The organism is Streptomyces sp. NPDC004752, from assembly GCF_053601275.1.
The window spans coordinates 1-57671 of the sequence record NZ_JBSGBN010000057.1 but is presented as its reverse complement, the minus strand read 5'-3'; the positions used below and the strand labels follow the sequence as shown (position 1 = coordinate 57671).

The window sequence follows — 57671 nt, the reverse complement described above, 5'->3', positions numbered from 1 at the left end:
ACAGTCGCTCGTACTCGGCCTCGGATCCGTCACACCAGACCACATTGTCCGGCTGGGTCAGTTCGGCGATCTCGTTGACCCACGAGATCAGTTCCTGATGCTGGGTGGGGATGACGGGGGGAGCCGCGATATCGCGCGCCACGATTGCTCCTAAATGAGGGATTTTTTTCTTCTGGCCCCATGGGGGCTGCGGCCCGGACGCTTCGTAGCCGCTCATCCGGTGCCGACTGCACTCATTTGATCATCCGACGCAACTGCGCATCTGTCCATAGGGCCGCACAGGTGAGCGGCGTGAGGAACGCCACGATTAACGGGTTCCGACGCGTTTCTTTACGTGCACGTAGCGTTCGCCTGGCGGTCTCTTTGCGTCCGATGACAACGAGCCCATGAGACGATGACCACTATCAAGTGCTCATCAGGCTCCGCAGGTCCGCAACTTACGGTTCCGTAGGTACGATGCCGGTCATGACTGCGCCCGCCCCCGACGCCCACCTGGACCCGCCGGCCGCCGGCCGCGGTCCCGGCGCGCTCTCCCTGCCGCACCCGGTCAAGCCCAAGCTGCGCGGCTGGCTGCATCTCGGCATGTTCCCGGCCGTCCTCGTCGCGGGCCTGATCCTCACCGCGCTCGCCGACTCCGCCCGGGGCCGGGTCGCCTGCGGGATCTACGTCCTGACCGCCTGCCTGCTGTTCGGCGTGAGCGCGCTGTACCACCGGGGCAACTGGAGCCCTCGTATGGACGGCATTCTGCGCCGCCTGGACCACGCCAACATCTTCCTGATCATCGCGGGCACCTACACCCCGCTGACCCTGCTGCTCCTGCCGGACACCAAGGGGCAGTGGCTGCTGTGGGGGATCTGGGCCGCCGCGACGGCGGGCATCGTCTTCCGCGTCTTCTGGGTCGGCGCCCCGCGCTGGCTCTACACCCCCTGCTACCTCGCCATGGGCTGGGCGGCCGTGTTCTTCCTGCCGGACTTCATGCGCACCGGCGGCATCGCGGTTCTGGTCCTGGTGATCGTGGGCGGGCTCCTGTACAGCGCGGGCGGCGTGGTCTACGGCATCAAGCGGCCGAACCCGTCACCGCGCTGGTTCGGCTTCCACGAGGTGTTCCACTCCTTCACCCTCGCCGCCTTCGTCGTCCACTACGTCGGCATCTCCCTGGTGGCGTACCAGCACGGGTAAATCCTGCACTCACGCGTAGACCCCGCAGTCACGCGTAGATCCCGCACTCTCGTCGAGGTGGCCACGGCTGGCGAGCCGTGGCCATTTTTCGTTGCGCCCGAACTTTCTCCGCACCCGAAGCGACCCCACATTGACAGTACATCGCTTTTGAGAGCTACTCTCATTTCATGGCTACTGTCACTCAAAGCGATACCCCAAGCCCTGACCCCCGCCGTTGGTGGGCCCTCGGCGCCCTGGTCGCGAGCATGCTGGTGCTCGGCTTCGACATGACGATCCTCAACGTGGCGCTGCCCACCATGGCCGAACAGCTCGGTGCCGGCACGGGCGAGCAGCAGTGGATGGCGGACGCCTATGTCGTCGTCTTCGCCGCGCTGATGCTCCCCGCCGGGCTGCTCGGCGACAGGTTCGGCCGGCGGCGGATGCTGATCACCGGGCTCGCCGTGTTCCTCGCCGGCTCGGTCGTCGGCAGCCTGGCGGGCGAGGTGAACGCGGTGATCGCGGCCCGCGCCGTGATGGGCGTCGGCGGCGCCCTCGTCATGCCGCTCGCCCTGTCCGTGCTGCCCTCGCTGTTCGGGCCCGGGGAGCGCGCCAAGGCCGTCGGCATCATCTCGGCCGCCTCCGCGCTCGGCATGCCGCTCGGCCCGATCCTCGGCGGCTGGCTGCTCGACCACTTCTGGTGGGGCTCGGTCTTCCTGATCAACGTCCCGATGGTCGCCATCGGCATCGCCGCCTGCCTCTTCCTGCTGCCCGAGACCAGGGACCCGGCCTCCCCCAAGGTCGACATCGTCTCCACGGCACTCACCGCCACCGGCCTCGGCGCCCTCATCTACGCGATCATCGAGGCCCCGGACCGCGGCTGGGGCGACCCGCTGGTGCTCGGTCTGCTCGCCACCGCCGTCGTCCTGCTCGCCGCACTGGTGGTGCGCGAGCGCCGGGCGGCCCGTCCCATGCTCGACATGTCCCTGCTCGGCCAGCGCGGCTTCCTGGTCAACTCCGTCGCCGCGACCCTCGTGACCTTCACCCTGTCCGGCCTCCTGTTCGTGCTGCCGCCCTACCTCCAGGCCGTTCTCGGCAACGACGCCCTCGGCACCGGGGTGCGTCTGCTGCCGATGATGGGCGGCCTGCTGGTCGCCGCCCGGGGCGCCCAGCCGGTCGTCGCCCGGTTCGGCGCACGGGCCGTGGTCAGCGCCGGGCTCGTCGTCCTCGCCTTCGCGGCGTTCCTCGGCAGCCGCACCACCGTCGACTCCGGCTACGGGTTCACCGCGCTGTGGCTGTCGGTCGCCGGGCTCGGTTTCGGCTTCGCGATGGTCCCGGCGATGGACGGCGCCCTCGGCGCACTGCCCGCCGACCGCGCCGGCAGCGGTTCGGGGCTGCTGATGACGCTGCGCCAGGTCGGCGGGGCGATCGGCATCGCCCTGCTCGGCAGCCTGCTCGCGGGCGCCTTCCGCGACCGGCTCGACGTCACCGGGCTGACCGGGCAGGCGGCCCACACCGCCGGGGAGTCCGTGGTCGCCGCACACCTGGTCGCCGAGCGGTCGGGCGCGACCCAGCTGGTGGCCTCCGCGAACAGCGCGTATGTGCACGGCATGGGCCTGGTCCTGCTGGTGTGCGGCATCGCGTCCCTGGTCGCCGCCCTGCTGGCCGCCGTGTTCCTGCCGGGCGCCGCGGACGCCCCGTCGGCTGCGGACTCCGCGACCCCGGCCGTGGTCACACCCCCGGCGGATATCCGACAATGACCTCCATGACGGCCGCACGATCCCCCAAGCTCTCCCCGCCGCCCGACCGGGCCGGTGCCACCTGCGCCCCCGCCGACCGCCCCCGGCTCAGCCTGCGGGAACGGAAGAAGATCAAGACGCGGGAGGCGATCCGCTCCGCGACCTACCGACTGGTCGCGGAGCAGGGGTACGACGCCACCACGGTCGAGCAGATCGCGGAGCGCGCCGAGGTGTCGCCGTCCACGGTCTTCCGCTATTTCCCCACGAAGGAGGACATTGTCCTCACCGATGAGTGGGACCCGATCATCATGGAGGAGCTGCGTGCCCGGCCCGCCGACGAGCCATGGCCGCAGTCCCTGCGGTATGTGATGCACCGGACCGTGTCCCTGGGTCTGAAGGAAGATCCCGAGGTGGCCCGGCTGCGCACCAAGCTGATGGTCGAGGTCCCGGCGGTGCGCTCGCGGACCATGGAGAGCATGTCGGTCACCGGCCGGCTGCTGTGCCGGGCCATCGGCGAGCGGACCGGCCGGGACCCCGACTCCCTGGACGTACGGGTCTGGGCGATGTCCCTGATCGGCGGCCTGCTGGAGGTCTCCCTGTACTGGGCCGAGAACGGCCACCGGGACAACCTCACCGACCTCATCGACCGCGCCCTGGATGTCCTGGAGCACGGCCTGCCCGCCGAAAAACCCGGCGGCCCGCGTCCCGCGCCATGACATCCTGACCGGGTGAACGGTCCCGAGATCCAGGTCGAAGTCGCTCCCCCGCTGAGGCTGTTCGTCCCACCCGCCCGGCGCCACGGCACCACCGGACTCACCACCGACGGCGTCTCCACGCTCGGCCATGTCATCGAGTCCCTCGGCGTCCCGCTGACCGAGGTCGGCGCCCTGGTCGTGAACGGCCGCACGGTGCCCGTGTCGCACATCCCGGCGGCGGGCGAGACGGTGCTGGTCCGGGCGGTGGAGCGACCCCAGCGGGTCCCGGGCGCCCCGCTGCGTTTCCTGCTCGATGTGCACCTGGGCACCCTCGCCCGGCGGCTGCGGCTGCTCGGCGTGGACGCGGCCTACGAGCCGACGGACATCGGCGACCCGGCCCTGGCCACCCGCTCCGCGGCCGAGCAGCGGGTCATGCTCAGCCGCGACCGCGGTCTGCTGCGGCGCCGCGAACTGTGGGCGGGCGGCTTCGTCTACAGCACCCGCCCCGACGACCAACTCCGCGACGTCCTGGACCGGTTCGCGCCCGAACTGCGCCCCTGGACCCGCTGCACCGCCTGCAACGGACTGCTGCGGGCGGCCACCAAGGACGAGGTGGCCGGTCAGCTGAAGGGCGGGACGCACCGCTCGTACGACGTCTTCGCGCAGTGCCGGGCGTGCGGGCGCGCCTACTGGAAGGGCGCGCACCACGAACAGCTGGAGGCCATCGTGGAGCGCGCCCTCGACGAGTTCGCCGACCGGGGCCGAACGGTCTGACGTGCGGTCTAACGCCTCGTCATATCCCCCTTGCCGCAGGCGATGCCGTCCCGGTTGCGGTCCAGGCGCAGCGGGTCGTCCCGGCCGTTGACCTTCAGCCGGCCGTAGTCGTTCTGCCTGAGCCAGCCGCAGCGGGCGGCGGTGGTCTTCTTCACCTGGGGCGGGAAGACCGTCGGCACGCACACATTGGCCGAACCGTAGTGCCGGTCGCAGCCGGAGACGGTGGTGGGCACCGGCTGTGCGGCACGCTTCTTGCCGGGCCCGGAGACCTTGCCGGCGGGCGAGTCGGCGAAGGCGTGCACATGCGCCGACGCGTCGGACGCGGCGAGCGCCACCGGTCCCTGCAGATGCACCCACTTCGCCACGGACGGCACCCCGTTCGCGTCCACCGCGAAGAGCATGTACCAGCCGGGCGGGGCCAGGTCGGGGTTGCTCGTCACGTTCAGGTCGACGTTGTTGCCGTCGACGGACAGCGGCAGGTCGACGAAGCGCTGGTTGGGGTCGGAGGAGTGGGTGACGGCGGCCGGGCGGATCAGCTCGGCCTTCGCGATGGGCCGGTCGACCGTGATCCGCTGGGTGTCGCCGTAGGTCCACTCGGTGTCGATGACCGAGGTGATCGTCGGGCGGGTGCCTTTGTAGAGGTAGGGCGGGGTGTAGATCGACACGTTGTGGTTCCAGGAGCCGTTGCCCGGGTTGTCGCCGGTCGACATCACCCGGCCGTCCGGGAGCAGGAACGCCGAGGAGTGGTAGCCGCGGGCCTCGGGGTCGGCGGCCACCGGGTCGAAGGTGCCGGTCCCCGGGTCGTAGATCGAGGACTCGTAGACCGGATCGGCCCGGTTGTGCAGGGCGCCGCCGGTCTCCAGCACCGAGCCGTCGGGCAGCAGGACGGCGGAGACGTACATCTTGCCCTGGCCGCCGGTCTCCGGCCGGGGCCCGGCTCCCAGATCGACCGTGCCCTGCGGAAGCGGCGGCCCGGCGACGTACGACGGATTGGCCTCCTTCAGGTCGATCACGTCCGTCAGCCGGTTGGCGTCCGGGTTGGCGTCGATGTTGCCGCCGCCGATGGTCAGCACCCGCTGGTCCTGCGCCGGCGGCAGCAGCACGCTCGCCGACTGGTCCCGCTGGTCCTTGTTCTGCAGGCCGGGGACCTGGGTGACGGTGTTGGCGTCGTAGTCGTAGATCGCCGAGCCGGTGCCGGGGATGTTGTTGCCGAAGACATGGCTGCCCGTGTAGAAGAGGCGGCCGTCCTGCATCAGGATCATCGAGGGGTACAGACCCCAGTACGACCAGGTCTGGTTGACCTTCCACAGCGGCAGCCACCGCTGCTCGGCGTCGGACCAGTACTCGGTGGTCACCGACCCGGTGGAGTCCTCGCGCAGCCCGCCGAAGGAGACCACGTCGCCGTTGCCCAGCTCGGTCGCCGACGGGTACCAGTGGCCGTCGTTGAGGTCGTTGGTCTTGCTGTAGGTCTCGGTCGCCGGGTCGAAGATGTACGAGTCCTTGTAGCCCTCGTAGCCGTGCGAGCCGTCCGCCGCCGGATAGGCCGCGTTGCCGCTCATCACGAGCACGCGGCCGTCCTGGAGCTGGACGTGCCCGGAGCAGAACATGTCCTTCGGCGTGGGGATGACCTTGTAGGTGCCGTTCGCCGGGTCGTAGACCGCCGAGGTGAAGGTGCCCGCGGCGAAGTTCTCCTCACTGTTTCCGGAGCCCGCGATCAGCAGCACCTTGCCGTTGTTGAGGACGACGGAGTGCATGGAACGGACCGGGTTCTTCGTCGGCAGGACCTCCCAGCTCCCGTCGGCGCACTGCGCGTCCGTGCCGGTGCACCGCGCGGGCGGCAGCGTGTCGGGGACCTGGTCCATGGTGTAGTCGTCGGTGGTCGCCGACCCCGTGCCGTACACCGACACACCCCAGGTGATCCGGTCGGTGCCGGTCGGCACCTCCGGTGTGCGGACCGTGGCCTGGGTCCAACTCGCCGCCATGTCCAGGGTCTTGAGGTCGGTCCAGTACTGCCAGCCCGCCGTCGTGTCGTGCCGGAAGAGGGTGAGCGACGTATCGGGCGTCGTCGACTTGTACCAGAGCGACAGGTCGTACTGCTTGCCCTCGGACACCACCGGGGCGCACTCGGCCGACTCGGTGATCAGCGCCTTGCGGTCGCCGTCGGTCCGTCGGGTCAGCGTGACCTTCATGGCCTTGGCGCCGCTGTGCGCGTCGCTCGTCGTCTCGAAGGCGAAGTCGTTGTCGCCCCAGCCGGACTTCTCCCAGCAGTAGGGCATGTCGGCCCCCGCCCCGGCGCCCGCGGTCTCGAAGCCGGCGTTCTTGACGAGGTTGGCGGCCGCGGCGGGCTGCGGGGAGGTGAGGAGCAGACCGGCGGTCAGGGCCCCCACCCCGAGCAGCGCGGTTCTTCTGCGGTGCGCTTTCACTTTCACACGGCTCTCCTTGACGCGGAGGTGGGGCTGGGCCGCTCGGCGCCCTGGGAGGGGCGCCGGCGCGGCAGGTAGACCAGCGCTTCCGTGCCGAGGAAGCGCAGGACGAAGGTCGTCACCAGGGCGAGCGCGGTGGCGGGCAGCGCGCCCATCCCGAACCGGCCGACGAGCAGCGCGATCAGCGGGATGCGCAGCACCAGGTCGGCGTTGGCCAGCAGCGCGAACCGGCCGGCGCGGTCCCACCAGCGGCGGTGCCCGCGCCGGTCGCGGAACAGCAGATGCTCGATGAGCAGGAAGTTCCAGGCGACACCGAACTGGTTGGCGAGGATCTCGGCGGGGACGTAGTGCAGGCCGAGCACGGTCAGCGCCCACAGGCCGGCCAGGTTCGGCAGGAACCCGGTGGCGCCGATCAGCCCGAAGGCGGCCATACGGGCCGCCGGGGACGAGGTGCGCAGCCCGACCAGATGACGCAGGAAGCGGAAGCCCTCCCGGGCGCTCGACTTGGACTGGCCGGCGAAGCGCTCCTGGAAGACGAACGGCACCTCGGCGACCCGGCCGGGCCTGCCGCGCACGGCGAGTTCGAGCAGGATCTTGTAGCCGAGGGGCTTCAGCTCCTGTGCGCTGACCGTGCTGCGCCGGATGGCGAAGAAACCGCTCATCGGGTCGCTGATGCCGCGCAGCCGACCCGGGAAGAGGGACTTGGTCAGCCAGGTCGCGGCGCGTGAGACGGCCACCCGGTAGCCGCCCGCCAGCCCGGCCCGGCTGCCGCCCTTGAGGTAGCGGGAGGCGACGACCAGCCCGGCGTTGCTCCGCTCGCCGATGGCGACCAGCTCGGGCACCAGGGAGGGCGGGTGCTGGCAGTCGCCGTCCATGACGACGACCCACTCCGAGCCGGCCGCCCGCAGCCCTTCGACGACCGCCCCGCCGAGCCCGCCCGTCGGCTCCTCCCGGTGCAGCACGGCCACCGGGAACGGGCAGTCCTGCGCGGCCTGCCGGATGACGTCGGGCGTGTCGTCGGTGGAGTCGTCGACGAAGACGACCTCGCAGGGCAGCCGGGCGGGCACCGCGGCGGTGATCTGCCGCAGCAGCCTGCGGACATTGCCGGACTCGTTGAACGTCGGCACGACGATGGTGACGGCACCGGGCTCGGCCACCGCGCCATGCGTCTCAGCCACCGCACCGTGCGTCTCAGCCACCGCGCCGTGGGGCTCGCTTCGCCTCCCGGGCGCCGGGGCCGACAGGGCGATCGCGCTCAGCCCTTCGGGCCGGTGCGCTCCCCCGCTCCCGGCTTCGCCGGAGCGGGGGGACCCCCATGCCGTCTCGGCACCGGCACGCCCCTTCGGCGCAGGCGCGGTGGCGGCCCGGGGCGCCGGATCGCCCGGCTCGCCGGGCGCGTTGTGCTCGTGACTGTTCATCGTGCGCCTCCCACGGCCGTCGGCTGGATCTGCCGGATCTCGATGCGGTCGGGTCCGGTTCCGAACGTGGCGACCGGGGCGGAGTGTTCGATGGCGGCCCGGACGTTGGGCAGGTCCACCGCGTCGCGCCGCACCGTCGGGGAGGCCACGACGTAGTCGAGGTCCCGCCAGCCGTGCGGCATGGTCTTTGTGACGGCCGGGTCCAGGTCGGCCTTGTAGAACCAGATGGCGCCGAGGCCGGGCCGGTACCCGGCGTGCACCAGGTCCAGCCAGAGCGCGTCGTCGACGAGGACGCGGGTGTCCTCCGGGTGCTCGACCTCGCCGCTGAGCCAGGTGGCGGCGGCCCGGTAGGGGGCGTTGGCGTCCGCGGTGACGGCGGTGCGGTCGCCGTCGTACCAGCGCGGGACGACATACGCGCCGGCCGCGACGGCGAGGACGGCCGCGAGGGCGTACCGGCCGCCGGTGACCGGCCGCCGCTCGCCCTCCGCCCGCCCTCTGCGCAGTATGGCGTGGGCGACCGAGGCGGTGCCGGCGGCGAGGACCAGGGCGAGGAACGGCAGCGCCTGGATGACATACATCGCGGGCAGATAGCCGTTCGGGCGCAGGGCCAGCGCGGCGAGGATCGCCACCGTCAGGGCCGGCCCGGCCAGCGCGCGGGCGGTGACCGACCAGCGCCAGGTGGCCAGCAGCAGGAGCGCGCCGAGGAGTCCGCCGAGGGGCAGCACCCGGTCGTAGTAGAGCCACGACTGGAGCACCCCGTGCGAGCCGGAGCCCGGGTCCAGGATGAAGCCCGAACCCGGCCTGGTCATCTGGTACTTGATGCCGTCCCAGAGCGAGACATGTCCGCTGCCCGGCAACAGTTCCCCCTTGAGCAGGGCGAACAGCGGATAGGAGAAGCCGGCCAGGGCGCAGGCGGTGACGGCGCCGGTGAGCGCGAACTTCCGGGTGTCGCGGTGGCTGTGGCGCCACATGGTGACCAGCAGGGCGGGCAGGACGACGAGCATCGTCTCCTTGGTGAGCACGCCCGCGGCGGCGGCGAGGCCCGCGCCGAAGTGGTGCCACAGGTGCCGGCTGGGCGAGGCGGCGAGGCAGAACGCCAGCAGCAGCCACAGCACCGCGATGTTGTCGAGGAAGATCTCCCGCTGGAGGACGACGGCCAGCGGCGACAGTCCGAACAGGGCCATGGCGAGCCCGGCCGCCCAGCGGGGCAGCGACAGCCGCCGCCCGAGGACGTACACGAGGACCGCGCTGACGCCGCTGATCAGGAGCATCACCGGGCGCATGGTGCCGACGGTCATCGCGCCGGGGTCGAGGGCCGAGGGTATCCAGGTGAGCAGGGCGAGCTGGAGCCAGCCGAGCGGCGGGTGGTCGTACCAGTAGGTGTAGTGGGCCAGGCCCTTGCCCTGCTGCACGGCCCATGCCTGGGCGAGGTAGGTGCCCTCGTCGTCGCTGAGGGTCGGGTAGTCGGCGATGTTCCAGCCCTGGACGACGAGGATCGCCACGAGCAGCACCCCGCACAGCAGCAGGTCGAGGCGGGAGGAGCGGAGCCGGGCCGGAGGCGGTGTCCGATCGGCCGAACCCGGTTTTGGGGCAGGCGGGTGCTGCGCGGGGACCGTGGGAGTGGTCACCGCGGGAAGGGTGGAGGTCACGCGCGGGCGTCCTCTCGGATCGTTGCGGCCGCGGCGAGGTGCGCGCCGACGTGAGTGGTCAACTCCCAGTCGTTCCGGCCGCGTTGTTCACGCCATACGGCGCGGACGGCGGCCCCCGCGAGGAGCACCTGGTAGAAGGGGCCGCCCACGACGAGCTTCACGTAGTGGCTGAGGCGGACCCGCAGCCCGTACTGCTTGCCGAAGTCGTGCAGTCCGACCACCTCGAAGACGAAGGTGACGGCGGCGGTGACCAGCGGCAGGAAGGTGAGGAAGGCGATCCCGACGGGCACATCGAGGAAGAGCGCGATCGCCGCGTTGAGCGGGATGATCACCCCGGAGAACGCCTGGAGGAACGGCGTCATGAGCGTGTACCGGGCGAGCAGCCGCTGCCCGAGGCCGGGGAGCTGGTGCCAGTCCTTCTTCCGGTAGACCTGGAGGAATCCCTGGTTCCAGCGGGTGCGCTGCTTGAGCAGCGACATCAGCGAGCCGGGGGTCTCCTCCCGGGTGACCATGTCGGAGTCGTAGGCGACGACGACCTTCTTGCCGACGCTGGAGAGCCGGACGCCCAGGTCACAGTCCTCGGCCAGGCAGTCCGGATCCCAGCCGCCGGCCTCCCTGAGCACGTCGGTGCGGACGAAGACGGTGTTGCCGCCGAGCGGGATGAACCCTTTCTGCGCGTGCAGGTGCAGCCGGGAGCGGAACCAGAAGAAGTACTCCAGGCAGTTGCGCAGGCTGTACCAGCTGGAGTGGAAGTTGATCAGCTGGACGCCGCCCTGGACGACGTCCGCGCCGGTGGTCAGGAACGCGTGGTCGACATGCGCGAGGAGTTCCGGGTGGACCTGGTCCTCGGCGTCGAAGACCCCGACGACGGCGCCACGGCAGTGCGGCAGCGCCGTGTTCATGGCCTTCGGCTTGTTCTTCTTCTCATGGGTGTCGACGACGACCCGGACGCGCGGGTCGCCGGCGGCGGCGCGCTCGGCGACCGCCGTGGTCTCGGGGTCGTCGTGCCCCACGATGACGATGATCTCGAAGTCGGTGTGCGTGGACTCCAGCAGCCGCTGGATGGTGTGGTCGAGCACGGCCTGTTCGTGCCGTGCGGGCAGCAGCAGTGAGAACGACACATGCTCGTCGCCGTCCGGTCTGCTGAAGCGGGTGGACGCGAGCACTTCGGGCGTACGCCACGCGTGCATCTGCCACCAGAGAGTGAAGGCCGCCATCCAGAACAGGGCCAGTGAAACGGCAGCGATGAAGACAGACGTCAGCAACAGATCCCCCCAGATCCCCAATGCCCCCTGACCCGGCGGCGTGTCAGCTCCGTCGGGTCACTGTGGAGAGAGTATGGGTGATCTGTGAAGCGCGCAGGAGGTTTCGGTAAAGAGTGCGTTTCCTTCGCCATGAGGTGCCGAGTGGGCAAATCGCCCACCGGTTACGTTCCGGCCGACTGAAGACAGGGGGACAGGTCGTTTCAGCCGCTCAGCGCGGTGCGCAGCCGGTCCGGATCGGTCGTCGGGGCGTCGCAGGTGAAGTTCCGGCAGACATAGGCGGCGGGCGCGCCGCCCACGAGCGGCCGGTCGGCGAGGAGCGGGAACTCGTCGCCGTCCGGGACCCCGGTGGCGACGACGGCACCCGGGGCGGTGCCCAGCAGTGCCGTGCGATGCAGGGTTTCCGTCGCCCGGTCGGCCGGGTCCGGGCCGACGACGGCGATCTCGCGCGGGCCGTCGAGCAGGGCCTCCGCGACGGCGAGCCCCCAACCGATGAACCGCGGCACCCGCGGCCCGAGGGCCGCCACCACCCCCGACGCCCGCTCCGCGGCGGTGCGATGGAGCGCGGAGCCGGTGTGGGCGGCATAGCTCAGCAGAGCGCCCGCGGCGGCGGTCCAGCCGGCCGGGGTGGCGTTGTCGGTGGGGTCCTGCGGGCGGTGGATGAGCCGCTCGGCGTCGGCCGCGGTGTCGTAGAGGGCGCCGCTGTCCGGGTCGGTGAAGCGGGCGAGCACCTGGTCGAGGAGGAGACCGGCGAAGTCCAGCCAGACCCCCTCGCCGGTGACGGAGGCGAGCGCGAGGAAGCCCTCGGCGACATCGGCGTAGTCCTCCAGCACGCCCGCGTTGCCGCCGGCCCGGCCGTCCCGGCTGGTGCGGACCAGCCGGGCGCGGTCGTCCAGGTGCAGCCGGACGAGCAGGTCCGCGGCGGCGACCGCGGCCTCGACCAGGTCGGGCCGGTCGAAGTAGGCGCCGGTCTCGGCCAGCGCGGCGATCGCGAGACCGTTCCAGGCGGCGACGACCTTGTCGTCGCGGCCCGGGGCCGGGCGGTCCTGCCGCGCACGGAACAGGCGCTCTCGCACCGAGGCGATCCGCTCCGCGTCCACCACGCCCCCGCCCTGCGGGAGTTGGAGGACGGAACGGCCGTGTTCGAAGGTGCCCTCCTCGGTCACCCCGAAGTGCTCTGCGGCGAGCGGGGCGTCGTCCCCGAGCACCTCGCGCAGCTGCTCGGGCGTCCACACGTAGTACGCGCCCTCACTGTGCCGTCCGCTGCCGTCAGTGTCGTCGGCTCCGTCGGCACTGTCGGCGTGGTCGGCACTGTCGGCGTGGTCGGCGCTGTCGGCGTCGAGTGCGGAGGCGAACCCGCCCTCGGCGGTACGCAGTTCGCGGACCATGAAGTCGGCGGTCTCCAGGGCGATCCGACGGGCCTGCTCTGAACCGGTGGAGCGCCACAGATGCGCGAACACCCGGCACAACAGCGCGTTGTCGTACAGCATCTTCTCGAAGTGCGGTACCAGGACCCCACCCTGCCGGGCGCGCAGCACATAGCGGTGGAAGCCGCCGCCCACCTGGTCGTACAGGCTCGAACGCGCCATCGCGCCGCAGAGCCCCTCGGCCATCTCCAGCGCCCCCACCGAACCCGTCCGTGCGTGGTGCCGCAGCAGGAACTCCACGACCATCGAGGGCGGGAACTTGGTGTCGCCCTTGAACCAGCCGCTCGCGGTGTCGATGTCCCGGGTCAGTTGGAGCAGCGCCCGTCCCTGTGTCTCGTTGGTGGGCAGTCCGCCGTCCCCGACGGTCAACGACCGCCCGGCGAGGTCCCGCGTGATCTTCCCGGCGACCTCTCCCACTTCGTCGCGCCGGTCGGTCCACGCGTGGTGGACGCCTTCGAGGACCTGGCGGAAGGACGGCATGCCATGGCGGGCGTCGGGCGGGAAGTACGTCCCGAAGTAGAACGGCTCCGCGTCCGGCGTCATGAACACCGACATGGGCCAGCCCCCCTGGCCGGTGGCCGCCTGTACCGCCTCCATGTAGACCGCGTCCACATCGGGCCGCTCCTCGCGGTCCACCTTGACGCTGACGAAGTGCTCGTTCAGATACGCGGCCGTCGCCTCGTCCTCGAACGACTCGTGCGCCATGACATGACACCAGTGGCACGCTGAGTAGCCGACCGACAGCAGAACGGGTACGTCACGCCGCCGGGCCTCCTCGAACGCCTCCGGTGTCCAGGGCCACCAGTCGACCGGATTCTCAGCATGCTGAAGCAGATAAGGCGAGGTCACACCAGCCAACCGGTTCATACGATCCAGCCTCTCACGCCGACCCGGCCCTGACGGCTCGGCCCGCAAGCCCTCCGCCCTGCGATGGCGTTCTGCTCCGGTCCAGAGCCGGTGCCCGGCCGGCAGTACGCTGCGTCGAGCAGCACCGGACCTGACGAGCATCCTCGAAGGAGGTACTCCATGACCGCAGAGATGGTCGCACCCGCGTGGATGCACATGCAGATCAGCGCGGAGCAGTACGACTCCTGGTCCGAGGAGCAGTGCGCCGGCATCGAGATCGTGGACGGGATGGTCGTCGTGAGCCCGAGTGCGTCCAAGCGTCCCAACCGGCTGGCCCGGATCCTGGCGAACGCCCTGGACGCCGCCGCAGGCCCGGACTGGAACGCCGACACGGACTTCGACGTCCGCCTGCAGGACGTACCTCTCACCAACCGGCGTCCGGACGTCACCGTGTACCGGGCAGAGACCATCGACCTCACGCCCACTCGTCCGGAGCATGTACTCCTCGTGGTCGAGGTCGTGTCGCCGGGCTCGGAGACCACTGACCGGATCGCGAAGGTGGACCAGTACGCCAAAGCCGGGATTCCCTTCTACTGGCGCATCGAAGAGGCTGCCACCGGCGTTCCGATCGTCTACACCTACGTGCTCGACCCTGCCAACAGGGCCTACCGGGACGGCGAGGTGTTCACCGGCGCAGTGAAGGCCACCGCGCCCTTCTCCGTCACCGTCGACCTCGGGACCATGTGAGGGCCGACGAAGCTCACCTCGGCCGTCTGCGGGTCAGTCGGGAGCGCGACGAATCCGTCGGGGCACACCTGACGCCCGCTCGGCGCTGCTCGTCGGTGCGCGGTGTGGCTGCTCGCGCGAGAGGGCGTCTGCGGCGCGTCGCTCGAACTGAGCGAATCACTCCTGTGGGCCGCGGCGGGGGAAATAGACTCAACTCATGAGTCTGACGCCACGGTTGATCGTCCCGGACCCCGACACCGCCGCGACCTACTACCAGCAGGCCATGGGCGCCAAGGAGGTCTTCCGCGCCCAGGACGACAGCGGCCGCGTGATGGTCGTCGTCCTGCAGATCGGCGGTTCTCCGCTCTCTCTGTCCCCCGCAGTGCCCGAGTGGGGCTGGCTCTCGCCCGACGACGTCGGCGGCTCCCCGGTCCTCCTGGAGGCGGAGTTCACCGACCAGGACGTTGTCGCCGAGCGGATGGTCGCCGGGGGCGGCACCGTGGTCGTACCGGTGGAGAACCGCCCGTACGGCAAACGGGAGGGACGCCTCCGCGACCCGTTCGGTCATCTGTGGATCGTCACCGGCGAGCTGCGCTGACGCACCGGCCCGGCGGTCGACGGCCGCCGGCCGCCCCTCGATGCTTCCCGCACCGCCCCTCGCGGGGTCGCGCCCCCGCGAGGGGCGGCAGCAGGAGGCCCTGAAGGTCTGCTGCGCCCGCATGCGTCTCAGTCGACCCGCACGGGCCACGGCGAAGGCCGGTAGGAATAAGCCTCGGTGCCCTTGCGCACCCCCTGCTTGATGCCCATCGGCAACATCAGGTCGCGTATCACCCGGGTGATCCACCGATCGGGGGTCATCACCGCCCCCGTCCGCCGGGCCTGCTTCGCCATCGCGGCGACCCGGTCCCGCCGGGACTCCTCGAACGCGGTGAACGCCTGCGGGGCGGTCGGGTGTTCGTGCAGTGCCAGGGCGAGTTCGTAGGCGTCCTCCATGCCGAGCGCGGCACCCGCCCCCAGGTGCGGGGCCACCGCATGCGCGGCGTCCCCCAGCACCGCGGCGCTGCCCCGGTGCCAGGTGTCCAGGGGCGGCACCTCGTGGACCGGCCACCGGCCGACCGGTCCGGTGGAGGCGTTCAGGATGCGCCGGATCACGGCGGGGTCGGGGCGGTGCCGGTCGGCCAGCCCGGCCACCCACCGCGCGTCGTCGATCTCGGCGAGTTCGGCGAAGCTGCGTTCACGGGTCTCCTGGTGGTTCTCGAACCACCACACGACACCGGGCGACATCACCTGGTACCCGAAGAAGCCACGCAGACCGAAGACCATGTGGAACCGGCCGTCCACGGGGAGTTCCGCGGCGCCGATCTCCGACCTGCCCCCGGAGCCGACCACCCCGGTGTAGGCGGGCCGCGGCGCGTCGGGGAGCAGCAGGCGGCGCGTGGTGGAGTTCACGCCGTCGCAGCCGAGCACGATGTCGGCCTCGGCGTGCGCGCCGTCCTCGAAGCCGATGTGCCAGTTACCGTCGCCGCTCTCGTCCAGTGCGACGAGGCGCTTGGCGGTGTGCAGTTTCACCCCGTCGCCGGTCGCCGCCTCGCGCAGGGCGCCGCTGAGCTCGCCGCGCATGATGTTGGTGGTGCTCTCCGGGTTCTGCGCGAGTTCCCGGCCCTTGTGATTGGCGAAGTCGACGGAGCTCGCCGCGGTGCCCTGTTCGAGGATCCGGTCGGCCAGACCCAGGCGCTCCAGTACGGCCCGCCCGTTCGGAGCGAGGTTGAGGAACGAGCCGACGTCCTGCGCCCGGCGCACATAAGCCTCGTACAGGTTCACCTCGAAACCCAGCCGCACCAGGCACAGGGACAGCAGGGGTCCGGTGATGCCGGCGCCGACGACGGCGACCCGGCGCCTCGGTGTGCTGTTCTCGTTCGTCATCGCGTGCTCCTGATCGTGACCGCGGTCAGAGGTCGGGGCGGCCGGTTCCCTTACGGGGTGTCTTGCCGATCACCGGGCGGTCCCACGCGACCATGTCGTGGTTCTTTCAGCGCCCCCCGCCGCGCCCGTCGCGGAGGGAGCGCGCGTCACGTTCCGAAGCGCATTCGAGTCCCCGCCGAAGCGGAACCCACCCGGAATTGACCTGGAATCGAGACCCGGCAGGATCGCCATCACGGGGGCCGGTGACGACGTCACGCGGGAACCGGCGTCGAAGCCAGGCAGCAGAACCTCTCGTAAGCGTCCGGACCAGCTCCGGCGGCCCCGTCGGCCGACACTCCGGCGGCGGCGCCGGAGGGACGCGCGCACGCCCCGACGACGCCGCCGGTCCTCGACCACGAGTTATCACTCGTCACGGGAGAACGGGGGCACGACCATGACCACGCTCATTCACAAGAACGAAGTCAAGTTCCTTCGCTGGCCGGTGCAGAGCCACGAACGGGACCAGTTGCGCGAGGCGGGACTGCCGTGCCTGCTGGTCCTGGAGGGCCAGACGGCGCCGCCGAGCGACATCTCCCCCACCGAGGACTGGGTGCGCCCGCCGGTGGCCCGCCTCGACCTGGCGGCTCGCGTCCACACCCTGCAACGGCGCACCGGAACCGACTTCATGCCCGTGCTGGATCCGACCGGGGTGCTCTACTACGGCGGACAGTCGGTGCCCATGTCCGAGGCGCAGAGCGAGATGATGCGATGTTTCCTGGCCGACTTCGGCCATCTCGTCCGCCGGGACACGCTGAAGGAGGCCCTGGGCCGCATCAGGAACGAGACGGTCACCAGTAACGCGATAGACCTGCACATCATGCGGCTGCGCCAGCGGCTGGACGGCGTCCGGCTGAGTCTGCGCACCGTGTGGGGTCGGGGCTACATCCTGGAGCCCGCCACCTGATCCGACCGGCCCCGGAACGCGCACGCGTGCGCGTTCCGGGGTGCTGCTCCCGCCGCGGTCAGCCTGCCTGCCGGCGCGCACGCTCGTGCACCTTGCCGCGCAGTTCGTGGAGTTCGGTGAACGGCATCGTGGCGCGGCCCATGAGATGCGCCGCCCCCGAGGTGCCGGCGGTGCCCCGCTGTTCCCCGATCATCTTCATCACCAGGCCCACATGCCCGATCTTCCACTGGAAGTAGCCGTTGCCGACCCTGAGCATCGCCTCGACGACCCGGTGGAACGAGCCCGCCTCGACACCCGCCGCGACGATCTCCTCCAGGTCGGCGCCGATCCGCTCCAGCCCGGAACGGAAGGCGAGGAACAGTGATCCGGAACGGCTGGCGCTGCCGAGTACCCGCTCCAGTTGGTGGGACTGGCTGGACTGGGCGCCGCTGGCCATGCCGAGGTGCTGCCGGAACTGGGCGAAGTCCTCCAACGGCAGCCGTTCGAGCGCCATGAGCTGCTCGTGCAGCAGGCGCAGCAGCTCACTGGACCGGTACAGCAGGTCCACCGACCGCTCCAGGCCCGCGGTGGTCATCGTCAGGAAGTGGTCCTCCACGGCGGCGAGGTCGCCCAGGATCTGCTTCAGCCACAGTTCGCAGGTCTGGTGGCTGACGATGAAGAACTGTTCGGAGAGCACCGTGGTGAGGTCCGCGTCGTCCTCGCAGGTGCGCGGTTGCTGGAGGGTCAGCAGCTCGTCGAGCTTCAGGTAGGAGGCGTAGGTCACCTCGGCGGGTATCACTGCTGCCTCTTCTCACGGACCAGTGCGACCAGACGTTCCACCCCGGTGACGAGTTGCTCCCGGTCGACACAGAACGCGATCCGGACCAGGCCGGACGCGACACCGCCGGGCTTCAGTGGTCGCAGCGTGCCGTCCGGAGCGAATTCGGGCCGTGCGGAGAACCCGCTGCCGGGAACCACCACGACATCGTGGCGGAGCATGAGTTCGGCGCTGAACTCCTCGCCGGTCAGACCGGTGGAGGAGATGTCGGCCATGGCGTACCAGCCGCCGCCGGGCAGTGCGGGCAGCAGCCCTTCGTCGACCAGCGGGGCGAGCGCGGCGTCCCGGTTTCCCCGTACGAAGTCGTGGTTGCCGGCGAGGGCTCCCGACGCGTCCAGGGCGGCCAGTCCGGCGTACTGGACGGGAGCGTTGGGCGCGATGATGCAGGACTCCTGGACCGTGCGCATCGCGGCGGCCGTCTCCGGCCGCGACACCGCGACGTAGCCGAGCCGGTAGCCGGTCATCGCCGGTCCCTTGGAGAAGGTGAAGACACTGTTGACGATGCGCTGCGACGCGGGGCGGTCGCGCTCCAGGGCAGCGATCGACAGGTGGGGGCCGGAGAATGCGAAGTCCTCGTATGCCTCGTCGCTGATGATCTGCCAGCCCCGCTCGTCGGCGATCTCGTACAGGGCCTGCTGCCGCGGGAGGTCGGCGACCGCGCCGGTGGGGTTCGAGGGGGTGTTGAGCAGCAGCGCCCGGGTCGCGGGGGTGGCCACCTGCCGGATCGACTCGGGGTCGGGCGCGAAGTGTTCGTCGAGCTGGTAGAACACCGGGCGGAATCCGGCGAGAAGGGCCTGTTGCAGGTGCACGGGCCAGTGGATCTCCGGCATGAGGATCTCCGCTCCCGAGCCGGCCAGACAGCGCATCAGGGCGCTGAGCCCCTGGCACGACCCGGGGGTGACGAAGAGCCGGGAGGGCTCGGTGTCGATGCGGTTGACGGTGTCGAGCTTGTCCGCGAGACGCTCACGGAGTTCCGGGAGCCCCTGCACGTCGATGTAGCGGGCCCGGCCGTCCAGGACGGCGGCGACGAACTCCTTGGCGACGGAGTCCGGCGGGCCGAAGGCGGGCTCACCCACGTGCAGCTTGATCTGGCCGGGGTGCTCCCGCTCGCGTTCGTTGGCGATCCGGAAGGACTCGTACAGCCAGGAGGAGGGGATCGCCGAGGCCGGGGCGAACCACGGTGAAGCTGTCTGCGTCATCTGATTCATGCCTTTCCGCTGATGGCAGGACCGGCCGGATCGGGCTGGCCGGGTGGTGCTGCTGGGCTGTGGCCAGTGCTGTGACAGGAAAGGGTCACCGGCTCGCGACGCCCGGCACGGCACTCCCCCAGCCTTCGGCCGGGAGGTGTCCCCACGCCGCGTTGTCGCATCACCCGAGTACATCCAGTAGACGGGCGATGCTCCGCCTTGCGATGCACCGCACCGGACGCCGCGAGCTTTCCGGCAAACCCTTCCGGTCACAGCACTAGGCCGTACGTCCGCCGTCCACGGACACCAGGGATCCGGTGACCCAGGACGAGGTCTCGGGGTCGACGAGGTGGCACACCCAGGCCGCCACCTCCGGCGCCAGGCCGAACCGCCCCAGGGGGGTGCCGGCCACGATTCCTTCGCGCAGGGCGTCCGCGCCCTCGCCCGCCGCCAGGTCCCACAGGCCCGTGTCGACCGGGCCGGGCAGCACCGCGTTCACCCGGACCTCGGGCGCCAGTTCCACGGCGAGCGACCTGGTCAGGGAGTTCAGGGCGGCCTTGCTGGCCCCGTAGAACGACCGGTTCGGCATCGCCAGGACGCCGCCGACGGAGGACACGTTGACCACGCAGCCCCGGCTGGCGCGCAACAGGGGCAACAGCGCCCGGATCAGCAGGGCGGGAGCCACCAGGTTGGTGTCGATCATCTCCCGCAGGTCCGCCTCGGCGGCGTCCTCCAGGCGGTCGAAGACCGCGTGCCCGGCGTTGTTGACCAAGGCGTCGACGCCGCCGAGCACTTCCCCGGCGCACTCCGCGATCCGCGCGGCGGCGTCGGGTGCGGTGACGTCCACGGCGTACGGCACCACGGTGCCCGCTTTTTCGGCCCGCGCCTTCGCCGTCACCTCCGCGAGCCGGTCGGCCCGTCGGCCGACCGCCAGGACGTCGGCGCCCAGCCCGGCCGCGCGGGCGACCACGGCGGCCCCGATGCCCGAACCGCCGCCGGTGACGACCAGCCGCATGCCTGCCCAAGGACTACTCATGGACCGAACTGCCTCCCTTCGTGTGGGTGGGAACCCGCCGCGCCAGGTCCGCCAGCAGCGGCGCGGGGTCGTCGAAGACGTGGAAATGGCCTCCGTGTCTGATGTCGATGCTGGTGTTCCCGGTGGTGAGACGGCCCCAGTGGCGGCCGGCCGGAGCCGGTACGAGGGGATCTCCCCGGGCCATGCAGACGTGCACGTCGCAGTGGAGCGACACCGGCTCCGGGCAGCCGAGGTAGCGCTCGTGCGCGGCGATGTCCGCGCGCATCGCGGGGAGCAGCAGATCGCGGAGCTCGGTCTGCGACGCGATGTCGGGGTCGATGCCCCCGAGGGCGACAAGGCGCCCCCAGAGTTCCTCGTCGGGCAGCAGGTGTTCGTCACGAGGGAGCCGGGCCGGGTCCCCCGGGGCCCAGGCGCTGGACGCGACGAGCAGGACGACGTCGATGCCCGCCCCGGGGCAGCGGCGGGCCACCTCGCAGGCGACGGCCGAGCCGAAGCTGTGGCCGAAGAGCAGCAGGTCCGCCGGTGGCAGCCGGGTCAGGTCGGCGACGATCTCCTCGGCGAGCGCGCCGACTTCCTCTCTCGGCGGCTCCGCCAGCCGGTCGCCGTGCCCGGGGTACTGGGCGGCGCACAGCTCCACCGCGGTCCCGGGGAATGCGGCGGGGAGCGCGTCACGCCAGCCGGTGAAGCTCTCCGCGCGGCCGCCGGAGTGCGGCAGCCCGAGCAGCCGGAGCCCGGGGCGTTCCGTGCTCGACACCGTGCGCACGGATCCGCGGTGCACGCCCATGGCCGATCTCCCCTTCGCCGCCTCGGATGTGAGAATCGCACGCACGCCCGGGGCCGCCGCGGAAACCTTCATCATTCATTCAGCGCCGCCTCGGGTGCGGGCACGAGAGGTGAGGATCGAGGCCGGAAACGAGCACCTCCGTACCGGCCCGGTGTCCAGGCCGAGCCCCTCGTGCAGGCCCGCTGTCCGGGCCGAAAGGAGTCTCCCGGTGGTCTGCTCCCACAACGCCGCCGTTTTCGACGGCCCGTACGACGACGCCTCCGGGGCGGCTTACGACCTCGCCGACCCGGCGACGTTCGTCGAGCACGACCCGTACGCGTACTGGGACCGGATGCGTCGCAGCGATCCGGTGCGCTGGCATCCCTCCGCGGACGGCCGCCCCGGGTTCTGGGCGGTGGCCCGGCACCGGGACGTCCAGGACTGCTACAAGGACGCGGCCCGGCTGAGCTCGGCCCGGGGAACGGTGCTGGACGTCCTGCTGAACGGCGGCGACTCGGCCGGCGGGCGGATGCTGGCGGTGATGGACCGGCCCCGCCACCGCGAGCTGCGCCAGGTGATGCTGCGTGCCTTCTCGCCACGGGTGCTGCGGCACGTGGAGGAGGCGGTGCGGCAGCGGGCCGACGCCCTGGTGGCCGCCGTGGCCGGTACGGGCGAGGCCGACGCCGCGCGGGACATCGCCGAGCACCTGCCGCTCAACACCGTATGCGACCTGCTGGAACTGCCCGTCGCCGACCGGCCGTTGCTGCTGGGCTGGAACAAGCGCGCGCTGTCGTCGGAGAGCGCCGAGGACGACCCCTTCGACGCGCTGGAGGCCCGCAACGAGATCCTGTCGTACTTCGTGGATGTGGTCCGCGAGCGCCGCCGCCGCCCCGGCGAGGACGTGATCAGCATGATCGCCGGAGCCCGGGTGGCGGGCGAGCCGATGACGGAGGACGATCTCGCCCTCAACTGCTACAGCCTGATCCTGGGGGGCGACGAGTCCACCCGGGTGACCACGATCGGCGCCTTGCACGCGCTGGGCACCCACGAGGAGCAGTGGCATCGGCTGCGCACCGGCGAGGCGGCGGTGCGGACGGCGGTGGAGGAGGTACTGCGCTGGGTGACCCCGGCCATGCACTTCGCCCGTACGGCCACCGTCGACCTGCGGATCGGGGGTGCCGAGGTGTCGGCGGGCGACATCGTCACCCTGTGGAACATCTCGGCCAACAACGATCCCGAGGTCTTCGCGCGGCCCCGCAGCTTCGACGTCGGCAGGGAGCACAACCCGCACCTCGCGCTCGGGCACGGCCCGCACTTCTGTCTGGGGGCCTTCCTCGGCCGGCTGGAGCTGTCCGCCGTGCTGGATTCGCTGGTCCGCCGGGTGGACCGGATCGAGATCCTGGCGGAACCGCCGCGCGTCTACTCCACCTTCCTGTTCGGCCACAGCGCCCTGCGCCTGCGGCTCGACTGAGCCGCGTCCGCCCCCCTTCAGGTACCGCTCACCGGGAAGGGGGCCGCCCGGCCGGCGTGGGCGGGACGGCAGTACGGCGGCTGGGTCGGTGCCGGTCGCTTCGAGGGCTTGGCGGTAGGCCGCCAGGGCGTCTCGGCGCAGGGTCCACGTTGTGGCGAGGCGGCTGCCGTTGGGCAGGGCTCGCAACGCGGCGCAGTCGGGATCAGGGGCGGTGGGCCGGATGGCTGTGGCGAGTACGTTGCGACGGGCCACGCCGGCCGGGATCATGGGCCTGCCCCGGCCGGGATCGTGGCCCGCGCCGGTTCGGCCCGTGGCCCGTCCCGGTTCAGTTCACGGTCAGCAGGCCGGCCAGCTCCACCATGGTGGAGCGCTCGAAGACGGCCCGCACCGGCAGGTTCATCCCCCATTCGTCCCGTACGGCCTTGGTGAGCCGCACCGCCAGGACCGAATGCCCGCCTTGGTCGAAGAAGTTGTCGTCCGGCGCGAGGGCGGGCACCCCCAGCACCCTGGCGGCCAGTGCGCACAGCGCGGGCACCGGGTCGGACGGGTCGACGGCGGCGGCCGGCCCGCCGGGCGGTGGCGCGGCGCTCGCGGCGGGCCCGGCGGCCCGTTCCTCCAGGACACGCCGGTCGATCTTGCCGTTGCTGGTCATCGGCAGGGACGCCACCACCTCGACGCGGGAGGGCACCATGTGCGCGGGCAACCGCGCGGCGAGCCGCCCGCGCAGTTCCTCCGCGAGGTCGTCGGCCGGGTCCGCGCCGGGCACCACGAAGGCGACCAGGCGCGCCGAGTCCACCTCGCCGGTCACGACCACCGCCGCGAGCCGGACTCCCTCGCACGACTCCAACGCCGCTTCCACCTCCCCCGGTTCGACCCGGAAGCCACGCAGCTTGACCTGGCGGTCGGCGCGGCCCGTGAAGTAGAGCGTGCCGTCCTTGTCCCGGTGGCCGAGGTCGCCGGAGCGGTACATCCGGCTCCCGGGTCCGCCGTACGGGTCCGCGACGAAGCGCTCCGCGGTCAGGGCGGGCCGGTTGAGGTATCCGAGGGCCTCGCCCTCGCCCACCAGGTAGAGCTCGCCCTCCTCGCCGGGCCGGCAGGGCTTCAGGTCGACGTCGAGCACCCGGACCTCGTTGCCCGGCCACGGCTCCCCGATGCTGACCGGCTCGCCCGGCCGCACCGGGCCCGCCATGGTCACTCCCACGGTCATCTCGGTGGGCCCGTACCCGTTGAACATGCGCCTTCCGGGCGCCCACCTGGCCACCAGAGCCTGGGTGCAGGAGTCACCGGTGGAGAGCACCACCCCACCGGGCAGGACGCCGTCCGGATCGGTGGCGGTGAGCGCGACCGGAGGCAGCACCGCGTGGCTGATCCGCCGGTCGATCAGGGTGCGGCGCAGTTCCTCGCCGGGCAGCACCGCGCGGTCGTCGGTGAGCACCAGGGTGGCCCCCGACAGCAGGGCCAGCGTCAGGTCCCAGAAGCCGGCGTCGAAGTTGAACGAGGCCCACTGCAGCACCCGGTCGCCGGGGCCGGGGCCGATCCAGTGCCGCTGCGCCTCGGCGAGCGCCGCCATGCCCGCGTGCGGGATCACCACGCCCTTGGGCGTCCCGGTGGATCCGGAGGTGTAGATGACATACGCGGTGTCCTCGGCGTGCAGCGGCCGCCGCCGCTCCTCGTCGGTGACCGGCCGGGCCGGACGGGGAGCGGGGTCGGGGGCGGCCAGGTCGAGGGTTTCCGGACCGGTGACGTCCACCGGCGCAGGGCCGGTGTGCAGCAGGGTCCGCAGCCCCGAGTCGGCCGCCATGTGGCGCAGCAGCGCCAGGGGATAGTTCGGGTCCAGGGGGACGTAGCCGCCTCCGGCGGTCGTCACGGCGAGTGCCGCCACCACCTGGTCGGTGCCACGGGGTACGCAGATCCCGACGAGGTCGCCGGGGCCGAGACCGGCCGCGATCAGCCGCCGGGCCAGCCGGTTCACCCGGTCCGCCAGTTCGCCGTACGTCAAAGTGGTGCTCTCGCTCTCGACCGCGGGCAGTTCCGGGTGCTTGGCCACCACCCGTTCGAAGAGCACGGGAAGGGTTTCGGCGGTGGACGTGGCGGAAGCGGTGGACGTGGCGGAGGCGGTGGACGTGGTGGAAGCGGTGGACGTGGCGGAAGCGGTGAAAGCGGTGGACCCGGCCGCCGCGGACGGGCGGGGGCGTACGTCCGGCCAGACGTGTTCGACGTGGGCGTGGGCGCGGGCGCGGGAGGTCGCGGGCAGTTCCACCAGCCATCCGGCGGGGGCCGGCAGCCGGGCGGGCCACAGTGACCGCTGGCCGCGCTGATTGCACAGGACCAGGTAGCTCTCGTCCGGGTCTTCGAAAGGGTTGGCTGGCATCGAGCGACCTCCTGTGTGACGGTGCCGCTGGCTGGGTCCGGCGCCCCGCGGGGGCCCCGCGCGCGACACAGGTGTCCCCACCCTGACCCGGACGAGGGGCGGGGCCCGGGTGGCCGGAAAGGAATCTGAAGGTCCTCTCAGCTTTCTTTCAGCGGCGGCTGCGCGGGCGACGACCGTCGTTACGTTGCCGGACGTGACAGTCACCGAGATCCGCCCGTCCGTGGGCCAGACGCTGCTGTGGTTCCTCGACCGCTACCGGGGCGAGGAGGGCGCGCTCAACTGCCCGGTGCTGTGCAGGCTGCGCGGCCCGCTCGACCGTGACCGGCTCCGGGAGGCGGTCGGCCGTGTGACATCCCGGCACGAGGCGCTGCGCACCACCTTCACCGGCGGCGGCCGCCGCCTCAAGGCGCTGGTGCACCCGGCCGGGTCACCGCGGATCCGCGAGGTGGACCTGACCGGCGAGCCGGATCCCGGGGCGTGCGCCGACCGGGAGGTGGCCGGGGAACTGGGCACCCGGATCGACGCCACCGAAAGCGCCGTGCGCATCACCCTGTGGCGGCTCGCCGAGGACCATCATGTGCTCTGCTTCAACATGCACCACATGGTGACCGACTCGTGGTCCTGCAACGTGATCTTCGAGGACCTGTGCGCCGCGCTGGAGGGCAGGCCCTGCGGCGACGCCACCGCGTACTCACGATTCGCCGAGGAGCAGCGCGAGACCCTGGCCGGTCCTTCCGGGAAGCGGCTGAGCGCCTTCTGGGGCGAGCGCCTGAAGGACGTGACGCTGCCCCCGCTGCCGATCCGGCCGGCCACCGCGGGCGCGCCGCGCGACACCAGGCTCGTGCAGCACGTCCTGGACGCGCCGACGGTGGCCGCGCTGGACGCCCTGGCCAAGCGGGAGCGGTCGACGATGTTCGTGGCCCTGCTCACCGCCTACTACCGGGCCCTGAAGTCGGTCAGCGGCGCCGAGGACCTGGCGGTGGCGACCCTGTTCGCCAACCGCAGCGCCGAACACCGGCGCACCGTGGGGTTCCTGGCCAACATGGTGCTGCTGCGGACCCGGCTCACCGGCGGCGACTTCGCCGCGCACCTGCGGGCCACGCACGGCACGGTGATGGAGGCGTTCGTCCACCAGGCGCTGCCGTTCCAGATGCTGCCGATCAAGCTGGGCGGCACCGACCGCCGGCTCGACGACGTGGTGTTCCAGATGATGGCGGACCCGGTGTACTCGACCCGGGCCGGCGGGCTGGACATCGAGGTCCTGGTGCCCGACGACGTCGCCACCCGCTTCGAGCTGGAGCTGGTCGCCGTGCCGGACCGGGACACGGTGCGGGTGCTGCTGTTCTACAACCCCGACCGTTTCGAGACGGAGTTCGTCGAGTCGCTGCTCGCCGCGTACGTCGACATCTGCACGACCGCCGCCCGCAGCGCGGCGCCCCACACCGACCAGGCCGGGGCGCGCCCCCGGCAGCGCACGGGAGGCCACGATGACCAGTGAGGTGAGGGCGGGACGCGCGCTGTCCGCCGAGGAGATCCGCGACACCGTCGCCGCGCGGCTGGAACTCCCGGCCGCGGAGATCGGCTTGGACGAGGACCTCGTCACGCTCGGCCTGGACTCCCTCGGGATGATGAGCCTGGCGGCCTCCTGGCAGGAGGCCGGTGTGGAAGTGACCTTCGGCGACCTGGTGGAGGAACCCACCGTGCGCGCCTGGGCCGCGCTGCTGTCCGGGACCGACGACGGCACGGGCCCGCGCCCGGAGGCGGAGCGGGATACGGCCGCCGGGTCGGACGAGTTCCCGCTGGCCCCGATGCAGCACGCCTACTGGTCGGGCCGTCAGCCGGGCATGCCGCTGAACACCGGGTCGCACTTCTATTTCGAGTTCGACGTCACCGCCGACGTCGCGCGCTGGGACGGCGCGGTGGCCGCGGTACGCCGCAGGCACCCCATGCTGCGGGCGGCCGTCGGCGAGGGGGGCCAGCGGATCCTGCCGGAGTGCCGGGGTCTTGACGAGGTCGTCGACCTGCGGGGTCTGGAGCACCCGGAGCGCGAACAGCGGCTGGCGCAGCTGCGCGAGGCCCTGTCCCACCAGACGCTGCCGGTCGCCGAGGGGGGCGGGCTCGACGTGCGGCTGGCGGTGCTGCCGGCCGGGAAGGGCCGGCTCTTCCTCGACATCGACATGGTCGTCTGCGACGCGTCGAGCTTCCGGATCGTCGTCGGCGACCTGGCCCGCCACTACGCGGACCCGGCCGACGCACCCGCGCGGCCCGCCCTGACCTTCCCCGAATACCGCCGCCTGGTCGCCGAGCGCGGCCGGGAGCCCCGCCCGGCCGACGTCTCCTACTGGCGCGACCGCGCCGAGGACCTGCCCGAGGCGCCCCGGCTGCCGCTGGCCGCGCCGCCGGAACGGATCGAGCGGGTGCACACGGTCCGGCGGCACGCCCGGCTGGTCCAGGAGACCTACGAACGGTTCACCCAGCATGCGCGCAGCAACGGCCTGACGGTGTCGATGGCCGTCGCCGCCGCCTACGCGGACGTCCTGGCGGCCTGGAGCGAGGAGTCGGAGTTCCTGCTCAACCTGCCGGTGCTGAACCGGATCCCGGTGCACCCGGACGTCGGCCGGATCGTCGGGGACTTCACCGACCTGCTGCTGCTCCAGGTGGCGCCCGACATGCGCCGCACCTTCGTCGAGCGCGCCCACACGGTGCAGGAGCAGTACCGGCACGATGCCGCGCACGCGGCGTACGGTGGCACTTCGGTCCTGCGCGACCTGGCCAGGACCGCCGCCGGGGCGAACCGGCGGGCGGGCACCGTGTTCACCAGCGCGCTCAGCCTCGGTGAGCTGTTCGACGGGGCGACCCGTCGAGTACTCGGCACCCCGGTGTGGATGAGTTCGCAGACTTCGGGCGTGTGGATCGACCTCCAGTTGATCGAGCACGACAACGGCATGATGATCAACTGGGAGACCGCCGAGAACCTCTTCGAGGCCGGTGTTCCCGAGGCGATGTTCGATGCCTTCGTCAACCGGGTGCGGCTGCTCGCCTCGCAGCCCAGCGCTTGGTGGGAGAGCCTGCCGGTGCGACCGCCCGCACCGCAGCTCCAGGCCCGCCGCAGCGCCAACGACACCCGCGCGGACCTGCCCCGCCGGGCGCTGCACGAGGAGTTCTTCCGGCAGGCGGCCGAGCGCGGTGGGGCACCGGCGGCCCTCTGGGGCGACGGCCGGGTGCTGACGTACGGGGAACTCGCCCAGCAGGCCCTGCGGTTGGCCCACGTCCTGCGCACCGCCGGTGTCACCGCGGGCGACCGGGTCGTGATCACCCTGCCCAAGGGCGTCGAACAGGTGGTCGCGGTGCTGGCGGTGCATGCGCTGGGCGCGGCGTATGTGCCGGTGGGGACGGAACAGCCGGCGGCACGGCGGCGCACCGTGGAGTCGCTGTCCGGCGCCCGGTGCGCGGTGACCGCGGGTCCGGCCCGGGACGCGGCCGACGGCCGGATCCCGCACATCGACGTACGGTGCGGCACCGACCGTGAACTGCCGTCGCTGGAGCGTCCGGTGGCCGTTTCGCCCAACGCCCCCGCCTACGTGATCTTCACGTCCGGCTCGACCGGGGAACCCAAGGGCGTGGAGCTGACCCATGCGGCGGCCCACAACACCGTGGCCGCGCTGAACGAGCGCTACCGGATGGGCCCCGCCGACCGCACCCTGTGTCTGTCGGCGCTCGACTTCGACCTCTCCGTCTACGACATCTTCGGCCCCCTCACCTGCGGCGGCGCGCTGGTCCTGGTCGACGACGAGGAGCGGCGCTCTCCCGAGACGTGGCTGCGCAGGGCGGCCGAGCACCGGGCCACCGTCCTCAACTGCGTGCCCGCGCTGCTCGACATGGCGCTGACCACGGCCTCGTCGCGGCCGGAGCCGGGCGGCTGGCCGTTCCGGCTGCAGCTCCTCGGCGGCGACTGGGCGGGGCTCGACCTGCCGGGCCGGGTGCACGCGCTGCGTCCGGACAGCGTGTTCGTGGTCCTGGGCGGCACCACGGAGACCGCGATCCACTCGACCGTCCAGGAGGTCACGGAGGTGGATCCCTCCTGGGCATCGATCCCGTACAACGTGCCGCTGCCCAACCAGTGCTGCCGGATCGTCGACGAGCACGGCGGCGACCGCCCCGACTGGGTGGCCGGGGAGCTGTGGATCGGCGGGGCCGGGGTGGCCCGGGGGTACGTGGGCGCACCGGAGCTGACCGCCGCGAAGTTCGTGACGGCGGACGGCGCGCGCTGGTACCGCACCGGCGACCGGGCCCGCTACCGGCCCGGGGCCGTGATCGAGTTCCTCGGCCGCGCCGACCGCCAGGTCAAGGTGAACGGCTACCGGATCGAACTCGGCGAGGTCGAACGTGCGTTGGGCCTGCATCCCGGGGTGCGCGACGCCGTGGTGACGCCGGTCGCCGGGCACGGCGGCGCGCTGTACGCCCTGGTCGCTCCGAGCACGGCCGACACCGAGGAAGTGCTGGCCACTGCCGCCCGGCAGGTGCCCGCGTACATGGTCCCCGCGCGGGCGGTGGCCGTCGACGAACTGCCGCTGAGCCGCAACGGCAAGGTCGATCGCACCGAGGCGGGGCGGCTGCTGGCCGCGCTGGTGAGCGAGCGGATGTCCGGCGGCGCGTCAAACGCCCCGCGCGGTGCGGCGGAGGAGACGGTCGCCGCACTGTGGGCGGACCTGCTCGGCTGCGGGCCCCTCGGCCGCGACACCAACTTCTTCCACATCGGCGGCGACAGCCTGCACGCCGCCCGCCTGCTGGCCGCCCTGCGCCGGCAGGGGTACGAGGCCAGGCTCGGCGACCTGTTCACCCGTCCCACGGTGAGTGGTTTCGCCCAGACGCTGACGCGCACCGAGGCGCAGGTCCCCGGCACGGTCCCGGGCGACCCGGAGCACCGGTACGAGCCCTTCCCGCTCACCGACGTGCAGCGCGCCTACTGGCTCGGCCGCGACCCCGACTTCGTCCTCGGCGGCGTCGCCTCGTACTGGTACTGGGAGTTCGAGAGCGACCAGGTCGACCTGGACCGGCTGGAAGCCGCCTGGAACACGCTGGTGCGACGGCACGAGATGATGCGCGCCGTGCTGGACGGCGAGGGCGGCCAGCGCATCCTGCCCGAGGTGCCGCACTACCGGTTCGCGGTCACCCGCACCACCGCGGCCGACCACGAGGAGGCGGTCGCCGCGCTGGGGGACATGGCGCAGCAGGTGCTCGACGTGACCTCCTGGCCGCTGTTCGACGTGCGCGCCGTGCAACGGGACGACGGACGCACGGTGTTCGGCGTGGGCTTCGACTACGTGGTGCTCGACGCGCTGTCGATCATGACCATCTTCACCGAGCTGGACGCGCTGTACGCCGACCCCGGCCGGGAACTCCCGGCGCTGCAGCTGTCCTTCCGCGACTACCTGCTCGGCCGGCGGACGGATCCCGCTGCGAAGGCGCGGGACGAGGAGTACTGGCTGAAGGCGATCGAGGAGCTGCCCGCGGCTCCGGCGCTGCCCACGGCCCTGGACCCCGAACACATCGACCGGCCGCGGTTCGTGCGGGACGAGTTCCGCATCGACTCGGTGACCTGGGCGAAGCTCCGCCGCCGCACCGCCGACGAGGGGCTGACCGCGTCGACGGTCGTGGCGGCCGCCTTCGCCGAGGTGCTGGCGGCGTGGAGCGCCGAGACCTCGCTGACGCTCAACCTGACGGTCTTCGACCGGCAGGACGTGCATCCCCAGGTGAACCAGGTGGTCGGCGACTTCACCTCGCTGCTGCTGCTCGGTCACCACAGCCGTCCCGGCGGTTCCTGGGCCGACACCGTGCGCCGGTTGCAGGGGCAGGTCTGGAAGGGCATCGAGCACCGCAACGTCTCCACCACCTGGGTGCTCCAGCAACTGGCCCGGCGCTCCGGGGGCGGACAGATGCTGATGCCGGTGGTGTTCACCTCCACACTCGGGGTGAGCGCGGACTTCAAGGACCTCTCCTTCGGTTTCGGCGAGCTGCGCCGCGGACTCTCCCAGAGCCCGCAGGTCGCCCTGGACTGCCAGGTGGTGGAACGCGACGGCTCACTCGCCGTCAACTGGGACCATGTCGAGGGCCTCTACAGTCCCGGGGTGATCCCGGCGGCCCTGGAGGCGATGCGCCGCCTGCTGGTGGCGCTCGCCGACAGCGACTGGTCCCGCCCGGCCCCGCCGGTCGCCCTTCCCGAGGCGCAGGCGAAGGTCCGCGCCGAGGCGAACGCCACCACCGTGGCCCGCCCCGCCCGTACGCTGCACGAGCCGGTCCTCGACATCGCCCGCCGCACCCCCGGTGCCGTCGCGGTGCGCACGCCGTCCGGCGCGGCTCTGACCTACGCCGAGCTGGCCGGCCGAATTCTCGGTGTCGCCGGACACCTGGTGTCGCTCGGGGCGCGGCCGGGCGAGACCGTGGTCGTCTCGCTGCCGAAGGGGCCCGACCAGGTGGTCGCGGTGCTCGGCGTGCTGGCCGCGGGCTGCGCGTACGTACCGGTGGGAGTGGGCCAGCCGGCCGCGCGCCGCAACCGGATCGTGCGGTCCGCCGGGGCGCGCCTGGCCCTGGTCGCGGAGGGCCCGGAGTCCGGCGGGGACTGGGACGAGGCGGTGCGGCTGGTGCCGGTGGCCGAGGCGTCGGCGGCCGCACCGCTCGCGGAGCCGGTGCCGGTCGACCCGGGACAGCTCGCGTACGTCATCTACACCTCGGGCTCCACCGGCGAGCCCAAGGGGGTGGAGATCACCCACGCGGCGGCCGCCAACACCATCGACGACGTCAACGCCCGCTACGGCGTGGGCCCCGCCGACGTGGTCTTGCAGGTCTCGGCACTCGACTTCGACCTGTCCGTCTACGACCTGTTCGGACTGCTCGCGGTGGGCGGCACCGTGGTGACCCTCACCGAGGACGTCCGGCGGGAGGCGGCCGTCTGGGCCCGTCTCGCCGCCGAACACAAGGTCACCGTCTGGAACACAGTGCCCACCCTGCTCGACATGCTGCTGGTGGCCTGCGAGTCGGGCGCGAGCCTGCCGGGGCTGCGCGTGGTGATCGTCTCCGGCGACTGGGTCGGGCTGGACCTCTGCGACCGGCTGCGGGCGAGCGCCCCGAACGCCCTGCTCGTCGCCATGGGTGGTGCCACCGAGGTGTCGATCTGGTCGAACGCCCACGAGGTGACCGCCGTCGATCCCGCGTGGGTGTCGATCCCGTACGGGCGTCCGCTGGCCAACCAGCGCTTCCGCGTGGTCGACGCACACGGCCGGGACCGGCCCGACTTCGTGCCTGGCGAGCTGTGGATCGGGGGCTCGGGTGTGGCGCTCGGTTACCGCGGGGACCCGGACCGCACAGCGGCCTCCTTCGTCGCGTCCGGGGGCGAGAGGTGGTACCGCACCGGCGACCTGGGCCGCTACCGCCCCTCGGGGATCCTGGAGTTCCTGGGCCGGCGCGACCACCAGGTGAAGGTACGCGGGCACCGGATCGAACTCGGCGAGATCGAGACCAGGCTGCGCGAACTGCCCGGTGTCTCGACCGCGGTGGCGTGGGTCGACATCAGCGCCGGGGTGCACCGCCTGGCCGCGGTCGTCACCCCGGAGCAGGGCGCGGATCCCGCACCGGCCGCAGCGCAGGTGCTGGCGGCGCTGGCCGCGCACCTGCCCGCCCATATGCTCCCCGAACACCTCACCGTCGTCGAGCGGCTGCCGCTGAACGCGAACGCCAAGGTCGACCGCGCCGCCATCGCCCAGACGTACGGGCTGCGTCACTCGGCACCGGAGCCTGTGGCGGACGACCGTCCGCGGGGGGACACCGAACGCGCGGTGGCCGAGGTGTGGGCCGATCTGCTGGAGGCCCCCGGGGTGGGCCGCAGCGCCAACTTCTTCGGCCTCGGCGGCGACAGCCTCACCGCCACCCGGATCATCCAGCAGCTCGCCAAGCGTTTCGGCGTGGAGCTCTCGCTGCGCCAGCTCTTCAACCACCCGACCATCGCCGGGATCGCCGCCGTCCTCGACGCCGATATCTCCGGCAGCCACCCGCGCCAAGCCTCCGTCCGACTGGAAGAAGGTGTCCTGTGACCGCCGCCGACATCATCAGCGAACTCGAACAGGCCGGACTGCACCTGTGGGAGGACGAGGGCAGACTCCGGTTCCGGGGCCCGGAAGGGACCATGACCCCCGAGCGCCGTGCCCTGCTCTCCGGCTGCCGGGAGGACGTGCTCCGGGCGCTGCGCGAGCGCAGCCCGCAGCAGGTGCGGCCCGATCCCGACGCGGCCCACGAGCCGTTCCCGCTCACCGAGGTCCAGTCGGCCTACCTGCTGGGCCGTCGGGGCGCCTTCGAGTACGGCTCGGTGCCCTGTCACGCCTACGGCGAGCTGGAGTTCCCCGCGCTCGACCAGGACCGGCTGCTGCGGGCCTGGCAGCGGGTGGTCGACCGGCACGAGATGCTGCGCGTGGTCATCGACTACGACGGCTACCAGCGGGTGCTGAAGGATCCGCCCGCCCCCGTCATCGGCCGGCACGACACGACCGCGCTGCCCGCGGGGGCGGGCGAGGAGACGCTCCGCGAGGTCCGCGGCCGGCTCTCCGCGGAGTCCAAGGACGTCACCGCGTGCCCGCTGTACTCGCTGGAGGTCACCGAGTTCACCGACCGGGCGGTCCTGCACTTCTCCATCGACTTCCTGATCGCGGACTACGTGAGCATCTACCGGCTGCTGGACGAGTTCGGCACGTTCTACGAGGACCCCGACGCCGCTCTCGCGGCCCCCGGGATCTCGTTCCGTGACTATCTGCGGGCGGAACGGGCGGTGCGCCAGGGGCCCGCGTACGAGCGCGACCGCGACTACTGGACAGCGCGCCTGGACGGTCTGCCGCCCGCCCCCGAACTGCCGTTGGTCGACCGGCCCAGCCGACACGGTGCGGCCGGTTTCACCCGGCGCGAGCTGCGACTGGAGCCCGCGCTGTGGTCGGCGCTCAAGACCCGTGCCGGGAAACAGCAGGTCTCCGCCTCGACGGCCGTGATGGCCGCGTACGCCGAGGTGATCGGCCGCTGGAGCCGCAGCCCCCGGTTCACGCTCGACGTGACGGTGCTCAGCCGACTGCCGCTGCACCCGGACGTGGGCGACATCGTGGGCGACTTCACCTCCGTCGAACTGCTGGCCGTCGACGGCGGCTGCGCCGACACCTTCGCCGGACGTGCCCGCAGGGCGGGCGAGCAGCTCTTCGAGGACCTCGACCACCGGCTGTTCTCGGGCGTGGAGGTGCTGCGCGAGCTGACCCGCCGCCGGGGCCAACAGGGTTCGATGATGCCGGTGGTGTTCACCAGCGCCATCGGGCTCTCCGACGGTCTCGCCCCCCAGGGCATGATGCGCTCCCAGATCCGCAGCGGCATCAGTCAGACGCCGCAGGTCTGGGTGGACTGCCAGGCGATGGAGGCCGCAGGGGCGCTGCTCGTCAACTGGGACGTGCGGGACGACACCGTGCCCCAGCCGGTCCTCGACGACATGTTCGCCGCGTTCCGTGACCTCCTGCACCGGCTCGCCGACGGGGACGAGGCGTGGCAGGGCGACCCGCTCGCCCTGCCCGCGCACCAGGCGCAGCGGCGCGCGGCGGTCAACGACACGGCCCGGCCCGTGAGCGACGCGCTGCTGCACCGGGCGCTGCTCGACGCGGCACGCCGGTGCCCGGACGCGACGGCGGTGATCGACCACCGCGGAGGCGTCGACTACGCGACGCTGACCGGCCGGGCCGCCGCCGTGGCCGCCGCGCTCACCGCGCAGGGCCACCGGCCGCACCAGCGGGTCGCGGTGGTGCTGGAGAAGGGCTGGGAGCAGATCGCCGGGGCGCTCGGGGTGCTGCTGGCCGGCGGCACGTACGTCCCGGTCGAGGCGGGCCAGCCCGACGCCCGACGCAACAGGATCATCGAGTCCGCCGGGATCGGCCTGGTGGTCGCGCACAGCACGGTCGGCGGCGAACTGCCCGCAGGTGTCGGACGTATCGACGTGGACCGGCTGTCCACGGCCACCTTCGACGAGGTTCCGGTCTCCCCGGGCGACTCGGCGTACGTCATCTTCACCTCGGGCTCGACCGGCGAGCCGAAGGGCGTGGAGATCAGTCACCGTGCGGCGGTCAACACCCTGGACGACGTGTGCCAAAGGTTCGGGATCGGCAGGGACGACGTCGCGCTGGGGCTGTCGAGCCTGGGCTTCGACCTGTCGGTCTTCGATGTCTTCGGCGTCCTCGGCCGGGGCGGCACCCTGGTGCTTCCCGACCCGGAGCGGCGCAGCGACCCCTCGCACTGGGCCGAGCTGATCACCGGGCACGGCGTGACGGTGCTGAACACGGTGCCCGCCCAGATGATGCTGCTGGAGGAGTATCTGCGCGGCGACGGCCGCGAGTGCACCAGCGTGCGTCTCGGCATGATGTCGGGCGACTGGATACCCGTGACGCTCCCCGACGCCGTCCGCGCCCGGCTCCCCCGGGTGGAGCTGTACAGTCTCGGCGGCGCCACCGAGGCGTCGATCTGGTCGATCTTCCACCCGATCGGCGAGGTCGACACGGCGGCTGCGAGCATCCCGTACGGCACTCCGCTTCAGAACCAGCGCTTCCACGTGCTCGACGCGTTCCTGCGGCCCAGCCCCGACCTCGTCGTGGGCGACCTGTACATCGCCGGCACCGGCCTCGCCGAGGCCTACCTGGGCGACCCGGAGAAGACCGCGGCGAGCTTCTTCGCGCTGCCGGACGGCGAGCGCGTGTACCGCACCGGCGACCTCGCCCGCTATCTGCCCGACGGCACCCTGGAGTTCATCGGCCGCGACGACCGGCAGGTCAAGATCCGCGGCCATCGCATCGAACTGGCCGAGGTGGAGTCGGCCCTGGCCGCCGATCCGCAGGTCGACGCGGTGGCGGTGACCACGCAGGGCGAGCGCAACGACCGCAGGCTGGTCGCCTTCGTCTCGCCCTCGTCGGCCGACCCGGCCGACCACGCCGTGGACGAGGCCCTGGTGCCCGAGGTGCTCGCGGCGGCCGAGGAGATCCGTGCCGGGGTGGACGTCGCGAAGGTGGTCGAGTTCGCGGCCGTGCTCGACGACGCGGCGCTGCGCCGCATGGTCGACGTCCTGCGCCGGGAAGGCGTGTGGCCGAACGCCGCCACGCGGCACAGCACCTCCGAGATCATGCGGCTGGCCAGGGTGGCCGCCAAGCACGAGCGGCTGGTGCGCCGCTGGCTGGCCGCCTGCGTGGAGAACGGCTACCTGGACCGGGCCACGGACGGCACCTTCGGCTGTCCGCGCCTGGTCACCCCCGAAGACGTCGAGCGGGCGTGGGCCGAGGTCGACCGGCTGCTGCCGGAGGCCAACGACCGTCCCGAGCTGGTGAACTACTTCAAGCTCGCCGCCACCCACCTGCCGGAGCTGATGCGCGACGAGCGGGACCCGCTGCGGATGCTGTTCCCCGAGGGCGACCTGAGCATCCACGAAGCCGCCTACATGGAGGGCTTCCTCTCCCGCTACCTCAACCGGCTGGCCACCTCCACCGTGCTGGGCGTGGCCCGGCGCAACACCTTCGGCCGTCCGCTGCGGGTGCTGGAGGTCGGCGCGGGCGTCGGCGGCACCAGTGTCGACACCATCCCGGCGCTGGACGGCGAGAACGTCCGCTACACCTTCAGCGATGTGTCGCAGTTCTTCCTGAACAAAGCCGGTGAGAGGTTCGCCGAACACCCCTGGGTGGACTACGCGCTGTTCGACTTCAACGAGCCGTACCGCGAACAGGGCGTCAGGCCGAACTCGGTGGACGTGATCCTGTGTGGCAACGTCATGCACTACGCGAAGGACGCCCGCGCGGTCCTGCGCCGGATGCGCGAGGCGCTGGTGCCCGGCGGATGGCTGGTCTTCATCGAGACGACCCGCGACAACTACCAGATCCTCACCTCGATGGAGTTCCTCTTCGACGCCACCGCCGGGGACTTCCAGGACGTGCGCCACGGCAAGGACCAGACCTTCATCGGCCGCGGACAGTGGTACGACCTGCTGGCCGAGGCCGGGGCCGACCTGGAGCTGTGCGTCCCGGCATCCGAGGACGAGCTGGCCCGCATCGGGATGCATGTCTTCGCGGCCCGTTTCAAGACCGACCGGGAGCCGCTCGACACCGAGGAGCTGGCCCGGCGGCTCGCCGAGCGGCTCCCGGCGGAGATGATCCCGTCGCGCTTGGAGGTGCTGGACGCGCTGCCGCTGACCGACAACGGCAAGGTCGACCGCGCCGCCCTGACCCGGTGGGCCGAAGAGCACCGCGCGGCGGGCGCCGCGGTCGCCGGGGAGAGCGTGCGCGAGGCCGGCGAACTGGAGTTGGGCGTAGCCGCGGTGTACGCGGAGGTACTGCGCGAGTCGCAGGTGCCGCTCGACACCAACTTCTATGCGCTGGGCGGGGATTCGCTGCTCGCCGCCCAGCTCGTCACGGCGCTGCGCGAGCAGGTGCCGGCCGCGGCCGAGGTCTTCTTCGACGAGCTGCTGCGCGAGCTGCTGGGCGGCGCGTCGGTGCGCGAGCTGTCCGCGTTCCTCCAGCGGGGGCAGGACGGGTTTGAGGAGAGCGGGGCCGGTGACGAGCCGGCGCTGACCGGGACGGCGGACGCTCTCGGCAACCCGGTGCACGTTCTGGTCGGCGACGGTCTGGGCGGCAACGTGGAGCGGCTCGCCGATGGTCTCGGGACGCTGGACCCGGTGGTGGTGGTGCCGCCGGTGCGGGTGGCCGAGGGGCAGAGCCTGGACGATGTGGCGCAGGAGATCGTGGCGCGGGTAAGGGCGTTGAGCCCAGGTCCGTTCCATCTGGTGGGCGCGCACAGCGGGGGTGTGCTGGCACTCGCCGTCGCCCAGCAGCTGGTCGAGCTCGGCACCCCGGTGTGCGGGCTGACCGTACTGAGCAGCTATCCGCTGCCCGCCACCGTCCGCGACGACGTCCTCGAAGAGGCGCTGCTCTGCCTGGACCGCGGGCAGGACCCGGCCGCCCTGGGCTACCCGGACGTCCCCGCACTGGGGTCGGCGCTCGCCGCACTCGCCCCCGCCGGTGACATACCGCCCGGTGCCCTGGCCGCGCTGGCGGACCGGAGCGAGCCGGAGCTGCGCGCCGTGGGCGAGACGGCCGCCGCGCTCGGCGCGCTCTCGCGCAAGGAGCGGCTGGCCGCGCTCGCCGGGGCGCTGGGGCTCGGCGCGGACGAACTCGCCGAACGCCTCGCGCGGGGACGGGCGCTGGCGGCCTGCGTCGCCGCCCACGACCCCGGTCTGTACACCGGGGAAGCCCGGCTGCTGGTGCACGACGAGGAGTCCCCGATCTGGCCCACCATGGCCGCCGACATGACCGCGCTGTGGGAGTCGGTCTGCGTGGGCGGACTGCTGCGACAGACCGTGCCGGGCGACCACTTCACCTGCCGTGAGCTGGTCACCTCCGAGGTGATCGACCTGCCCGATGAGGAGAACGCGTGAGCGAGCACAGCACCCCGTCGGTCGCGGTGGTCGGCTCCTACGGCGCCGTCGGCGCGGCCGCCGTACGGGCCATCGGCGACCGCCTTCCCGACGCCGTCGTACGGCTCGGCGGGCGCGACCGCACCCGGGCCGAAATTCTGCTGGCCAAGTCCGGTCTGCGCGGCGAGGCGGTCGAGGTGGACCTGTATGACGGCCGGTCGCTGGCCCGGTTCTGCCGCGGCGCGCGGGTCGTCCTCAACTGCGCGGGCCCGTCCTACCAGGTCCTCGACCGGGTGGCCTGGGCCGCGGCGGCGGCCGGCGCCGACTATGTCGACCCGGGCGGTGACGAACCGCTGCTGGAGGCACTGACCCGGCCGGGCACCTTCACCGGTACCGCCGTCATCACGGCGGGCATGCAGCCGGGCCTGACCGGTCTGCTCCCCCGCCACCTGTGCTCCACCATGAGCCGCCCGAGGCGGCTGACGGCCTACGTCGGCACGATGGACCGGCTCACCCCGGCCGGAGCCGCCGACTACCTGCTGTCCATGGGCGGTGCGTACGGGGAGGCTCGCGGCGCGATCAGGGGCGGCATCCGCGTGGAGCGCGAGCTGGAGCCGCGTACCGGCGTCGAACTGCCCTACGCGCACAACCGGGTGGACGTCTACCCGTACCTGAGTTTCGAGTCCGCGCGGCTCCCCGAGGTCACCGGGCTCACGGAGATCGACTGGTACAACGTCTTCGACGGCGGCGCGCACATGATGAACTGCCTGAGCAGACTCCAGGGGGCGATGCGTGGCGAGTCCGCTCTCGCCGAAGCGGCCGAGGAGCTCACCCGTGCCGCGGCGCTCGACCTGTTCGGCAGGGACCCGTTCCAGCTCATGCTGTTCGAGGTCACCGGCACCGACGACACCGGACGCCCAACCACCCGCAGCCTGGCCCTGCGCGCCGGCGACACCTACGCCCTGACCGGCCTCGCCAGTGCGCTGGCCGTACTGGCGGTGCTCGACGGCAGGACAGGCCCGGGGGTGCACTTCGGCTCCGACGTACTCGACGCCGAGACCGTGCTCGCCGCTCTGCGGGCCGAGCCCGCGGTCGGGCTGCTGGAGGTCGTCGACCGGCCGATCCTCGCGGCCCGTGCCATGGAGGAGGGCGAACTGTGACCCGCCCACGCGTCCTGGTGGCCGGTACCGGCTTCGGCCGCGCCTACCTGGCGGCCTTCGAGCGGGCGGACTTCGGCTTCGAGCTGGCCGGGATCCTCGCGTCCGGCAGCGCCCGCAGCCGCGCCTGCGCCGCGCACCACGGCGTACCACTGTGGTCCACGGTCGAGGAGGTGCCCGACGACGTCGACCTGGCCTGTGTGGTCGTCGGCGGGGTGATGAACGGCGGCCCCGGGCCCCGGCTCTCCCAGGCGCTGATGCGCCGCGGCGTGCACGTGCTGCAGGAACACCCGCTGCACCCCGACGAGTTGGTGGCGTGCCTGCGCGCTGCCACCGAGTCCGGGGTGGTGTTCCGGCTGAACACCCACTATCCGCACGTGGAGCCGGTGCGCCGGTTCATCGGTGCCGCCCGCGGCCTGGTGGCCCGGCAGCAGCCGCTGTTCCTCGACGTGACCTGTGCCTTCCAGGTGCTCTACACGGTCTTCGACATCCTGGGCCGGGCGCTGGGGTCGATCCGCCCGCACGGCGTCGACGGGGCGCTCGCGGAGGCACCGGAGGCACCGTACCGGAGCCTCACCGGCCGCTTCGCCGGTGTTCCGATGTCCTTCCGGCTGCAGAACGAGCTGGTGCCCTTTGACCCGGACAACTACAGCCACCTCTTCCACCGCATCACCCTGGGCACGGACGGGGGGCACCTCACCCTGGTCAACACGCACGGCCCGGTGCAGTGGAGCATGCGCCCGCACATGCCGGGCGACATGAAGGAACTGGTGCGCTTCGGCGACTCCGCGGCCCCGCACCTCATGGTGCCGAGCGTGGAGCACCTGGGTCCGGCGCAGGGTGCCTCGTACAGCGAGGTGCTGCGCGAACTGTGGCCGCAGGCCACGGCACGGGCCATCACCGCGACCTGGGACGAGGCCCGGTCGGGCGCCGACAGCCGGGGGCACGTGCAGTACCACGTGGCCCTGGCGAAGCTGGCGATGCGCGTGAGCGAGGTCTGCGGGCCGGTACGGCTGCGCCACCCGAAGGCGCCGCCGAAACTCCTCGCGGCCTCGGATCTGCTGGAGGTCCCGGCATGAGTACCGATGTCCCGAACCCGTGGCTGCGCGGCTACTTTCCCCGGCCCGAAGCCGTGCGGCGCCTCGTGTTCTTCCCGCACGGCGGCGGGGCGGCGAGCTTCTACCGCCCGCTGGTGCGCGACCTGCCCGAGGGCGTCGAGGGCATGGTGGTGCAGTACCCCGGCCGGGAGGACCGCATCGGCGAGCCCTGCTGCACCGATATGCCCGGCCTCGTGGAGCCGCTGGCCAAGGCGCTGACCCAACTGGACGACAAGCCCGTGTGGTTCTTCGGGCACAGCATGGGCGCCTCCGTCGCGCACGAGGTCACCTGGCTGCTCGGCACGGCGGGCGAGGCGCTACCGGAGCGGCTGATCGTCTCCGGTCGTCCGGGACCTGCCCGGCAGCGCCCGGACGACAAGCACCTGGACGACGAGCAGTTGTGGGCCGACGTGTGCCAACTGGGCGGCACTGACGCACGGTTGCTCCAGCTGCCGGGCCTGCGCGAGATGACGCTGCCGATGCTCCGCGCGGACTACCGCCTGGTGGGCACCTACCGTCCCGGGACCGGCCGCGACCTCTCGGTGCCGGTGAGCGTCTGCTACGGCACCGAGGACCCCGAGGTTGACGCGGCGGACGCGGCGGCCTGGGCGGAGGCCACCTCGGCGCAGACCGAGCTGACCGCGTTCCCGGGCGGCCACTTCTATCTGCGCGGGCCCGCCCGCGACGAGTTGACGCACTGGCTGGCCAGGCGGCTGCACGGCAACTCCCAGCACGCCCACACCGACCCCGCGGGAAGGAACCGAGGATGATCGTACGACCCGTCGTGGAGAAGTACGCCGAGGAAGTCTCCTCCCCCGCGCCGTCCTGGCTGGCCGCCCTGGTCACCGACACCGAGGCCGCCACGGACCTGCCGGCCATGATGGTGGGGAGTCTGGAGGGGGAGTTCCTGGCCTCTTTGGTGTTCGCCCAGCGGCCCCGCCGCATCCTGGAGATCGGCACCTTCACCGGCTACTCCGCGCTCTGCATGGCCCAGGCGATGCCGGAGGGCGCCGAGCTCCACACCTGTGAACTGAGCCCGCTGCACGCCTCGATCGCGCGCAAACACTTCGCGGCCTCCCCCTGGGCGGAGCGCATACACCTCTGGGAGGGCCCGGCCCTGACGTCGGTCAGGGACCTGCCCGGCCCCTTCGACCTGGTCTTCGTCGACGCCGACAAGCCCGGGTACATCGACTACTACGAGGCGGTGCTGCCGAAGCTGTCCCCGCACGGTCTGCTCCTGGCCGACAACGTCCTCCAGTTCGGAGGCGTCGCCAACGAGCGGGACCAGCAGCCCGACACCGTCGCGATGCGCGCGTTCAACGCGCATGTCGCGGCCGACCCCCGGGTGCGGCAGAGCGTGCTCACCGTGCGCGAGGGCGTGAGCGTCATCCGGCGGGTCGGCTGACCGGACCCGCGCGCACGTGACGGCGCCCGGACCTCGTGCAGGGGTCCGGGCGCCGTCGTACGCAGGAGGCCCGCCCGCATCCCGAGGGCGGGCCCACCGGGCTCAGCTCGCCGGCTTGATGTTGTTGTTCGTGTGGAAGAAGTTCTCGGGGTCGTAGACCGCCTTGATCCGGGTCAGCCGCTCGTAGTTGGAGCCGTAGGCGTCCTTGATGCGCTCGGCGGAGTCCACGCCCAGGTGGTTGGCGTAGACCGCGCCGGTGGTGTACGGCAGGAGTTCGGAGTACACCTTCTCGGTCCACTCGACGGCCTCCTCGTCCTTGGCCGGGTCGGTCCAGGAAGTGAGGATGCTGGTCAGATAGCCCTCGCGGTGCAGGAAGGGGGTCTCGGACGCCGGTACGTTCGACATGACACCGCCCATCAGGCCGCCGCCGACCAGGCTCCGTTCGGACGGGGCGTTGACGAACCCGTCGGCGAGGATCTGCAGCGGCTCGTCGCGCAGTTCGGGCAGCAGGAACGAGCGCGGGTAGTACCGGTGACCGGCGACGGTGTTCTCGTCGAGCATCCGCTGCACGGCCACGTACGGCATCAGACCGCAGTGGTCGAGGAGCGCGCCGGTGCCGAGGCCGCGCATCCGGCCGATCAGGTCCTCGGTGGAGTCGTCGGGGGCCGCGTGCACGAAGCCCAGGCCGATCGCCGGTGCGCCGCCCGGGGCGGTGAGGAAGGCGAAGGAGGTGGTCAGCTCGTCGGGGGCGGTCCGGTTGAACTCGTCGAGCCGCCGGGCCACGTCCACCGTCTGGTCGATGGGGAAGGCGAGCAGCCCCGCCATGCAGTCGCCCTGCGGGTGCAGGTTGAACTCGAACCGGGTGGCCACGCCGTAGTTGCCGCCGCCGCCTCGGATCGCCCAGAACAGGTCGGGGTGGTCCTGCGCGGTGGTGGTCACCAGCTCGCCGCCGGCGAGCACGATGTCGGCGGAGACCAGGTTGTCCACGAGCAGACCCCGGTAGCGGGCGAGCCAGCCGAGGCCGCCGCCCAGGGTGAGGCCGCCGATGCCGATGTACGACTCCTGGGAGCCGGTGACGGCGAGCCCGAAGCTGGTGGTCTCGGCGTCGACGTCGCCCTGCTCCAGGCCGGGCTGGACGACCAGACGGCGCTTGGCCGGGTCGACCCGGATGCCGCGCAGCCGGGAGGTGTCGAGCAGCAGTCCGCCCTCGACGGTGCCGGTGCCGGCGAAGCAGTGGCCGCCGCCCTTGACGGCCAGCTCGATGTCGTTCTCACGCGCGAAGTCGACGACCTTGACGACGTCCGATGCGCCGTCCACCTGGATGATCGCCCCGGGGTTCTTCTGGAAGTAGCCGTTCCAGATCTGCTTGCGCTCGTCGTAGTCGGCGTCCTTTGCGGTGATGGTCCGGCCCCTGATCGCCTCCCCCAGCTCCGCGAGCCTGGATTCCGGGATGGCCGTACCGGTCGCGGTGACGAGTCCCACGTCAGTCCTCCTTCGGGGTTGGCGGGTTCGGCCGGCGCGCCCTCGCGCGCAAGGAGGCCGATGCGAGGAGAACGTACGGCCGCCGAAGGGTCCGCGACGCGGGGGTGAAAGAGGGCGGAAAGGCCCCCGGGTCCGCGGGGAGTGCTGGTTACGCTGGCGCACATGTCTGCACTCCGCGCGATGCCGCTGCTCACGGTGAGCGATCTCGATTCCGCAGTGGAAGCCCACGTCCGGGTCACCGGAATGGAAGTGATCATGAATCACGGCTGGATCGTCACCCTCGCTCCGCCGGCCGACCACTCCGTGCAGGTCAGCCTGATCACCAAGGACCCCACCGGGCCGGTGAACCCGGCGGCCTCCATCGAGGTGGAGGACCTGGACGCGGCTCTCGCCGGGGCCCGCGCCGCCGGCCTGGAGATCCTGTACGGGCCCGCGAACGAGGAGTGGGGGGTACGGCGCTTCTTCTACCGGGACCACGACGGCAACGTCGTCAACGTCCTCGCCCACCTCTGACCGCCATGGCTCCCGCCTTCCGCAACCCCTCCCCCGCCCGTCCCGGACTCGGCGCGCCGCCCGCCCGGCGGGGGAAGCCGGCCGGGCCCGCGGCGGACTCCACGCAGGCGTTCTCCCTGCGGTTCTTCGGCGCCGGGCTGGCCTCGGCCGAACTGATGACCTGTTACCTGGGCCTGGAACTGGGCCTGTACGAAGCCCTGCGCCGCACCGGCCCCGCCACGGCCGCACAGGTGGCGAAGGAGAGCGACCTCGACGCCCGGATGGTACGGGAGTGGCTGGAACAGCAGACCTGTGCCGGTGTGCTGACCGTCGACGCACCCGACGCGCAGCCAAGGACCCGGCGTTTCACGCTGCCGCCCGCCCACGCGGAAGCGCTGCTCGACGCCGACAGCCCGAACTGGATCGCCCCGCTGGTCGTGATGCCCATCGGCGGCATGGCGGCCGTGCTGCCGAAGCTGGTGGACGCCTACCGCGGTCACCGGGGCCTTCCGTACGCGGCCTACGGCGAGGCCCTGCGCGGGGGGCAGGCGGGCCTGAACCGCGGTGTCTTCGAGCACCACCTTCCCGGCTGGATCAGCCGCCACCTGCCCGACATCGACGCCCGGCTGCGGGTGCCGGGGAGCAGCATCGCCGACGTGGCGTGCGGTTCCGGCCTCTCCACGCTGGCACTGGCCCGGATGTTCCCCGACGCCGAGGTGCACGGGCTCGACCTGGACGAGGCGTCGATCAGGGACGCCGAGGCGAACCTCGCCGCCGCCGATCCCGCGGAGGGGCTGAGCGACCGGGTCCGCTTCCGCGCCGGGGACGCCGGTGAGGCCGGGGGAGCCGGGTCGGCGGGACACACCCTGGTGTGCGTGTTCGACGCCCTGCACGACATGTCGGCGCCGGTGGACGTGCTCCGGGCCTGCCGTCGGCTGCTGGCGCCCGGGGGTGCGGTGCTGCTGATGGAGCCGTCCGTCGGCGAGCGGTTCACCCCGGCGGCGCCGGACAGCGAGCGCTTCCACTACGCGGTCAGCGTGCTGCACTGTCTGCCGGTCGGGATGAGCCGGACGCCGAGCGCGGCCACGGGCACGGTGATGCGGCCGGACACCGTGCGCGGGTACGCCGCCGAGGCGGGCCTGGACACCCGGGTGATCGACGTGGGGCACCCGTTCCACCGGCTGTACCGGCTCACGGCCCGACCGTAGGGCGGAAGCCCGACCGCAGGGCGGTACGACAACGGCTCCCGGCCTCTCGCGGAGGCCGGGAGCCGTCGCGTTGCGGGGGCTGTCAGCTCACTTCCGTACCGCTCTCTTCCGTACGGTCCGCGGAGAGCCGGCGCGAGCCGCGCGGGGTGCCGACCTTGCCCGAGCGCAGGTAGTCGGCGACCAGCGCATTGACCTCGGTGGGCTTCTCCAGCAGGGAGGCGTGCCCGCAATTGCGTATCTCGGTGTACTCGGCGGTGGGGATCAGGTCCGCCAGCTCCCGCGACAGGTGCCGGGGCGCGACGATGTCGTGCTCCATGCCCACGACGAGCAACGGCACCCGCACCGCGGCCACTTCCTCGTCGCTGGGCCGGAAGGCGGTGCTCGCCTCGGCGTGCCCGATGGCGCCGTGCCCGCCCGACTCCGCGAGGCCCGCCAGCCCGTCCAGGTAGGGCGCGATGAACTGGTCGCGGTTGAGCGCCCGCGGCCCGAACAGGTACATCGCCCGGAAGGCTCCCTCCAGCAGGGCCGGCACCTTGTGCCCGTTCTTGAGCCGGTCCACCGCCTCGGCCTGAATGGCCTGTTGCAGCTTGCCGGGCTTCCACGGGACCCCGATGAGCGCGGCGCGCTCGATCAGCTCGGGGCGCTTCATCGCCAGTTCCAGCAGGATCATCGCGCCCACCGAGTAGCCGATGTAGGTACAAGGGCCCAGCTCCAGCGCCTCGTTGAGTGCGGCCAGGTCCTGCCCGAGCAGTTCCACCGTGTACGGCGGAGGGGTCTCCTCCGAGGGGTGCACACCGCGCAGGTCGAAGGTGACGACGCGGTATCCGGCCTTCGTCAGCTGCGGCACCTGCATGGTCTCGAACAGGGATGCCTGGTGCTGTCCGGGCACGAGTACGACCACGGGGCCGTCCTCGGGGCCGTAGATGTCGTAGCTCAGCGTGACGTCCGTGGGCAGGGTGACGTTCATGGTGTTCCCTTCTGTGGGCGCTCAGCCGCTGACCAGCCGCTCGAAGTCCTGACGGTTGGGTCCGACGCGGTCGCGCCGGAGATCGGGGTGCTCGCGCAGGAACGCGAGCACCCGGCGGGCCACCTTGCGGTCCCGCATCAGCTCGGCCGGGGTGAGCAGCATGTGGTAGACGCGCTCGGCGGCGACGCGCACATGCGCGTCCTCCTCGCGCAGGACGGCGAGGGCGGTGAGGACGCGGGCGGTCAGTGAGTCGTCGTGCGCTCCGCCCGCGAGTTCGGCGAGCCGGGCGGCGTCGGTGGCGACCTGCTGCTCGAACCACAGCCCCAGACACTGTTCGGTGGCCTCGTGAGTCTCCACGGCCCAGCCCGGCGGGTCCTGGTCGAGGCGGCCGAGCTGGTCGGCGACGGTCCTGGCGTGCGCCAGGGCGAGGGACACGCCGCGTCCGAAGGTGGGGTTGGTCTGTACGCAGGCGTCGCCCACCAGCGCGTAACCGGTGACCAGCGGGGCTCCGTCCGCGACCAGTGACCGGCGGCGGTTCTCCAGACCGGCCATCGGCATCGGGTCGCCGACCGGCGTCGCCCCGTCGAGCCAGTCGCGCACCCGAGCCACGCCGGCCAGGAACCGCAGGTAGACCGGGCGTTCCAGCAGCCGGGTCCGTACGGGGTCGTGGGAAGAGATGGTGGTCGACAGGTGGAAGCGGCCGTTGTCGCCGGGGAAGGCCAGCACGGTGGCGAAGTCGAGTTCGTGCACCACCGGGGCCCGCAAGGACGGGAACCGGCCGCCCGGGTTCAGCGCGAACTCCTGGGCGATGTAGGAGAACCCGCACGACTGGACCGTCTCCCGGGGCGGGGCGCCACCGATCGCGGTGAGCCAGGCGGCCACCGAGGACCTGCGGCCGGTGGCGTCCAGCACCACGTCTGCGGCCAGGTCGCCGCCGCCCGCGAGGCGCACCCCGTGCACATGGGGACCACCGTGCGGCGTCCCGGCGCTCAGCAGGCCGGTGACCCTGTCGTGCAGCAGCGTGACCGAGGGGTCGGCGGCAGCACGGCGGCGCAGCACGGCCTCGAAGACCAGCCGGCGGCTGAGCAGGCCGAGATCGTCGCCGCCCGTCTCCAGGGGCACGGCGACCGCACCGCGGCCGGTCAGCTCCGCCAGCACTTCGGGGCACTCCTCGCGCAGCACCCCGATGCCAAGGCCCAGCAGGGCGTGCCCCTGGCGGGCGTGCGGAACTCCGCGCCGCTCCCAGCCGGCCACCTCGGTGTGGGCCCCGCCCTCGGGGGGCGGGCCGTCCCGTTCGACGAGTGTCACCCGGTGTCCGCGGCGGGCGGCGAAGGCCGCGAGTCCGAGACCGGCAACTCCCCCGCCCAGTACGACGATGTCGGCCACGATCAGCCGCGCTTCACGAGCATCGCGAAGCGGCGCGTGGCGACGGCCGTGCACACCGCCGTGACGCCCACGGTCCAGGCGGCGGTCCCGAGCACCGGTGCGGTCAGCGCGCCCTGGTGGGAGAGTCCGGCCAGGGCGTCGGCCGCCAGCGAGACGGGGTTGACGCTCACCACCGGTCGGATCCAGCCCGGGAACGCCTCCAGCGGTACGTAACCGCTGGACATCAGCGTCAGGACGAGCGTGGGCATCTGCACATAGCGCACGATGATGCCGGGGTGCTGGGCGATCAGGGCGACGGCGACGGCCAGCGCGCTGCACATCATCCCGAACAGCGCCACGATCCCGAAGAAGCCGAGTACCGCCAGTGGCCCCCGGGAGAACCGGAAGCCGACCGTGTGGGCGACGAGCGTGACCAGGACGGCCACCCCCATGATCCGTACGAAGTCGCCGCCGATCCGCCCGAGGACGTACGCCCGCATGTCCAGCGGCATCGCCCGCAGCCGGTTGAACACCCCGCTGCGGATGTCGCTCCACAGGGCGATCGCCGTGGTGAGGACCGAGGAGAACGCCGTGGTGAGCACGATCAGCGGGGCGAGCCGCCGCACGTAGTCGACGTCCTGGGTGTCGCGCACCAGCACGTTGAAGGCGGCCAGCAGCATGAAGAGCTGAAGCAGCGGAAAGGCGATGGTGACGATGATCATCATCCGGTTTCGGACGAACTGGCGGAGCACCCGTCCGGCGATGACGACGGAGGCTTTGGCCAGAGTGGCCGGGTCGGGCGAGGAGGACGGCGGCACCGGCGGTGCTGCCGTCCCCGACGACTGCATGGTCATCGGATGGCCACCTTCCTGAAGGCGACGGTCGTGGTCCAGGAGAAGAGGGCGAGGAGACCCACCACCCACGCGAGGCCGGGCAGCGTCGCGCCCCAGGTGAGTTCGGTGGTCGACAGGGCGCGCAGCGCGTCGATCACTCCGGACACCGGGGAGGCGGTGACGACCGGCCGGAGCCAGCCGGGGAAGAGGTCCGCCTCGACGAAGCCGGTGGAGAGCACCAGCAGCGGCAGATACGGCAGGTGGAGCACCGCGCTGAGCGCCTCCAGGTTGCGCAGGCGCAGCGCGATGGTGGCCGTGGCCAGCGACAGGGCCACGGTGAACGCCACGGCGAACACCACGAAGCCCAGTGCGGCGAGCGCTCCGTGGCCGAAGCGGAAGCCCGCCAGATGCCCGGCGAGCACGATGGCGACGCTGGACAGGAGACCTTGCAGCGCCACCACGGCCAGATGCGCCAGGCTCATCGCGCGCATGTCGACCGGGCTGGTCAGCAGGCGGGAGAAGACGCGGCTGGAGCGGTCGGCGGCCAGGTCGGTGGCGCTCCCGATGGCCACGAACATCAGGGCCTGGACCAGGACGGTGGGAGTGACGAAGCGGCCGAACTCGATGCCCCGCTCGTCCAGCATTCCGGCGAAGGTGCAGTAGAAGATGGCGAAGAAGAGCAGCGGTTGCACCACGGTGGCCACCAGGCCGCCCCGGGAGAACGAGCGCATCCGCAACCGGTCGAAGAGCACCTGGAAGTCGTGCTGCCAGCCGGCCGGGCGGCCCGGGGGCGCCGGGGCGCCGGGCGCCGCCGCGACGTCGGGCGTGGTGCTCATCGGGCGTCCTCCTTCTCCATCGGCTCGGTGAGGGCGAAGAAGACCTCGTCGAGCGTCGGCTTGGTCACCTCGATGTCGGCGATCCGCAGCCCCTTGCCGTCCAGCCGGCCGAGTACCGCGCCGACGTCCTCGGGGCGCGCCACGGGCACGGCGACCTTGTCGCCCTCGGCCGTCACGCCGGGGAGGTCGCCGAGGGCCTGACGGGCCGCTGCGGTGTCGGCGGCGCCGGTCAGGGTGAGGCGGCACATGAGGCCGCCCACGTCGAGCTTGAGCTCGTCCGAGGAGCCGTCCGCGAGGACCCGGCCCTTGTCGATGACGACGATGCGGTCGGCGAGCTGGTCGGCCTCCTCCAAGTACTGCGTGGTGAGCAGGACGGCGACGCCCCGTGCGGCCTCGGCCCTGACCATGTCCCACAGGAGTTTGCGGCTGCGCGGGTCGAGGCCGGTGGTCGGTTCGTCCAGCACCAGCACCGGCCGCGGGACCACCAGGCTCACCGCGAGGTCGAGGCGGCGGCGCATGCCGCCGGAGAGGTATCCGACGGGGGTGTACGCCGCTTCGCCCAGCTCGAACCGCTCCAGCATCTCCCCCGCCCGCTGCTGGGCCTCGCCCCTGCCGAGGCCGAGGAGCCGGCCGAAGAACACCAGGTTCTCGCGCGGGCTGATCTGTTCGTCGAGGGCGGCGAACTGCCCGGTGACGGCGATGTTGGCGCGCACCAGGGACGGGTCGGTCCCGGGGTCGTGGCCCAGGACGCGGATGGTGCCGCCGTCGGGCTGCAACAGCGTGGTCAGGCAGTTGATGAGGGTGGTCTTGCCCGCTCCGTTGGGGCCGAGCAGGCCCACCACGGTTCCGGCCGGTATCCGCAGCGACACCCGGTCGAGTGCGGTCTGCTCGCCGAATCGCTTGGTGAGGTCCGAGAGGAAGATCGCCTCGGTCATCGTGGCTCCTTCATTCCTTCATGACGTGCATTCCTTCATGACGTGGTCGTGCTCGGGTCGGTGGTGGCGATCACGACGGCGTCCGGATGTCGACCTGGCTCAGGACGTAGCTGAGCACCTGTTCGGTGGTCTGGATGGCACGTCCGGTCTGCTCGTCGATCGGCGGCAGATCGAAGTCGTCCTCGATCGCGAACGCCATCTCCAGCAGGGCCAGGGAGTGGAACCCCAGGTCCTCGACCAGACGCATGTCTTTGCCCGCCTCGAACCGCTCCCGCTCGGGGGCGAGTTGCTCGATGATCGCGAGCACGGTCTCGCGCACCTCTTCACTGGAGTAGGACATGTGGTCTCCTGTTCTGGGGCCGGTCGGGCAGTGGGGTGCAGGGGCCGGTCAGGCGGGGCCGTCGGCCGCGGCGGGCACCGCGTCGAAGACGTGCTCCTGGCTGAGGCGCTGCCACAGCTGACGGCGGCGGCTCTTGCCGCTGCTGGTACGGGGGATCGCGCCGCGGGGCACCCGGGCCACGTGCCGGCGGGTGCCGGGGCAGACTGCGGCGAGCACGTCCTCCGCCACCTCGGCGGCCCGGGTGTCGAGTCCCTCCAGCACGGCCACGGCGTGCGGGCGTCCGTCCGCCTCGCCGAGCACGACGCAGACCCTGCCCGGGTTGAGTCCGGCTCTGCCGAGCATCAGCTCGACGTCCTCGGCGAAGAGCGAGCGGGCGTGGACCTTGACGCTGTCGCCGAGCCTGCCCAGCACATAGAACTCACCCGCCAGTTGGAAGGCGATGTCGCGGGTGAGGAGCCGCCCGTCCACGAAGGCGGTGCCCTCGGCGGAGCCGTCCGCGAGGTAGCCGTCGGCCAACGAGGAGCCGGAGAGGGCCAGTTCGCCGACGTGGCCCTCGGGCAGCGGCTCTCCGTCCTCGCCGACGACCCGTACCGTCAGGCCGTCCAGTGCGCGGCCGCAGCTCATCACCTGGACCGTCGCCCGGTCCGCGAGCCCGGCCGCGAGGCTCACCTTCGCTCCGACCCGCAGGTCGTCCCGGTGCACGAGGACGGCGCGCGGGACCTCCTCGACGGGCACTCCGGTGACGGCGAGGGTGCTCTCGGCCAGCCCGTAGGCGGGGGTGAGGGTGTGCGGGGACAGGCCGTGCGGGCGCATCAGCTCCGTGAAACGGGTCACCAGTGCGGGGTCGATGCGTTCGGCCCCGACGATCACCGCCCGGGTGCGGGAGAGATCGGCGCCCTCCAGGTCGGCGTGGCCGACCTTGTCCACGATGCGCTGCAGGCCGAAAGCCGGGGTGGCGGTGATCGTGGCGGGCCGCTCGACCCGGTTGGCGTCGAAACGGGTGACGTACGACAGCGGATGGCGCAGAAAGGTCTCGGGCCTGCACACCGCCAGCCGGTTGTTGCCGGAGACGGGCACCACCAGGCAGCCGATGAGCCCCATGTCGTGGTGCATCGGCAGCCAGGAGCACCAGGAGTCGTCGCGCCCCGCACGCTCCCAGGCGCGGATCGCGGCGGTGTTGGCGTCGAGTGCGGCGTGGCTGATCCGCACTCCGCGTGGGCGGCCCGAGCTGCCCGAGGTGAACTGGACGAGGGCCTGTTCGGCGGGGTCCCGTCGGCCGGGGTCGCCCGCGACGAGTTCCTCCAGGAGCAGGACGCGGGTACCCGGCCCGGTCTCGGCGAGGACGTCCACGGCGTAGTCGTGGTGGGCGGCGTCGACCACCACGGTGCCGGCGTCCACCGCGGCGACGACGGCGCGGACGTGGGCGCGGGCGGCCTCGCCCGACATCCGGGTGGGGGGCGCCAGCACGCTCACCACGCATCCGGCGGCCTGCACCCCGTAGAAGGCGGCGACGAGGTCGGGTCCGGTCGAGCACAGCAGCGGCACGACCGTCCCGCGGGGTACGCCCTGCGCGATCAGCCCGCCCGCGATCCGTAGTGCCGCAGCGGCGAGTTCGGTGTAGGGCCGGTAGGTGTGGGATGCCTCGTCGAACATCTCCACACCGCTGTCGTCGCGAGGTGCGTCGAGCCAGCTCAGCGTACGGGGGCGACTCATCCATCACTCCTAGGCAGGGCGTCCCGGGGCCGGGATCTCGTCGGCGACGCTGGTGACGATAGGAGCGATCGCGGTGGCGCCCTTCGTCTCTTTCACGGCTCTGTTCGTCCCGGCCGGTCCGGCCCGGCGGGCCGGAACACTGGCTGTCATGGATGAGTTCACGCCGTGGCGCGACGAGGACGCCGACCGCTACCGGGCCGCCGGGATCTGGCGGGGGGTGCCGCTGGGCGACGCGCTGACAGAGACGGCACGAGCCTTCCCCGACCGAACCGCGGCCGTGGACCGCAAGCGCCGCATCACGCACGGCGAGGTGCGCGCCGAGGCCGACGACCTCGCGCGCGGTCTGCTCGCCCGGGGCGTGAACCCCGGGGACCGGGTCATGGTCCAGCTGCCGAACGTCGTCGAGTTCCTCACCGTCACGGTGGGACTGTTCCGGGCCGGCGTCATCCCGGTGTTCGCGCTGCCGGGACACCGGGAGAGCGAGGTACGGCACCTGATCGAGGCTTCCGGGGCGGTCGGTTACGTGACCGTCGGCCGTTTCCAGGGCTTCGACTACCGCGCCCTCGCCAGGCATGCCGCGTCCCTCCCCGGCGTCCGTACGGTGATCGTGGCGGGCGACAGCGAGGACCTCACTCCGTTGTCCCGGGTCCGCGCCCAGGGCGCCGACGGCGGGCCGCTGCCCGAGGTCGATCCGTCAGCTGTGGCGTTCCTGCTGCTCAGCGGCGGTAGCACCGGCAAGCCCAAGCTGATACCCCGGACGCACGACGACTACCTCTTCAACATCTCCGCCTGCGCACAGGCCCTGGAGTTCGGCGCGGAGAGCGTGTACCTGGCGGCGAACCCCGCGGCGCACAACGCCGCCCTGGGATGCCCGGGAGTGCTCGGCGCGCTGCTGGTGGGCGGCAAGGCGGTACTGGCCGCGAGCCCCTCCCCCGACGAGGTGTTCCCGCTGATCGAGCGGGAGGGCGTCACCCATACCACCGTGGTGCCCGCCCTCGCGGCGCTGTGGTCCAAGGTCGCCGCGAAGCGGCCGGTGGACATGAAGGGGGTCCTCCTCCAGGTGGGCAGCTCCAAGTTCGACGAGCAGGCCGCCGGGCGCACCCAGTCCGCGCTCGGCTGCCGCATCACGAACTGGTTCGGCATCGGCGAGGGCCTGCTCACGTACACACGCCTGGACGACCCGGAAGAAGTGGTGCACACAACCGAGGGCCGCCCCCTGTCCGAGTTCGACGAACTACGCCTTGTCGACGAGGAGTTGCGCGAGGTTCCGACGGGCGCTGTGGGCGAGCTGGTGACCCGCGGCCCGTACACGATCAACGGCTACTGGAACGCGCCGGAGGCGAACCGCACCTCGTTCACCCCCGATGGCTTCTTCCGCACCGGTGATCTGGCCAGGCTCACCCCCGAGGGCAACCTGGTGGTCGTCGGCCGTGCCAAGGACGTGATCAACCGGGGTGGCGAGAAGGTGTCGGCCGACGAGATCGAGGGGCACCTGCGCGGCCACGAGGCCATCGACGACGCCGCGGTGGTGGCCCGGCCGGACGCCGAACTCGGCGAGTCCGTCCTCGCGTTCGTGGTCCCGAGCGGGGGGCCGGGGCAGGCGCCTTCGCTGAGGGAGATCAAGCGGTATCTGGCGGGCCAGGGGCTGGCCGCGTTCAAGCTGCCCGATGGGGTGCGCGAGCTGCCGGTGCTGCCGCGCACCCCGGTCGGCAAGATCGACAAGGTGGCGCTGCGGGCGACGGCGGCAGCCGGTTGACCCGTGGGACGGCGTCCTCCGGCGCGGCCGGTGAGGCGGCGCACTCCGGTACGGCCCGTACGACGGGAGCCCCCGGCACCGCCCGTACGACTGCCGTCTCCGGTGTGATCCGGACGCTGCTGCCCGCGTATGCGGCGGCCCTGGAGAGCACCTGGGAGCTGACCGGCCCCGCGCTCTTCGAGGCGGAACGGCGGCAGGTGGCCGACGTGCTGCCCGCCCGCCGCGCGGAGTACGCCACCGTCCGGCGGGTGGCGCGCGCCTGCCTGGCCGAGCTGGGCGTCCCGCCCGCCGCACTGGTGCGCGGCACCGACGGGGCGCCCCAGTGGCCGGCCGGGACGGTCGGCTCCCTGACGCACTGCCGGGGTTACCGGGCGGCGGCGGTGGCGCGGTCCCGGGACGCCGACGGTTTGGGCATCGACGCCGAGCCGTGCGCGCCGCTGCCCTCCCGGGTGCTGGCGCAGGTGACCTCGGCGGCCGAGCGGGCCCACCTCGCCGAGTTGGGCGCGGCCTGGCCCGACGTGCCGTGGTGCCGGGTCCTCTTCAGCGCCAAGGAGGCGTACTACAAGGTCTGGTATCCCGCGACGGGATGCTGGCTGGGCTTCGACGACGCCGAGGTCGTCCTCGAACCCGGCCGTGGTCAGGGCACGTTCACGGTGCGGCCGATCTCGGGCGGTGCCCGCCGGGCCCGCCGGACGAACGCCGCCTTCGACCCCGTCGCCACCGGCTTCCCAACCCTGCCCGGACAGTGGGCCGCCAGCACAGACCTCGTCGTGACCGCGATCGCCGCACCCGCGGACACCCTGCCACGCCAGGCTCACCAATCCGATCAGCGATCCGTAGCAACCCTGCGGCAGAGCGTCACGTGCACGCCCGGCGCCCAGGCGACATCGGGCACCCTCCTCGGTGGGATTCGTGAGACCCCACCGACCAGCGTCCGGAGGGACGCGCCACGAGGGCTGACGGCTCGCGCCGTTCAGCACCAGGGCGGGAAAACAATTGGTTGACATCCCGGAGCAACGCTGAGGATCACTGAGCCAGTCAGAGACGCTCAGACGGGCCGCACCGCCACCGGCACACTGCGGTGGGCCCAGTAGGGAAAGCGGAAGCCGCCCGCGCTGGGCTCCCACTCGCCCTCGCCCGCCGACTCGATGTCCGCGAACCGGGCGACCAGCCGCTCGAAGACCACCGCCCCTTCCATCCTGGCCAGCGCCGCGCCGAGGCAGTGATGCACTCCCCCGCCGAAACTCAGGTGCGGGTTGGGCGACCTGGTCAGGTCGGCCCGGTCCGGGTCGTGGAACACCCGCTCGTCGTGGTTGGCGGAGGCGAGCAGCAGCACCACCACGCGTCCTTTGCGGACCGTCAGTCCTGCGATCTCGATCGGCTCCAGGGCTATCCGGGTAGTGGCGTGGATGGGCGCGTCGTAGCGCATGAACTCCTCCAGCGCGCTGCCGACGATGCCCGGGTCCTCCCGCAACTGCCGCTGAGTGTGCGGCTGCCGCACGAAGAGGTCGCCGCCGGTGGCGATGGCGTTGGTGGTCGTCTCGAAGCCCGCGTAGTAGACGAACAGCGCGTTGTCGATGATCTCCTCGTCGGTCAGCGGCTCCTCGCCGTCCTTGACCGCGGCGAGCATCCGCGACAGCAGGTCCTCGCCGGGGCGGCGCCTGCGCTCGCGGACCAGCTGGGCCATGTAGTCGCGCAGCTCGACCACGGCCCCGTGCGCCTCGCGCTGCTTCTCCGGCGGGATGAACACCGCGAATGCCTGGGCGAGCGAGGTGGAGAGGCGGGCGATGTCGGCCCGGTCGGGGCGGGGGACGTCCAGCAGCTCGCTCATCACCGTCATCGGCACGGGCACGGCCAGGTCGGTGACGAGGTCGAAGCGGCGCTCGTCGGCGAACCGGTCCAGCAAGCCGTCGACGAGCCGGGCGATGGGCTCGCGCAGCCCGCGCACCATCGCCGGACTGAGCGACTTGACGAGCAGCCGGCGCAGCCGGGTATGGCCGGGCGGGTCGCGGTCGACAACGATGCGCCGCAGGTAGTCGTTGGCCGGCCCCTCGCCCACCGACACCGCCTGGTACTCCTCGGGGAACTCCCGGCCGAGCCGGGGGTCGCGGAGCAGCGCGGAGACCTCCTCGTGCCGCGGGAAGACCCACTGTCCCGGGCCGCCCCGGCAGACCGGGCCGTACTCGCGCAGGCGGCGGTAGACCGGGTAGGGGTCGCGCATGGCGCGCGCGTCGTCCAGCAGGAAGCGCGGCATGTTCAGCACGGTGTTCAACGCTGCGTCACCTCCCGGCACCCTCGGGTGCGCGGCTCGGGTCCGGTGGTTGCCTGGCCCGCCCAGTCTGCGAGCCCGGTGCGGGGCGCCGGACGGCGGTGAAGGACTGGCGACAGGTTCCCCCGCCCCCGCTCCCGAGCTGTCAGGCTCACCGGACACCACGCGCACACCACAGGAGGTGCCGGCCGCATGCGAGAGCTGCCCGTCAGGTTCGACTCCCGCGATCCCGCCGTGGTCGCGGACCCGTACCGGGTGTACGCCGGTCTCCGCGCGGCCGGCCGACTGGCCCGCGGCGCGGCCGGCCAGTGGGTGGTGTCGCACCACCAGGACGTCAGCCGGCTGCTCAAGGACCGTCGGCTCGGGCACGACTACCCGCCGGAATACCACGAGTTCTCCACCGGGGCGGGGCCCGCGAACGAGTTCCTGAAGCGGATCGTGCTGGACCAGGACGCACCCGCGCACACCTTCCTGCGGGGCATCATGCAGCGTTCGTTCAGCCCGGGGTTGATGCGCAGGCTGGAGGAGTACGTCGCCGCCCAGGTGGACCGGCTGATGGCCGAGGCCCAGGACCGGGCGGGCCGGGGCGGGGTGCTGGACGTGGTCGGCGACCTGGCCTTCCCCTTGCCGGTCACCGTGGTCTGCGAGCTGATCGGCATTCCGGACGTGGACCGGGACGCGGTGCGGCCGCACGCGGTGGAGCTGGCCAAGGCGTTCGCCCTGTACGTGCCCGTTCAGGAGCGGACGGCGGCGCACGACGCGGTGACCTGGCTGCGCGACTACGTCTCGGCGCTGGTCGACGAGCGGGCGAAGCGACCCGCCGACGACCTGATCAGCAATCTGCTGGCCGCCCGGCGCACGCATCCCGGCTTCGACCGGGAGACGCTGGTCGACAACGTGGTATTTCTGTTCTTCGCGGGCTTCGAGACCACCACCAACCTGATCTCCACGATCTTCTCCGCGTTGCTGCAACACCCGCAGCAGTTGGCCCTGTTGCGGGACCGGCCGGAGCTGGCGGTCCCGGCCGTCGAGGAGTTCCTGCGTTACGACGCGCCGATCCAGGCCACCGCGCGCTATGTGAAGGAGGCAGTGGAGATCGACGGCCGCACCGTGCGCGCGGGCCGCATCCTGGTGCTGCTGCTGGGGTCCGCCAACCATGACCCGGCCCGGTTCGCCGACCCCGGGCGGCTCGACATCACCCGCGACCCCAATCCGCACGTGAGTTTCGGTGGCGGTGTGCACCACTGCCTGGGCGCGGCACTGGCCCAGGTGGAGGGGCGCGCCGTGGTGCGGTGGCTGGCGCACGCACCGACCACGCCGACCGCGGCGGGCGTCGTGGAGCGGCGGCCCAGCGTCACCTTCCGGGCCTACCGCAGCATTCCGGTGAGGTTCGAGCCCGCCGAGCGGCCGCGGGTGGCGTCCGCACCCTGACCCCCGCCCGTCCCGCGGGCCGCGGGGTGCGTCGACACCCTGGCCCGGTCCGCTTTCGTGCCCTGCCACCTCCGACCGCACCGCCGCGCCTGTGGCCTCACCATGCCCGCGCGGGCCCAGCCCCGGAGGACGCCCGCACGGGCCCGGAAGACGTCGCACCGCACCCGTGCGGACCGGACCGCCCCGGCTGAGAGCTGCGAACAGAGTGGGAGTCCGATCAGCGTGCGGCGTCTGGTGCGTGCGATCGCAAGGCGCCGGAAGGCCCTCGTAGCGGAGCTACCAGGGCGTTTCGGCAACGCCG

The 57671-nt window shown here is 72.1% G+C and carries 41 protein-coding genes (1 of these 41 running past the window's edge); 20 read left to right on the top strand and 21 right to left on the bottom strand.

Features of this window, described 5'->3' with window-relative positions; genetic code table 11:
* Nucleotides 1–142, bottom strand: partial view of a phosphoenolpyruvate carboxykinase (GTP) gene (locus tag ACWEKM_RS23695; protein ID WP_451623195.1) — the beginning only. Its footprint begins 1682 nt before the window's first position; only the first 142 of its 1824 coding nucleotides appear in the window; the start codon lies at nucleotides 140–142; its stop codon lies off the left edge, out of view.
* Nucleotides 143–465: 323 nt separating this feature from the next.
* Here ACWEKM_RS23695 and trhA point away from each other — a divergent pair, with 323 nt between their 5' ends.
* The 4 genes from trhA to ACWEKM_RS23675 all read left to right on the top strand — a co-directional run bounded on the left by trhA (nucleotide 466) and on the right by ACWEKM_RS23675 (nucleotide 4363).
* Nucleotides 466–1179 (top strand): PAQR family membrane homeostasis protein TrhA, encoded by a 714-nt coding sequence (trhA, locus tag ACWEKM_RS23690; RefSeq protein WP_451623194.1) that lies wholly within the window; start codon nucleotides 466–468, stop codon nucleotides 1177–1179.
* Between the two features lie 167 nt (nucleotides 1180–1346).
* Nucleotides 1347–2915, top strand: coding sequence for an MFS transporter (locus ACWEKM_RS23685; protein ID WP_451623193.1), 1569 nt, complete (start codon nucleotides 1347–1349; stop codon nucleotides 2913–2915).
* A 5-nt stretch (nucleotides 2916–2920) separates the two neighbouring features.
* Nucleotides 2921–3610 (top strand): TetR/AcrR family transcriptional regulator, encoded by a 690-nt coding sequence (locus ACWEKM_RS23680; protein WP_451623192.1) that lies wholly within the window; start codon nucleotides 2921–2923, stop codon nucleotides 3608–3610.
* Nucleotides 3611–3622: 12 nt separating this feature from the next.
* A complete protein-coding gene (locus tag ACWEKM_RS23675; RefSeq protein WP_451623191.1) occupies nucleotides 3623–4363 on the top strand; it encodes a Mut7-C RNAse domain-containing protein in 741 nt (246 codons plus the stop codon).
* Between the two features lie 8 nt (nucleotides 4364–4371).
* Here ACWEKM_RS23675 and ACWEKM_RS23670 read toward each other — a convergent pair whose 3' ends face one another.
* From ACWEKM_RS23670 to ACWEKM_RS23650, 5 genes are all read right to left on the bottom strand, one after another.
* Nucleotides 4372–6786: a galactose oxidase-like domain-containing protein gene (locus ACWEKM_RS23670; protein ID WP_451623197.1), complete on the bottom strand. Its 2415-nt coding sequence runs from the start codon at nucleotides 6784–6786 to the stop codon at nucleotides 4372–4374.
* A gap of 2 nt (nucleotides 6787–6788) precedes the next feature.
* Nucleotides 6789–7964: a glycosyltransferase gene (locus ACWEKM_RS23665; RefSeq protein ID WP_451623190.1), complete on the bottom strand. Its 1176-nt coding sequence runs from the start codon at nucleotides 7962–7964 to the stop codon at nucleotides 6789–6791.
* Nucleotides 7965–8200: 236 nt separating this feature from the next.
* A complete protein-coding gene (locus ACWEKM_RS23660) occupies nucleotides 8201–9853 on the bottom strand; it encodes an ArnT family glycosyltransferase (RefSeq protein WP_451623189.1) in 1653 nt (550 codons plus the stop codon).
* Nucleotides 9850–11118: a glycosyltransferase gene (locus ACWEKM_RS23655; protein WP_451623188.1), complete on the bottom strand. Its 1269-nt coding sequence runs from the start codon at nucleotides 11116–11118 to the stop codon at nucleotides 9850–9852. Before ACWEKM_RS23655 ends, ACWEKM_RS23660 begins: the two co-directional genes overlap by 4 nt.
* A 200-nt stretch (nucleotides 11119–11318) precedes the next feature.
* On the bottom strand, nucleotides 11319–13409 hold the full coding sequence (locus ACWEKM_RS23650; RefSeq protein WP_451623187.1) for a thioredoxin domain-containing protein: 2091 nt from the start codon (nucleotides 13407–13409) through the stop codon (nucleotides 11319–11321).
* Between the two features lie 159 nt (nucleotides 13410–13568).
* On the opposite strand from ACWEKM_RS23650, the gene ACWEKM_RS23645 reads away from it, so the two are divergent.
* Together ACWEKM_RS23645 and ACWEKM_RS23640 are read left to right on the top strand one after the other, a co-directional pair.
* Complete coding sequence (locus ACWEKM_RS23645; protein WP_451623186.1) at nucleotides 13569–14135, top strand: Uma2 family endonuclease; 567 nt, start codon at nucleotides 13569–13571, stop codon at nucleotides 14133–14135.
* 196 nt (nucleotides 14136–14331) lie between these two features.
* Complete coding sequence (locus ACWEKM_RS23640) at nucleotides 14332–14712, top strand: VOC family protein (RefSeq protein WP_451623185.1); 381 nt, start codon at nucleotides 14332–14334, stop codon at nucleotides 14710–14712.
* A gap of 128 nt (nucleotides 14713–14840) precedes the next feature.
* Here ACWEKM_RS23640 and ACWEKM_RS23635 read toward each other — a convergent pair whose 3' ends face one another.
* A complete protein-coding gene (locus ACWEKM_RS23635) occupies nucleotides 14841–16037 on the bottom strand; it encodes an FAD-dependent oxidoreductase (protein WP_451623184.1) in 1197 nt (398 codons plus the stop codon).
* A 433-nt stretch (nucleotides 16038–16470) separates the two neighbouring features.
* Between ACWEKM_RS23635 and ACWEKM_RS23630 the strand changes: the two genes are divergently transcribed.
* Nucleotides 16471–16980 carry a helix-turn-helix domain-containing protein gene (locus ACWEKM_RS23630; protein ID WP_451623183.1) on the top strand — a complete coding sequence of 170 codons (510 nt, stop codon included), beginning with the start codon at nucleotides 16471–16473 and terminating at the stop codon, nucleotides 16978–16980.
* Nucleotides 16981–17038: 58 nt separating this feature from the next.
* Here ACWEKM_RS23630 and ACWEKM_RS23625 read toward each other — a convergent pair whose 3' ends face one another.
* From ACWEKM_RS23625 to ACWEKM_RS23610, 4 genes are all read right to left on the bottom strand, one after another.
* The gene (locus ACWEKM_RS23625; RefSeq protein WP_451623182.1) at nucleotides 17039–17758 is read right to left on the bottom strand and encodes a tryptophan 2,3-dioxygenase family protein; all 720 of its coding nucleotides are present in this window, start codon (nucleotides 17756–17758) and stop codon (nucleotides 17039–17041) included.
* Entirely contained in the window at nucleotides 17755–18996 is a 1242-nt protein-coding gene (locus ACWEKM_RS23620) for a pyridoxal phosphate-dependent aminotransferase (RefSeq protein ID WP_451623181.1), read from the bottom strand. The genes ACWEKM_RS23625 and ACWEKM_RS23620 overlap by 4 nt, the downstream gene beginning before the upstream one ends.
* Nucleotides 18997–19261: 265 nt before the next feature.
* Nucleotides 19262–20020 (bottom strand): SDR family NAD(P)-dependent oxidoreductase, encoded by a 759-nt coding sequence (locus tag ACWEKM_RS23615; RefSeq protein ID WP_451623180.1) that lies wholly within the window; start codon nucleotides 20018–20020, stop codon nucleotides 19262–19264.
* The gene (locus ACWEKM_RS23610) at nucleotides 20013–20804 is read right to left on the bottom strand and encodes a thioesterase II family protein (RefSeq protein ID WP_451623179.1); all 792 of its coding nucleotides are present in this window, start codon (nucleotides 20802–20804) and stop codon (nucleotides 20013–20015) included. The genes ACWEKM_RS23615 and ACWEKM_RS23610 overlap by 8 nt, the downstream gene beginning before the upstream one ends.
* Before the next feature lie 208 nt (nucleotides 20805–21012).
* On the opposite strand from ACWEKM_RS23610, the gene ACWEKM_RS23605 reads away from it, so the two are divergent.
* The gene (locus ACWEKM_RS23605; RefSeq protein ID WP_451623178.1) at nucleotides 21013–22254 is read left to right on the top strand and encodes a cytochrome P450; all 1242 of its coding nucleotides are present in this window, start codon (nucleotides 21013–21015) and stop codon (nucleotides 22252–22254) included.
* A gap of 325 nt (nucleotides 22255–22579) precedes the next feature.
* Here the strand turns inward: ACWEKM_RS23605 and ACWEKM_RS23600 are convergent, their stop codons facing one another.
* Nucleotides 22580–24625, bottom strand: a complete 2046-nt coding sequence (locus ACWEKM_RS23600) for an amino acid adenylation domain-containing protein (RefSeq protein WP_451623177.1) — start codon at nucleotides 24623–24625, stop codon at nucleotides 22580–22582.
* 193 nt (nucleotides 24626–24818) lie between these two features.
* Here ACWEKM_RS23600 and ACWEKM_RS23595 point away from each other — a divergent pair, with 193 nt between their 5' ends.
* From ACWEKM_RS23595 to ACWEKM_RS23565, 7 genes are read left to right on the top strand one after another with little or no spacing between them, the layout of a single operon-like run.
* Nucleotides 24819–26123, top strand: coding sequence for a condensation domain-containing protein (locus ACWEKM_RS23595; RefSeq protein WP_451623176.1), 1305 nt, complete (start codon nucleotides 24819–24821; stop codon nucleotides 26121–26123).
* On the top strand, nucleotides 26113–32712 hold the full coding sequence (locus ACWEKM_RS23590) for an amino acid adenylation domain-containing protein (protein ID WP_451623175.1): 6600 nt from the start codon (nucleotides 26113–26115) through the stop codon (nucleotides 32710–32712). Before ACWEKM_RS23595 ends, ACWEKM_RS23590 begins: the two co-directional genes overlap by 11 nt.
* On the top strand, nucleotides 32709–38105 hold the full coding sequence (locus tag ACWEKM_RS23585) for an amino acid adenylation domain-containing protein (protein WP_451623174.1): 5397 nt from the start codon (nucleotides 32709–32711) through the stop codon (nucleotides 38103–38105). Before ACWEKM_RS23590 ends, ACWEKM_RS23585 begins: the two co-directional genes overlap by 4 nt.
* Nucleotides 38102–39244 (top strand): saccharopine dehydrogenase NADP-binding domain-containing protein, encoded by a 1143-nt coding sequence (locus ACWEKM_RS23580; RefSeq protein WP_451623173.1) that lies wholly within the window; start codon nucleotides 38102–38104, stop codon nucleotides 39242–39244. The genes ACWEKM_RS23585 and ACWEKM_RS23580 overlap by 4 nt, the downstream gene beginning before the upstream one ends.
* Nucleotides 39241–40320, top strand: coding sequence for a Gfo/Idh/MocA family oxidoreductase (locus ACWEKM_RS23575; protein WP_451623172.1), 1080 nt, complete (start codon nucleotides 39241–39243; stop codon nucleotides 40318–40320). The genes ACWEKM_RS23580 and ACWEKM_RS23575 overlap by 4 nt, the downstream gene beginning before the upstream one ends.
* The gene (locus ACWEKM_RS23570; protein WP_451623171.1) at nucleotides 40317–41108 is read left to right on the top strand and encodes a thioesterase II family protein; all 792 of its coding nucleotides are present in this window, start codon (nucleotides 40317–40319) and stop codon (nucleotides 41106–41108) included. The genes ACWEKM_RS23575 and ACWEKM_RS23570 overlap by 4 nt, the downstream gene beginning before the upstream one ends.
* Complete coding sequence (locus ACWEKM_RS23565; protein ID WP_451623170.1) at nucleotides 41105–41743, top strand: O-methyltransferase; 639 nt, start codon at nucleotides 41105–41107, stop codon at nucleotides 41741–41743. The genes ACWEKM_RS23570 and ACWEKM_RS23565 overlap by 4 nt, the downstream gene beginning before the upstream one ends.
* 102 nt (nucleotides 41744–41845) lie before the next feature.
* On the opposite strand, the gene ACWEKM_RS23560 is transcribed toward ACWEKM_RS23565, so the two are convergent.
* Complete coding sequence (locus ACWEKM_RS23560) at nucleotides 41846–43225, bottom strand: FAD-binding oxidoreductase (protein WP_451623169.1); 1380 nt, start codon at nucleotides 43223–43225, stop codon at nucleotides 41846–41848.
* 162 nt (nucleotides 43226–43387) lie between these two features.
* On the opposite strand from ACWEKM_RS23560, the gene ACWEKM_RS23555 reads away from it, so the two are divergent.
* Together ACWEKM_RS23555 and ACWEKM_RS23550 are read left to right on the top strand one after the other, a co-directional pair.
* Nucleotides 43388–43738 carry a VOC family protein gene (locus ACWEKM_RS23555; protein ID WP_451623168.1) on the top strand — a complete coding sequence of 117 codons (351 nt, stop codon included), beginning with the start codon at nucleotides 43388–43390 and terminating at the stop codon, nucleotides 43736–43738.
* Between the two features lie 5 nt (nucleotides 43739–43743).
* Nucleotides 43744–44925, top strand: coding sequence for a class I SAM-dependent methyltransferase (locus ACWEKM_RS23550; RefSeq protein ID WP_451623167.1), 1182 nt, complete (start codon nucleotides 43744–43746; stop codon nucleotides 44923–44925).
* Nucleotides 44926–45007: 82 nt separating this feature from the next.
* Here the strand turns inward: ACWEKM_RS23550 and ACWEKM_RS23545 are convergent, their stop codons facing one another.
* The 7 genes from ACWEKM_RS23545 to ACWEKM_RS23515 form a co-directional block, all read right to left on the bottom strand.
* Nucleotides 45008–45892, bottom strand: coding sequence for an alpha/beta fold hydrolase (locus ACWEKM_RS23545; protein ID WP_451623166.1), 885 nt, complete (start codon nucleotides 45890–45892; stop codon nucleotides 45008–45010).
* A 21-nt stretch (nucleotides 45893–45913) separates the two neighbouring features.
* On the bottom strand, nucleotides 45914–47278 hold the full coding sequence (locus ACWEKM_RS23540) for an NAD(P)/FAD-dependent oxidoreductase (protein WP_451623165.1): 1365 nt from the start codon (nucleotides 47276–47278) through the stop codon (nucleotides 45914–45916).
* A gap of 2 nt (nucleotides 47279–47280) precedes the next feature.
* The gene (locus tag ACWEKM_RS23535; RefSeq protein ID WP_451623164.1) at nucleotides 47281–48111 is read right to left on the bottom strand and encodes an ABC transporter permease; all 831 of its coding nucleotides are present in this window, start codon (nucleotides 48109–48111) and stop codon (nucleotides 47281–47283) included.
* Nucleotides 48108–48926: an ABC transporter permease gene (locus tag ACWEKM_RS23530; RefSeq protein ID WP_451623163.1), complete on the bottom strand. Its 819-nt coding sequence runs from the start codon at nucleotides 48924–48926 to the stop codon at nucleotides 48108–48110. The genes ACWEKM_RS23535 and ACWEKM_RS23530 overlap by 4 nt, the downstream gene beginning before the upstream one ends.
* Nucleotides 48923–49861, bottom strand: coding sequence for an ATP-binding cassette domain-containing protein (locus tag ACWEKM_RS23525; protein WP_451623162.1), 939 nt, complete (start codon nucleotides 49859–49861; stop codon nucleotides 48923–48925). Before ACWEKM_RS23525 ends, ACWEKM_RS23530 begins: the two co-directional genes overlap by 4 nt.
* Nucleotides 49862–49931: 70 nt before the next feature.
* Nucleotides 49932–50201: an acyl carrier protein gene (locus tag ACWEKM_RS23520; protein ID WP_451623161.1), complete on the bottom strand. Its 270-nt coding sequence runs from the start codon at nucleotides 50199–50201 to the stop codon at nucleotides 49932–49934.
* A 48-nt stretch (nucleotides 50202–50249) separates the two neighbouring features.
* Nucleotides 50250–51914 carry an AMP-binding protein gene (locus ACWEKM_RS23515; RefSeq protein WP_451623160.1) on the bottom strand — a complete coding sequence of 555 codons (1665 nt, stop codon included), beginning with the start codon at nucleotides 51912–51914 and terminating at the stop codon, nucleotides 50250–50252.
* Nucleotides 51915–52062: 148 nt separating this feature from the next.
* Here ACWEKM_RS23515 and ACWEKM_RS23510 point away from each other — a divergent pair, with 148 nt between their 5' ends.
* Both ACWEKM_RS23510 and ACWEKM_RS23505 read left to right on the top strand, forming a co-directional pair.
* A complete protein-coding gene (locus ACWEKM_RS23510) occupies nucleotides 52063–53670 on the top strand; it encodes a (2,3-dihydroxybenzoyl)adenylate synthase (protein WP_451623159.1) in 1608 nt (535 codons plus the stop codon).
* A complete protein-coding gene (locus tag ACWEKM_RS23505; protein WP_451623158.1) occupies nucleotides 53667–54674 on the top strand; it encodes a 4'-phosphopantetheinyl transferase family protein in 1008 nt (335 codons plus the stop codon). Before ACWEKM_RS23510 ends, ACWEKM_RS23505 begins: the two co-directional genes overlap by 4 nt.
* 44 nt (nucleotides 54675–54718) lie before the next feature.
* On the opposite strand, the gene ACWEKM_RS23500 is transcribed toward ACWEKM_RS23505, so the two are convergent.
* Nucleotides 54719–55933: a cytochrome P450 gene (locus ACWEKM_RS23500; RefSeq protein WP_451623196.1), complete on the bottom strand. Its 1215-nt coding sequence runs from the start codon at nucleotides 55931–55933 to the stop codon at nucleotides 54719–54721.
* Nucleotides 55934–56131: 198 nt separating this feature from the next.
* Between ACWEKM_RS23500 and ACWEKM_RS23495 the strand changes: the two genes are divergently transcribed.
* Nucleotides 56132–57370: a cytochrome P450 gene (locus tag ACWEKM_RS23495; protein ID WP_451623157.1), complete on the top strand. Its 1239-nt coding sequence runs from the start codon at nucleotides 56132–56134 to the stop codon at nucleotides 57368–57370.
* The last annotated feature ends 301 nt before the right edge of the window (nucleotides 57371–57671 follow it).

What these genes read in the sequence shown, in the direction of transcription:
- trhA (WP_451623194.1), top strand. Translation starts at nt 466, where the DNA reads ATGACTGCGCCCGCCCCCGACGCCCACCTGGACCCGCCGGCCGCCGGC.
- ACWEKM_RS23685 (WP_451623193.1), top strand. Translation starts at nt 1,347, where the DNA reads ATGGCTACTGTCACTCAAAGCGATACCCCAAGCCCTGACCCCCGCCGT.
- ACWEKM_RS23680 (WP_451623192.1), top strand. Translation starts at nt 2,921, where the DNA reads ATGACGGCCGCACGATCCCCCAAGCTCTCCCCGCCGCCCGACCGGGCC.
- ACWEKM_RS23650 (WP_451623187.1), bottom strand. Translation starts at nt 13,409, where the DNA reads ATGAACCGGTTGGCTGGTGTGACCTCGCCTTATCTGCTTCAGCATGCT.
- ACWEKM_RS23645 (WP_451623186.1), top strand. Translation starts at nt 13,569, where the DNA reads ATGACCGCAGAGATGGTCGCACCCGCGTGGATGCACATGCAGATCAGC.
- ACWEKM_RS23640 (WP_451623185.1), top strand. Translation starts at nt 14,332, where the DNA reads ATGAGTCTGACGCCACGGTTGATCGTCCCGGACCCCGACACCGCCGCG.
- ACWEKM_RS23635 (WP_451623184.1), bottom strand. Translation starts at nt 16,037, where the DNA reads ATGACGAACGAGAACAGCACACCGAGGCGCCGGGTCGCCGTCGTCGGC.
- ACWEKM_RS23630 (WP_451623183.1), top strand. Translation starts at nt 16,471, where the DNA reads ATGACCACGCTCATTCACAAGAACGAAGTCAAGTTCCTTCGCTGGCCG.
- ACWEKM_RS23620 (WP_451623181.1), bottom strand. Translation starts at nt 18,996, where the DNA reads ATGACGCAGACAGCTTCACCGTGGTTCGCCCCGGCCTCGGCGATCCCC.
- ACWEKM_RS23615 (WP_451623180.1), bottom strand. Translation starts at nt 20,020, where the DNA reads ATGAGTAGTCCTTGGGCAGGCATGCGGCTGGTCGTCACCGGCGGCGGT.
- ACWEKM_RS23610 (WP_451623179.1), bottom strand. Translation starts at nt 20,804, where the DNA reads ATGGGCGTGCACCGCGGATCCGTGCGCACGGTGTCGAGCACGGAACGC.
- ACWEKM_RS23600 (WP_451623177.1), bottom strand. Translation starts at nt 24,625, where the DNA reads ATGCCAGCCAACCCTTTCGAAGACCCGGACGAGAGCTACCTGGTCCTG.
- ACWEKM_RS23590 (WP_451623175.1), top strand. Translation starts at nt 26,113, where the DNA reads ATGACCAGTGAGGTGAGGGCGGGACGCGCGCTGTCCGCCGAGGAGATC.
- ACWEKM_RS23570 (WP_451623171.1), top strand. Translation starts at nt 40,317, where the DNA reads ATGAGTACCGATGTCCCGAACCCGTGGCTGCGCGGCTACTTTCCCCGG.
- ACWEKM_RS23565 (WP_451623170.1), top strand. Translation starts at nt 41,105, where the DNA reads ATGATCGTACGACCCGTCGTGGAGAAGTACGCCGAGGAAGTCTCCTCC.
- ACWEKM_RS23555 (WP_451623168.1), top strand. Translation starts at nt 43,388, where the DNA reads ATGTCTGCACTCCGCGCGATGCCGCTGCTCACGGTGAGCGATCTCGAT.
- ACWEKM_RS23550 (WP_451623167.1), top strand. Translation starts at nt 43,744, where the DNA reads ATGGCTCCCGCCTTCCGCAACCCCTCCCCCGCCCGTCCCGGACTCGGC.
- ACWEKM_RS23545 (WP_451623166.1), bottom strand. Translation starts at nt 45,892, where the DNA reads ATGAACGTCACCCTGCCCACGGACGTCACGCTGAGCTACGACATCTAC.
- ACWEKM_RS23535 (WP_451623164.1), bottom strand. Translation starts at nt 48,111, where the DNA reads ATGACCATGCAGTCGTCGGGGACGGCAGCACCGCCGGTGCCGCCGTCC.
- ACWEKM_RS23530 (WP_451623163.1), bottom strand. Translation starts at nt 48,926, where the DNA reads ATGAGCACCACGCCCGACGTCGCGGCGGCGCCCGGCGCCCCGGCGCCC.
- ACWEKM_RS23525 (WP_451623162.1), bottom strand. Translation starts at nt 49,861, where the DNA reads ATGACCGAGGCGATCTTCCTCTCGGACCTCACCAAGCGATTCGGCGAG.
- ACWEKM_RS23520 (WP_451623161.1), bottom strand. Translation starts at nt 50,201, where the DNA reads ATGTCCTACTCCAGTGAAGAGGTGCGCGAGACCGTGCTCGCGATCATC.
- ACWEKM_RS23515 (WP_451623160.1), bottom strand. Translation starts at nt 51,914, where the DNA reads ATGAGTCGCCCCCGTACGCTGAGCTGGCTCGACGCACCTCGCGACGAC.
- ACWEKM_RS23510 (WP_451623159.1), top strand. Translation starts at nt 52,063, where the DNA reads ATGGATGAGTTCACGCCGTGGCGCGACGAGGACGCCGACCGCTACCGG.
- ACWEKM_RS23495 (WP_451623157.1), top strand. Translation starts at nt 56,132, where the DNA reads ATGCGAGAGCTGCCCGTCAGGTTCGACTCCCGCGATCCCGCCGTGGTC.